The following is a 57,269-nucleotide window of genomic DNA, read 5'->3' on the forward strand; positions in this document are numbered from 1 at the left end:
CTCCTCGGCGGGCCGGTTGGACAGGTGCGTCTCGGCGGCGATCAGGAACGGCCGCAGGTAGAAGCTGTGGCCGCGGGCGCTCGGCACCCAGGCACCGTCGACCCGCAGCAGCGCCTCGACGCCTGCGACGAAGTCGGCCTCCGCCAGCTCGGGCATGGCCATCCGGCGGGCCGAGCGCGCGAACCGGGCGGCGTGGTCGCGGGGCCGGAAGAGCACGCGCTGCCCGGCCGGGCGCCAGAACGCCTTCAGCCCTTCGAAGACGGTCTGTCCGTAGTGGAGCGCCATGGTGGCCGGGTGCAGGGTGAACGCGGCCAGCGGCCCGGTCCGGGCGTCGTGCCAGCCGCGGCCGGCGGTCCACCGCGCGGTCACCATGTGGTCGGAGTAGAGCGAGCCGAACCCGGGCGTGCGGAGCAGTTCTTCGCGCTGCTCGGCGAGCATCGGCTCGACGCGCTCGGGCGCGAACTCCAGGGTGGTCATCAGAACTCCTCGCGTTCGAAGCGGGCCAGGGCCCGGTCGGCCAGGGGGCCGGCGAGGCCGGTGTAGCTCGCCGGGTCCAGCAGGCCCGGGGGCACGTCCGCGCCGAGCACGCCGGCCAGGTCCGCCCCGGTGCGCTCGGCTTCGGCGGCCGCCTCGGCCAGCAGGCGCTTGGCCGCGGCCTTGCCGAGCTTCGGGGCCAGGAAAGCGTTGACGCGTTCGGAGACGATCGCGCCGCGGGTGAGCCGCAGGTTCGCCGCCATCACCTCGGGGTGCACCTGCAGCGTCTCGGCCATGCGGACGGCGTTCGCGGCGGCGCCGGCCGTGCCGCGCAGGGCGTCCCGCAACGGCTGCCACTCGGCGTGCCAGCCGCCCGAGGACCGTTCGTCCTCGGCCGTCATCGACTGGAAGAGGACGACGGCGAGCGGCGGCAGCTGCCGGGCCGCGGTCGCGACGAGCGTCGCGAACACCGGGTTGTGCTTCTGCGGCATGGCCGAGGACGCCCCGCGGCCCGGCGCCCGCTCTTCGGTGACCTCGCCGATTTCGGTGCGCGACAGCACGAGGACGTCCGCGGCGATCTTGCCGAGCGCGCCCGTGGTGCCGAGCAGCGCCGACGCGACGTCGGCGATCGGCGTCCGGATCCCGTGCCAGGGCAGGGCCTGCGGGGCCAGGCCGAGCTTCTCCGCCACCCGGTCGGGCAGGGCGAGCGCACCGGGTCCGTACTGTTCGTACGCGGCGAGGGTCCCCGCCGCGCCGCCGATCGACACCGGCAGGGCCGCGCGCGCCCGGCGCACCCGCTCGACGGCGTCGAGGACGCCGTGCAGCCAGGTCGCCGCCTTGAGCCCGAAGGTGACCGGCACGGCGTGCTGGGTCAGGGTGCGCCCGGCCATCGGCGTGTCCCGGTGCGTCCGGACCTGGTCCGCCAGGCTCGCGGCGGTCGCCAGCAGATCGCCTTCGACGCGCTCGAAGGTGCTGGCGCAGAGCAGCATCAGGGCGGTGTCCAGGATGTCCTGGCTGGTGCTGCCGCGGTGGACGTACTCGGCGGCGGCCGGATCGACCGCGGCGGTGAGCCCGGCGACGAAGGCGACCACGGGGTTCGCCGTCTCGCGCACGCCGGCGGCGATCGCGTCCGGGTCGAGGTCGGCCACGGTCACCGCTCGGATGGCCTTCGCCGCCTCCTCGGGGAGCACGCCCAGCTCGGCTTGGGCTTCGGCGAGGGCGACCTCGACGTCGAGCATCGCGGTCAGCAGCGCGTGGTCGTCGACGAGCGCGCCGGCACCGGTCGCGGCCCACGCGGGAGCGAGCAGCTCGCTCATGCAGTCCTCCCCAGGTCGTCGTGTTCCAGCGCGATCCCCAGGCACGACCGCGCGATGGCATCCGAGTCGCCGAGGATCACCGAGTTGACGCCCGGCCGGATGCCCGCCGCGGTCACCCAGTGCACCGCCTCGGTCGGTACCCCGAACGCGAACCGCCGCGGGTGGGGCCGGCCTCCCGCGTCCACGACGTGGTACGGCCGCCGCGTGACCGCCAGCCCGCCCGTCTCGAACTCGCCGATGCGGTACGGGCGGCACTCCCCGCGGGCGAGCAACGTCCGCAGCAGCGGGTCCGTCGTGTGCCGCAGGTCGGTGTCCGGCAGGCGCGCCTCGATCAGCGTCTTCGCGTGGATGACGACGTCGGGGCACGCGGCGGACCACGCGGCGAACCGGCCGCCGGTGCCTGCGATCCGCAGGTCCGGGCCGAGCACTTCGAGCACGCCCGCGTCCAGCAGCGCGCCGAACTGCTCGACGCGTTCGGCCGGCGGCCCGATCGACAGGTACGCGTTGAGCGGCATGTACCAGCGCCGCAGGTCGTCGCGGTAGGAGGCGCCGGAGATCCCGCCGTGGTCGACGACCATGCGGATCTCGTTGCGCAGATCGCGCAGGACGTCCGTCGCCGCCTTGAGGGGGCCGGTCACGTTGCCCGTGCGCGCCTCGGCCAGTTCGGCGTCCACATAGGACCGAAGCCAGGTGCGAAACGCTGCCGTTGAGGCGACGTCGGCGGCCGAGTACGGCGCCGCGACCCCCCTCCAGTCCCAGGTCCGCTCGATGCCGAACTTGGCCAGCACGATCCGCTGGGCCTCGGTTTCCCGCACCACCAGGGGATCCGCGGACACCTCTGCGGGCCCGGCCGCCGCGAACGCCTCGGTGAACTCCTCGGCGTCACAAGCACATCCCTGCTCCCGCGCCACGGCCGCGTAGAAGACCGTGCGCACCTCCTGGTCGATCAGCGGCCAGACATCACGGCGGAAATCGGCGCCGCCGGCCAGCCGCCCGATCACCGCGGGTGTGAGGAACCGCGGTTCGTGCCGGCCCGACGCGCCCTTCTCGTTGCGGGCGCGCGCCTGGTACGGGACACCGCGCCGCGACCCGGCGACCAGCCGCGGTTCCCGACCGGAGGGCACGTACGCCAGCGCGCCGCCCGGCTCGCGGGTGAACCGGCCGCCGCGTCCGAGCGTGAGCAGGGCCAGGTGGTCGAAGAAGTTCAGGCCCATCCCGCGCAGGAGCACCGGCTCCCCCGCGGGCACGTCGTCCGTCGGCTCGTCGGCCGGGTTGCCCGGCCCGAAGTAGCGCAGGCCGTGGCGTCCGGCGTACCGGCTCAGCTCCGCTTCGGCCGGGGTGAGCTCGTGCGGCTGGTGCCCCAGCGCGAGCACGACGGCGGCCAGACCGGCGAGGATCGTGCCGTCGTCCAGCACGACGTCCTGGCGGCCGGCGCGGCCGTCCCGGACGTCGACCGCCCGCGCCTGGTGGGCCACGAACCGCAACGCGGGCGGCGCGGTGCGCGCGATCCGCCGCCGCGTCCAGCGCAGGTAGTTGCCGTAGAACGCCCGTGACGGGTAGTCGTCCGGGCCGAGCGCCTCGGCTTCGGCCCGGACGGCGTCCGGCACGTCCGGGCTGCCGAGCAGCGCGATCGACCGCGCCCACTCGTACAGGCTGGGACCGCGCACGACCGGGCCCGCGCAGTCGACCGTCTCGTCGACGAACATGGTCACCTGGCCGGCGACGGTGTTCATCAGCAGCAGGCGGTCCTGCGTGCTGCGCCACACCTGGCCGCCGTCGGCCAGCCGCGGGTCGACGAGGTGCACCACGAGCCGGTGGCCGGGTGGCACGAGCGCGCCGGCGTTGGCGCTCAACCGCTCCGCGACCGACAACCCGCGCGGGCCGAGCCCGACCACCGCGATCTCCGACGTCTCCCCGAACACTGTCTCCCACTCCCGTACTGGTGACTTGGTCAGCGTCTCTGCAGGCTCCGGCCGAGCCCGGCCGCGACGCCGGCGAGCCGGGTCGTCAACCCGGCGAACTGCTCCGGCCGCAGTGCCTGCTTCGCGTCGCACAGGGCCTCTTCCGGCCGGACGTGGACGTCGATCAGCAACGCGTCCGCCCCGGCCGCGACCGCGGCGAGCGACAGCGGCTCCACCAGCTCCGGCCGTCCGCCCGAGTGGCTCGGGTCCACGATGACCGGCAGGTGGGTGCGCTGCTTCCACAGCGCCACCGCCGTCAGGTCGAGCGTGAACCGCGACGACGGCTCGAACGTGCGGATGCCGCGCTCGCACAGCACCACCTGGTCGTTGCCTTCGAGCAGCAGGTACTCCCCGGCGGCGAGCGTCTCCTCGACGGTGCAGCCGAACCCGCGCTTGAGCACCACCGGCAGGCCGCTCTGGCCCACCGCGCTCAGCAGCGCGAAGTTCTGCATGTTCCGCGCGCCGATCTGGAAGCCGTCCACCACCTCGGCCAGCCGCTTGACGTGTTCCGCGTCGACGACCTCGGTGACGAACGGCAAGCCGGTCTGCTTCCGCGCCTCCACGAGCAGCTCGAGCCCGCCGAACCCGAGGCCCTGGAACGAATGCGGTGACGTCCGCGGCTTGAAGACCCCGCCCCGCAACGCGACGGCGCCGTGCTCCGCGACGATTTCCGCCGTGGCCAGCATCTGCTCCGGCGTCTCGACCGCACACGGTCCGGCGATCACCGCCACCGAGCCGTCCCCGATCGTCGTCGGCCCGAGGGTGACCTCGGTCCCGGCCGGGCGCAGCTCCCGGCGGCCCAGCCACGCCTCGCCGCCCCGCGGCACGCGCCGGGTCGGCGACGGCAGGTCCGCCGCCGCGGCGAGCAGCTCGGGGTTGTCCACTCCGGACACCGGGAGGACGTGGCTCGCGCCGAGGCGGTACACCTGCGTCGGCGTGCCGGCGGACTCCAGGTACCGCAGCCAGCCGTCGACCCGGGCGCGGGTCACGGTCTCGTCGAACACGAGCAGTTGGTCTTGCTGGATCACGGCGATCGTCTCTTCTCCAGTGGTCACGCGAGCGCGTCGCTCGTCGCGAGGTTTTTGCCCCGGCGGTCCCGGACGTGGACGGCGAGGTCCTTGTACTTGTCGCGCAGGAAGCGCTTGAGCGACTTGCCGGTGACCCCGAGCGGGAAGTCGTCGCCGCCGGTGGCGACCTCGACGACGGACAGTTCGGGTTTCCCGTTGGCCCGCAGGGCTTCGTTGGCCGCGAACAGCACCTTCTCCGCGTCCACGTCCCGGCCCGTCACGACGGCCACGGCCACCTGTTCCCCGTCGTGGCCGCCCGCCACGACGGTGCAGTCCTCGATGCCGGCGACCTCGTTGAGGATGAGCTCCTCCATCAGCACCGAGTAACCGGGCCCGGCGGCCGTGTGCACGACGTCGACCGCGCGGTCGACCTGGTAGAAGTTGCCCTCTTCGTCGCGGTAGGCGACGTCGCCGGTCAGCCAGTAGCCGGCGAGCTTGCTGCGGTAGTAGGTGTCCTGGTTGCCCCAGTAGCCCACGGTCATCGACGGCGGCTTCGCGCCGAGGAAGCCGTACTCGTACGGCTCGGCGAGCGTCCCGTTCTCCCGCACGATCGCGACGTCGGCGAACCCGACCGACTTGCCGACGCAGCGGTCGTTGCGCTCGGTGGCGAGGGTTCGCGGCTGCATGAGCACGCCCCAGCCCAGCTCGGTGGTGCCGAGCCGGTCCAGGAACGCGGCCGGCGGCAGCTCCGGCGACCGCCGCCCGAGGATGTTCTTCAGGTGCCGCTCGTGGATGGCGTCCGCCATGGACACCCAGATGTTCACCGAGTCGAGCGCGCCCTTCGGCGTCTCGATCGCCGCGAGCTCCGGGTAGGCGTGGCCGAAGGCCATCACCATGGTTGGCTGGTGCGTCTCGACGGCTTCGGCCAGCTCGGCGCCGGAGACGTCCCGGTGGACGACCATCGGCTGCCCGCCCAGCACGGCGTAGGCGTTGAAGGACACACAACCCTGGTGCGACTGCGGAAGCGCGTTCAGGATGAGCGCGTCCGGCTCTTCCTTGTAGTTCACCGCACGCCACTTCGGACCGTCCAAAATGGTCTTGTGGGTGTGGATGACGGGCTTCGGAAGGCCGGTGGTACCGGAGGAGTGCATGAGGCCCACGGGGTCGTCCGGGTGGTGCCGGAAGCGGTCCGCGTCCGGCAGCACGGCCGACGGCGGCCCGGACTGGTCGGTGTGGACCCACTTCAGGTTCAGCCGGTCGAGGTCCGGGGCGATCCGGGCGAGCCGCTCGGCGTCGGTGTAGAGGCCGGTGGCGCCGCTGCGCTCGATCAGAGCGGCGGCACTGTCACGCTTCGCGTTGCTGTTGATGAGCATGGAGATCGCGCCGATCTGCGCGAGCGCCGAAAGGTGCAGGAAGTACTGGATGGAGTCGGGCGGGAAGACGGCGACCCGGTCGTGCGGCCGCACCCCCCGTTCGAGGTACCAGACCGACCAGCTCTGCACGAGGTGGTCGAGGTCGCGGAGACTGAACCAGTGCTTCGTTTCCCCGTCGGTGTAAGGGATCGGCGTGAGCGAATGGATGAAGGGCTCGTCCGGGCAGGGGTTGAGCTCGAGCATGGCGGGCAGCAGGTTCCCGCCGCCGATGCTGGGGTCGACGAGGACCTGTGCCCGCAGTTCCGGGCTCAGGACGGTCTTGTGCGTGAACTCCATGGCATCACTTTCTGCTGCGGGACCGCGGGCTTTCGACTCCGCCACCGAGGCTGCCGGGTCCGTCCATCGGCGACGCATCAGTGCTGCATCAGCGAAGACGACGTTGCGAGACAACGGATATCGGAGTCGCACAGCGCGTTCACCCGGTCACCGGCGGGCAAAAGGAAAACCGTCCGGAGCCGGTCGGCTACGGACGGATCGTTGTGGCCCAAGCGGTTCAGCCGATGCTGCACTCCAGGTCGCCGACCGCGGCCAGCGTGGTCCGGCCGAACGTGGTCAGCAGCCCGTCGCCCAGCTCCGGTTCCTCCACCGTCGTCCGCGCGTGTTCTTGGACCAGGTCGTGGAAGTGGTAGCGCCCCGCCGCCCGCTGGCGCAGCAGGTGGGCGTCGAACAGCGCCTCCAGCGACCGCTCCGCCTCCGGCACCGGCCGGCCCACCAGCCGCGCCGCATCGGCGGCGTCGAACTCCTCGCCCGGGCGCGTGGTCGTGCCCAGGACCCGGAACAGCCGGCGCTGCCCGGCCGGCAGCCTCCCGTAGGACACCTCGAGCCGCGACGCCACGCTGCGGTCCTCCAGGCTCAGCTCGGCCAGGCGCGTGACGCGGTCGCGCAGCCGGAACACCAGGTCGTCGAGGGACCACGCCGGCCGATTGTGGAACCGGCACGCCGCGATCGCGACCGCCAGGGGCAGGTACCCGCAGAGCGCCACCACCTCCGCGACCGCGTTCGCCCGGCCCGCCGTGCGGTCCACGCCGGCGATCCGGGTGAACAGCGCCGCCGCGTCGGGCGGACCGAACACGTCCAGCGAACGGGCTGTCACCCCGTCGAGGCCGGCCAGCCGGCGGCGGCTGGTGACGATCACCTGCGCCTTTCCCGTGCCGGGCAGCAGCGGCCGGACCTGCCGGGCGTCGAGGGCGTTGTCCAGCACCACGAGGACCCGCCGCTCGGCGAGTTCCGCGCGCCAGCGCGCCGCGCGCTGGCCGCAGCCGCCGGGGATCCGGTCCGGCGCGAGCCCGAAGTCCAGCAGCAGCCGCTCCAGCGCCGCGTCCGGTTCGAGCGGCTCCCGGCCGGCCGTGTGCCCGTGCAGGTCGAGGTAGAGGTGTCCGTCCGGGAACCGGTGCGCCAGCTGGTGGGCGAGCCGGACGGCCAGTGTCGTCTTGCCGACGCCGGGCATGCCGTCGATGGCCAGAATGCTCAGCGCGGTTCCCGCCGACCGGTGCACCGACAGGGACCGCAGCTCCTCGGCGCGGCCGGTGAAGTGCGCGGTGTCGTACGGCAGGAACGACCGGCCCGGGGCGGGCTCGGGCCGCCGCTTCGGCAGGTCGTCGCGCAGGATCCGCTCGTACAGCTCGCGGATGCTCGCGCCCGGGTCGACGCCCAGCTCGTCGCGCAGCATCCGGCGGCCCTGTTCGTAGGCGTTGAGCGCGTCGGCCGTGCGCCCGCACCGGTGCAGGGCCAGCATCAGCAGCTTGCGGGACTCTTCCCGCAGCGGGTGCCGCGAGACGAGCTCGCCCAGCTGCGGCACGAGCGCCGACGCCTCCCCGCCGTCCAGGCGCAGCGCGGCGAGCCGTTCGGTCGCGGTCAGCCGGTTCTCCTCGAACCGCGCGGCGGCGATCTCGAACACGGGATTGTCCAGTCCGGACAGCGCGGGCCCGTTCCAGAGCGCGAGCGCCGCCTCCAAGAGCTCGACGGCCGCGGCGGCGCGCCCGGCGGCCGCCGCCGCGGACGCCGACGCGACCATCGCGGTGAACCGGTGCGCGTCGACGCCGTGCGGGTCGACGGTGATGCGGTAGCCGGGACCGTCCTTGACGACGAGGTGCTTGGCGGTCCCGAAGCTGCGTCTCAGCGCCGCGACGGCGTTGTGCAGCTGCCTTCGCGCCGTCACCGGCGGCTCACCGTCCCACATGGCCTCCAGCAAGCGGTCGGCGCCGACCACCTTGTTCGCACTGAGCAGCAGCATCACCAGGAGCCGCTGCTGGCGCGGGCCGCCGAGGTCCACCCGCTCGCCGTCGCGCTGGACCCGCAGGGTGCCGAGCAACTCGAAGTACATCCGATCCTCCCCCACCGTACGCGTGCGGCCACCGTACGCGGCAGCGCACGCCGAACCGGAAAACTTAGCCGAAGAAAGCATTCGGCGAGACGTAATAATCGACACGGCGTTTTCGGCACGGTATCCCGTCGAATGATCGACACGGACCGCATCCGAATCACAACCATGGGTCGATGAACGGATCCAACACTATAGCGGCGGATTCGGTCGGACGACTTTTCCTTGGCGTTCGGTGTCGGCACAAATGACTACTCCGAACGCGCGGTCGAATAGCGCCTATGGCGGCGGCGCGAGTGCGGGCGCACGATAGGCCGCGACCACACCCGGGCCGCTCAGGCCCAGACCACCGAGCTCGCCGACGACCGCGGCCGCGAGCCCCGGCCGCGCTTCGACGGCCGCGTGCGCAGGACCATCCACCTCCACCCGAAACCCGGCACCGAGCAAGCGGACGCGCAGGTCACGAGGGCGGATCCCCGCTTCGGCCAGCCGCGCGCCCACCGCGATCTCGGCGCGTTCCACCAGTCCCAACCTTCCTAAAGAGACGGGGACCCCCACGGAGATACGTGACGCCAGGCACGGCGTCGACGGCTTGTCGGCGACGGCCAGCGACCACTCGGCCGCCAGCGCACGAACGTCGCCCTTGCCCAGCCCAGCTTCGGCCAGCGGCTCGACGACGCGCAGTTCACGGGCCGCGCGCAGGCCAGGGCGGTGCAGGGCGCGGTGGTCGTCGGCGTGCGTCCCGGTCGCGACGTGCGCGAACCCGCGCCGGAGCGCGAGGTCGCCGACCGCGCCGAGCACCGCCTGCTTGCAGAAGTAGCAGCGGTCGCCGGCGTTGTCCCGGTACCCGGGCACGGCCAGCTCGGCGGTCGCGACCTCGGCCAGTTCGACGCCGAGACCGGCCGCGATCCCCCGCGCGGCGCCGAGTTCCGCCCGTGCGAGGCTGGGTGAGTCGGCGATCACCGCGAGTGCACGGCCGGCCGGCAGGGCCCGCGCGGCCGCGGCCAGCACGAGCGCCGAGTCGACGCCGCCGGAGAACGCGACCGCGACGCTCCCGAGCTCGCGGACCCGGCCCAGCAGCCGATCTTCGATTCCGGCGCCCATTACTCTTTCTCCGCTGGTCGCGCGTTCGCGATGATCATTCTGCGGCCGAATAACAGCACTTTTTCCCCCACTCGATGTGCCTTGCGCGTGACGAGCCGATCACCACAGGTCGACTCCATTCCCGGATTCGTACGGCACCCGCGAAACAGTTTACATACGGCGCGCCGGAACGCTAACGTCTCGAAGGTGGTAACGACTGGGGTTACGGCGGCGACCGCCGATCTGGGCTTCGCGCGATTGGATCTCGACCGGGCCGCCCGCACGGGCGATCCGGAAGTGGTGTTCGGCGCGGGAAAGACGCCGGAGCAGATCACGGCCGCGCTGGCGCGGCTGCACGAGGCCCATCCCGGCCGCGCGGTGCTCGCCACGCGGGTCGGGGAGCAAGCGCGGGCGCTGTGCCGGGAACGCCTGCCGGAAGCCGGCGTCGACGACGCCGGCCGGACGGTGACGCTCGGGCCCGTACCGGCACCGCGCGGCCGGGTGGCCGTGGTCTGCGCGGGAACGTCGGACCTGCCCGTCGCCCGCGAATGCGCCACGACGGTGGCCGTGTTCGGCGCGGAGCCGGATCTCGTCGTCGACGTCGGCGTGGCCGGGCTGCACCGCCTGCTGGCCGAACGCGACCGGATCGCCGGCGCCGACGCCGTGGTGGCGATCGCCGGGATGGAGGCGGCGCTGCCCACCGTCCTCGGTGGACTGTGCGGCACGCCGCTGATCGCCGTGCCCACGAGCGTCGGCTACGGCTGGCACCTCGACGGCCTGACCGCGTTCCTGACCATGCTGAACAGCTGCGCCCCCGGGGTGGTGACGGTCAACATCGACAACGGCTTCGGCGCGGGCGTCGCCGCCGCCCGCGTCGCGCGGCAGTCGGTGGCGTCGTGACCGTCGCGTGGATCGACGCCGGGAACGGCTGCGCCGGCGACATGCTGCTGGCCGCGCTGGTCGACGCGGGCGCGGACTTCGCCGAAATCGTCGACGGCCTGGCCCGGCTCCGCGTCGAGGGTGTCCGGCTGACCGAACAGGTGGTGCGGCGGCACGGGCTTCGGGCGCGGCAGGTCGTGGTCGAGGCGCCCGAGACGCGGCACGCCCGCCACCTCCCCGAGATCCTCGACCTGATCGCGTCCGCCGCGCTGCCCGGTGCCGCGCAACGCTTCGCCACCCGGGTGTTCGACACGCTGGCCGACGCGGAAGCCGCCGTGCACGGCATCGAGCGGGACCACGTGCACTTCCACGAAGTCGGCGCGCTCGACGCGATCGTCGACATCGTGGGCTGTGCGCTCGGCCTGCAGGCGCTGGGCCTGCTCGAGGCGACCGTGACGGTGTCGCCGATCGCCGTCGGCGGCGGCACGGTGACCGCGGCGCACGGCCGGCTCACCGTGCCGCCACCGGCGGTGCTCTCGCTGCTCACCGCGGCGGGCGCACCGGTCGCCGCACACCCCGCCGCACGGGAGCTGTGCACACCGACGGGGGCCGCGCTGCTCGTCACGCTGGCGGACGCGTACGGCCCGATGCCGGCCTGCGTCCCGGTCGGCGTCGGCGTCGGCGCGGGAACGGCCGATCCGCCGGGGCACGCGAACATCGTCCGGGTGGTCGTCGGGTCGGCCGCGGAGCCGGACCGGACGTGGGTGCGCGCGAAGATGACCGTCGTCGAGACGACGGTGGACGACCTCGATCCCCGGCTGTGGCCCGACGTCCTGGCGGCCCTGCGCACCGCGGGCGCGGCCGACGCGTGGTGCACGCCGGTGACCGCTCCGAAGGGCCGGCCGGGCATGGTCCTGACGGCACTGGCGGCGGACGACCGCGTCGACGGCATCTGCGCGGCGGTGTTCGCCCACACGTCGACCCTGGGCGTGCGCCTGTCCCCCATCGAGCGGCGGTCGCTGCCGCGCGACAGCGTGACCGTGGACTACCGCGGGCGCCCGGTGAGCGTGAAGCGCGGGTACCTCGACGGAGTCGTCGTGACCGCGCAGCCGGAGTACGAGGAGGTGAAGGCCGCCGCGGCCGCCACCGGGCAGCCGCTGCGCCGGGTGCTGGAGGAGGTCCGCGCGGCCGCCGGATCGTGAGCGAGGCTCGGCACGGGAGCCGGGCGGTGGAACACGGGTGGGTGGACGTTCCGAACGACCCTGGCGCGGCCGCGGCGGAAGCCGGGCGGCGTGCCGCCGAGCGCGCCGAGGCCGCCAGGCATCGGCGGCACGCGCTGGCCCACCGCGACGAGAACGGCGCGTCGAAGACGACGAGCCGTCGCGGGCCTTCCCGGCTTCGGATGTTTCCCGGCAGCGCGAAGAAGCCGCGCGCACGCGCCTGCGGAACGCGTTGCAGCGCTCTGCCGAAGCACACGAGCGCGCTGCTCACTCGGGCGGTGCCACCGGAGCGGAACACCACCGCAAAGCGGAGACGCACCGGTCGGACGCCGTCGTCGACCGTCGGCGCGCTGATGCGCTCAACACATCGAACGCGCCGGACGAGTGGTCCTAGCACCGGCTTCCTTGCCAGCCATGGTCGGCGATCCTTCCGCGAAGCCGACCTGAAACCGGGATCGACGCAGGCGATGGGACGACCGGCAAAGCTGAAGGTCATTTCCCGCCCGCCGTCGCGACAGGCGGAGCCAAAGCGGTACTTCGGGGCGGCAGGCGTGCGAGCACTCGAGGGCGCGGTGAGCCGCGCCTGCGCCGAGCGCCGCCGGATCGGCATCGTCTCCGACAGCCGCGTCCGGATCTACCCGTCCTCGCCGATGCCCTACGCGAAGTCCCGCTGTCCCGCCTCCACCGCCCGCGATCCCGGGGCCCTGATCACGTGGCACCTCGCTGACGACCGGGCCGGTCGTGACCCGGCGGTTGCGGCCGCGCCTCATCGGGTAGCCCCGTCCGGACGGGACGTGCGCCATGGCAGCCGAGATCGAAATCGTGCCGAGGAAAGCTCGTCCTGCGGGTCAGCGGAGCGCTCGGCACGGACACCGCCGCGGCCAAGCTGGCCCGGCTGCTCGGCGCCACCGGCGCCCTGCCGCCACCGCACTTGGTGGTCATCGACCTGCGCGACGTCGACGTGCTCACGGCCGCCGGTGTCCGCCCACCGAGCAATTCCGAGTGGCGTGCGGCGAGTAGGTCGTCGAGTACAGCCGGCGGATGCACGATCAGCACGTCACGCGCGGGATCGGCAGCCAGGAGGACACGATCCCCGGGAATCAGGCGACAGCAGTGCCGGACTGCGGCGGGCAGCCGAAGGTGCCCCTGGTTGGTCACGCTGAAGACGCCGTGCGCGTCAGGGCGAATGACGAGTAGTCCGTGGGCCTCGTGGATATCGAGGCGGCTGCCGGGCAGCCAGCCAAGGGCGGCAATGATCGCGTGATCGGCAACGCGACCTCGGCAGTCCACGGCCGCCAACCCATACACGACGCTGCTGGTGCGCGGCGTCGGGACAACAGGCAGTGGCAGCGGTCGCCGACCGGTTTGCGGACCAGCCGGTGCGCCCGTGGGACGCCCACCGTCAGGAAGAGCTGGGAAGACCAGCGGCTTGATCACGACGCCGGTCATGACGACCACCCCACCGACGGGCGGGGCAACTGGGAAGGCGCTTGATCAGCGTATTGAAGTGCGTTCGAGCACTGATACGTCAGATGTGGCAGGCTTGCCACGAATGTGTGTCCGAGGACGATCTTGCTCGATCGCAACAACCCTTAGCCTCTAAGAGTTTGCGTGCCCAAATTGATAGGGGCCTACTCAAGCAAGCTGACATACGGCCCAGAGCCCGGCTCCGGACGCCCGGCCACGAAGACCCACATACTCCGCCACTTGCGTCATCTCGGATCAATTCTCCAGCAGCACCTTGGTGCCGCACGCGATCACGGCCACACCAGGAACAGCGCCCGCCGGCACCAGAATGTAACACTATGCACTCAAAGTGAGGCCCTAGCGTTACCTACTGTAACAACGCTGCGCTCGTTACGACTCTTCGACACACAGAACACCGCCGTCGAGGGAACGTGATCAAATGTGGCAAGAATTCGGCTTCCAGCAGAGTCCATATGCGACCGAGCCAGTTCCGCCCACTCGGGAAGGTGATCACATCCTGGTCGGCCGTGAGGCCGAGATATCAATGCTCGAGTCGAGGATCCTCGCAGGCGGTAACCACCCGACTCTGGAGGGTGACAACGGCGTCGGCAAGACCAGTCTTCTTTCGGTTACCTGCTATCGACTTCGAAACGCGTTCGAGAGCGGACAGTCCTCGAAATTGTTTATTCCGCTGAAGAACTTTTTCCAGCCCACCTCGGCCCAATCAGTCGACGAGTTCATCAAGAAGGTGTACTTCGAGGTCGCATCCACGATAGTCGACGAGTTCGATAGCCTGAAGCAACACGCAGCCAAAGTACCCAACGTGGCAGATGTCAAGGCATGGCTGAGATCACCGCTGATTTCGTCACTTGGCGGCAGCGCATCCCTGGCAGGGTTCGGCGCGGGATTCACCCGTGGGCGATCGTCGAACGGCAGTGAAGGTTTCTCCGAGGCAGGCTTCAGGTCGACGATCGACGTCTGGCTCAGGGAGCTGTTCCCGAGCACCCAAGCGGGCGGATTCATCTGCGTCATCGACAACTTGGAACTTCTGGAGACCACCCAGGAAGCCCGTAAGCTCCTCGAAGAAGTGAGAGACCCTCTCTTCAATCGGCGAGGCTTGCGATGGATCCTGTGCGGCGCGCGCGGGATCGTCCGCACATCGGTGTCGTCTCCCCGGCTCGAAGGCCGGATCTCGGATCCCATCGATATTGCACCACTCTCGGATTCGGCGATCGCAGCCGCAATCGAGCGACGCATCGCGTCCTGCCGTTCACCCATCGACGCTGTGGCACCCGTCGGCTCGACGACCTTCACGCAACTCTATGAGATCCTAAACAGGAACCTAAGAAATGCATTCAAGTATGCCGAGGACTTCTCCCTCTGGCTGAAGGATGAAGGCGCGATCTCGCAGGATGCAGTCGAATACGCGCGGTTATTCGAAGTCTGGCTCACGATGCAGGCCGACAAGCACCGAGCACAGACCGAACTGGGTAACACCGCCTGGCAGGTGTTCGACAACCTGGCCGGCCGCGGGGGAAGCTGCAGTCCGAGCGACTTCCCCGCCTTCGGCTTCAAGACGACCGCAGCCATGCGCGCGCACATCAGGAACTTGGAGCGGGAAAACCTCGTCTTCACCATGGTCAACGATGACACCGATAAGCGCCGGAAGACGATCGTGATGACGCCGCGAGGTTGGCTCGTCCGCTACGCCCGGAACGGCTACCGCGCGCCTGGGGAAGACCCGGCAGGACTTCACGGAACCAGTTCGCAGGCCAGTTGAGCTCACGTGGTCGGAATCCCTGGCGACAGCACGGCCGGCTCGAGCCTGAGGTGCGAGCGGGCGCCGATGCCGGCCATCACGCTCCTCATCCTCCTATCGGCGACCAGAGAGAGCGGCGAGCAACTCCTCGTCAAGCCGCCAGCGTCGTCGAGGTACACACCGAAGAGCTCCGAGTGGACTCGCCGGGCGGCGGCTCGGCCGTGCCTCGAGCGGCTGCTTGTCCCAACGAACGTAAGATGAGCCGATGGCTGAAACGGAACGGCCCACCGCATTCGTCACTTGGGCGCATCGGGCGAGCGATTGGACGGCCGAGCAGACCGAGGAGTGGCTGCGCACGGTCCATAGGTTCGCCGCCGCGCTCCGAGAGGCGGGTGTCGACGCCGACGTCGACCTCTTCCACCAGCACGACGACGAGGTCGACTGGACCCGCTACGGGACCCTGGCCATCGAGCACGCCGACACGACCATCATCGCAATCTCGCGGGCTTGGCGAGAACGCTGGGAGGGCAGCAACTCCCCGCTCGAAGGCGCCGGCGCCGCGAGGGAAGCCGATTTCTTGCACGGCCGGTTCGACGCGGATCAGCAGCACTTCCAAAAGACAGTGAAGCTAGTGGTGCTGCCCGGCGCCGACGACCAGGACATCCCGGCCGATCTGCGGCGCGTCACGCGCTTCTACATCACCGACTTCACGCAGGACGGCATGGAAGACCTCCTGCGCACGCTCTACGGAAGCCCGCGTTACCTGTTGCCGCCCTTGGGGCCTGTCCCGGACCTGCCGCCCGAACTGCCCACCGAAGACCGGCCGGAAGACGGGTGGCACGGACTGCCGGTAGCGATCGAGCCCATCGGTACCAGGCTCGACCGGACGCCCGACGCTCTCGGTGGACCGGTTCTCGAGCTTCAGCTCCAGCCTCACGGCCCGGTGCGAAACCTTCCGACAGCCAGGCTGCGTGACCTCGTGGGCGACCTCGAAAGTACCCTCAAAGCTTCTCTTCCGCCCCTCAGCCCGCTCGGCGGTCGATCCGGAGACGACTGGAGCATCCGCAACTGGGTGGAGGCTGAAACCGTGTCCGTTCTGGCCGATCCGCTGATTCGCGCCGCAGGGCTCGGTGTATCACCGGATTTCCTCCGATACTTGGATGTTTACCGAGATCGGACTGTCGTTGCCGCTATGCGGTTGCGTCGCGACTCAATCAGCGCCAAGGTCGATGACCGATCCCTGCAACGCATCACAACGGAGCTGATCACCACCGCGACCGGACTAGACGTCTGTCCGGACGACGTGGTCCCCTTGCTGAGGCTCGGCCCCCTCCATTCGGTTTCACCAGGCGATCCCAACACTTTGCAGGGCGGATCATCCAGCGCGACACTGCCGTGGGCCTTCGGAGGCGAAAGTCACGCGACAACCCCTGGCACGGACAGTATTTCGCTCGGCTATCTCCGAGCGCACGTCGCCAAAGTTGCAGCGGAACTCGTCGCACAACTGGTCGCTGGCCTGCCGAGATACTAGCCACACTCCGTAACACCGGCCCGCCGAGGAGACACGATCCAGCAGCGGTCACGTGCAGACGTGGCCTGATGTGCTGATTGCGCGATCGCGTAGTCCAAGCCAGATCGGGTCCGGGTCCGGTCCGGCAAAAGCACGGGCAACGGCAAAGCCACTGCAGAAGATGCCACGCGGTCCGGGAGGCCGTCAGGAGCCGCGCCCGGACCAAGGGTGTCACGATCACGCCGACCACCGTCCGATCGGGGGACCCGGGTCTGCCCAGCGACCACGCCAAAGCCTACGGATGCGGACTGTTAACCCTCGCAGAACCCACTACAGGGCCATGCAAATCCACACCGAATGACCAGCCACGCCCTGCGCGAGGAACCTGCAGTCCTCCGACTGGGAGATAACCACCACGGAGCGTCGAGCTAACACCTCTCGCCAGGCGAATAACTGGCGTAGCCGCGGACGATCTTGCTCGGTAGAACAACGCTCAGTTTCTAAGACACTCTCAGAGTGAGCAAGTAGTCCGAGAAGTCAGGCGTCACGGGCGGAGACGGAAGCATGTTATCAGCGCGCTCGCCGACCCGCCCTCTCTGTTTCAGCGTCCGGATCAGTGCACGATAGATGCCATCAACCCGGCGATGACCACATAATCGTCGCAGGAAGTCCTGTCTTGCGCCGCCAACGCACGTCAACGCTGCTGTTCGTAGCCGACCGCAGGACCGTAGATATTGATTACGCCGGGACCGTCGACAGCAGAACATCTCCACGGATCGTGGTATCACCCGCCCTCTCCAACCACGGACACAATCTCATCACAACCTGTAACAGTCTGACGGCGCCCAACGACGATCACGACATGATCAGATCTGGCGGATCCCCCTGCATCTTGTCGAGCGTGCGACGACCTGCGGTCGCGCCGCGGAAGTCGTAGCAGGCGATCTGGGCATCTTCGCCCCAGAGCGCCGCCGACTCGCCACGACAGGGTGCACTCTACACCAGCTATCGGACCAAAAATATCGACCGGAGGCGGAGATGGACGCGGATTTAGTAGCCTTGATCAACTCTGGCGCAACTACATTGCTTGGCCTAATGATTAAAGACGCGTGGGCAAGATCCAAAAAGACAGCGTCCAGGCTTTTTAGCCACAATGAAGACGTTGCCTCCTCGGTTGAATCTGAACTTGATGAAACAAGTAGACGTCTCCGTATTGCCTTTGATTCGGACGACACTGACACGCAAAACGAGATCGCCACAGAGTGGCGTAGCCGCCTTCGCAGGGCGGTCGAGAACGACGAATCCCTACTCGATCAATTAAGAGATTTTGTAGAACAATATAAAGATTGTATTGACGGGCGACTTGAATCGCAAACAAGGATCTCAATAAAGGGCAAGGCGAGCGGTCATGGTCGAATTTACCAGCAAGGTTCCGGAACACAGTACAACTCTTGAGGCCACAGATGAATTTTGACCGCGACCCTCAATTCTCACTTCAGGGCGAAGTGTCTCACGCAGCTCATCTGAGCCAGCAAGGCCAAGGTTATCAATTCAACATTGACCAAGTCATCCTCGGCCCAGGGCACACGTCAGCCCCGCCCTGGATAGCGCAGTACGAGGGATGGCCACTCTTACGCGAGATTGACCCGCTCGAATTCGGCGTACATCGTGCCCCTATTCACCAAGGGAATGCGGTACCGCCTTATATAGCGCGCGACATTGACGAGGAGTTGCGCGAAAGATTGAAGCGTTCTTGCAAAACTGGCGGACTGGTACTACTTATAGGAGATTCAACCGCCGGAAAAACACGACTCGCATATGAATCGCTGCTATCGCTTGTACCAACACGACGCGTGTTCAGACCTTTCAACAAAGCTGACTTACAGTCATCATTGATGACAGTAATTAGTCATCGAAAAGACTGCGTGGTATGGCTTGACGACCTCGAGGAATACCTAGGCCCTGCAGGTCTAACTTCATCTGCAGTTGCTTATCTGAAGCGCGCAGGAGTAGCAATTGTTGCGACAATCCGCGGGGAGCAGTACCGAAAATTTGTATATTCACCCTTAAGTCATGCACACGAAGATTTGGACTTACGTTCCGACTTTCAGCGTATACTCGATTTGAGTCAATCCGTCTTGGTGCCTCGACGATGGAGCGACACGGAACTTGCGCGCGCGGCTCAGTCTAATGACTCTCGCGTCATTGAAGCAGTTAAGCACTCCGACTCTTTCGGCGTAGCAGAATATTTGGCTGCCGGACCTCGTCTGCTTGAGGAATGGATGGTCGCCTGGGGAGCAGAAATGAACCCTCGCGGCGCCAGCTTAATCGCGGTTGCCGTCGACTTCGCCAGGGCAGGAATCAGTGAATCTATTCCCCGCTCCCTTCTAGTAGACTTACACGGCTTGTATCTAGAAAATGCAGGAGGAGCTTTACTTCGACCAGAAGGGATTGATCAGGCTTTCAGTTGGTCGACCAGGCGACGGTCTGGGGTGGCAAGTCCTCTTATTTCAGTCAACGAAGGACGGAGCTACCGAGCCTTTGACTACTTAGTTGACTCGTGGATGCGCGATGATTCCAATAAGCCAATCCCGCAAGAAGTATGGGAAAAATCCGTCGAACTTGCGCAGATAACCCAGGACCTTACTGGAGTTGCATACGCCGCCAGGCGCCACTCAGCAGTTGACATCGAAGCGAAATCATGGAGCCTACTCGCCAAGTCCGGAAACCCTTTGGGAGCCATGCAGCTAGGCCATCTATACACACACATTAAAGAGCGTGAATCAGCGTATAAATGGTACGAAAAAGCAGCCGAGCTGGGGAATCCGGATGGATTCACCTATATTGGTATTGCACATGAGAACTTGCACGATACATCCGGCGCTGAAGACTTCTACCGGCGGGCGGCAGACGCAGGCGACGCTCATGGCATGAATCATCTAGCCTTGCTCTTGCGCAAGAAAGGTAAGGTAAATGAGTCTGAGCACTGGTATCGCACCGCAGTAATCACCAAGAGCGACGGAGAGTACCCGCTTGACGCATCAATTAACTTGGCACAACTGCTCGCCGAGACGGACCGCCTAGACGAGGCAGAAGCCATTTACAGGCAGGCTGCCGAGAGTGGTAAAGACGAAGCTCTTAGCGAACTCGGATACCTGCTAGCACGCTCAGGAAGGAAAACGGAGGCACGGAGACTCTGGCTTGAGGCCGTGGAAAAGGGCATTGCAAGCGCGGCCGCAAACCTAGCCTTAGACGCCGAGGTAGAAAATAATTACAGCGCCGCCGAAACCTGGTGGAATAAGGCTATTGACTTAGGCTTCGAACCAGCCGTTATGCGCCTCGCAATTATGCTCGACACCTCTGATAAAAGTCGCCACAACGAAGCTGAGAACTTATTCAAGAGGGCCATCGAACTCGAGATTGAGGGCGCTAGCTACAGTTATGCGGTGTTCTTCTTCCGACAAAATCGCTACGAAGAGGCAGTGCAGTGGGCGCGCAAGTCGGCCGAACTCAAGGAAGAACACTCCCCTCGATTACTTGCTTCGATACTCGAACAGATCCCAGACTCGAAAGGCGAGGCCATATCATGGTGGGAGCAAGCGGCTAAAGATGGAGACAGAGACGCCCAGGCTCAACTAGGCGAACTCTTGTCCGAAACTGAAAACTATGAAGATGCAGTGGAATGGCTCACACTTGCCGCGGAAAGCGGCGATATTCCCTCCATGTGCACACTTGGATGGGTTCATTACCGTTTAGGAAACTACACCGAATCCGACCGACTCTTTCGTGCCGCGTCTGATGCCGGACACGCTCACGCCGCTTGCAACCATGGCTCGAGCCTCTTATATCGCGGCGACATTGACGCCGCACTCGAACGTTATAAGGCCGCATACTTTGCCGGTCACACTCATGTCGCTGAGGACATCGAGAAGATATGCAGATCCACCGGACGCGGACGCGAAGCAGCCGAGTGGCTCCGGCGGAGCAAGACAGGCTTTTCAAGGCCGGCCGTGAAGAAGTCACAAAAGAAGAGGGGACGCAAAAAGCGCTAAATTCTGCCGGACGTAAGACGCGAGACATACCAGCTGGCCAAGCTCAGCGTGTCGAGACGTCCCTCCCAGTGACAGTGAGGACCTTGCGTCGCCCGCATGGTGATCAAAGATGTTTGGTAGCGCGCGGCACGCAACCATCACAAACTCTATGACGGATGGTCGAGGTTCGTTCGTATACTGCCACTGAAGAGCACTCAACTAGGGCGTCTTGGCGTGAGCGCCACGGTCCGCTGGGCACAGTGAGCGACGTTGCAGGCGTGCTGTTTGTACCGCCGGATTCGTGACGGAATTCGTGACCTTCGCCTGTTGACAGCGGTCAGGGACGTGCGCTCGACGTCCGCACAAGGTGTGATGTCTACTTCGGCCGCATGGCGGACGTGGACCAGGTCAGGAACAGAGGCCAGGTCGGCGAGCGCGGGTTGGGGATCATCGCAGTGCTCGTAGTGGCGAACCGGGCGGCGGTGGCCCGATCGAGGTCGGCCCGGCGGGGTAGCCGGTAGCGGTCAGGATCCGGTGCACCGTCGACGGGTTGAGACCGAGCAGGTAAGCAATCCGCGCGGGTCCCCACCGGCGGATCACCCGGACCTTGACGACTCGCCACTGGTCCTGGTGGAGTCTGATTCGGCTGGTGCGCGGGCGGCTGGACCCGGTCGGCCATGCCGGCTTCGCCCAGGTTGTGGCAGCGGGCGGCGGTGGAGACCGACACCTGGAACTGCGCCGCCGCCCGCCGCAGCACCCAGCCGTCCTCGACGACACAACGGACCAGGCGGAGTCTGCCGGTCAGGGTCAGAGGTGCCTTAACGTGGGACACGAGGGCCTCCGGGTCGCCGGTGCAGATGTCACAATTCACCGAACCCGGAGGCCCTACTTCACGCCAAGATCATCCGATCGCGTGTCGCCACGATCGCAACCTCCCCTAGCAGTACACCTAGGTGTCTGACAAACGTTCCGGTTGATAGCTGGGATGCTGCTGGTCGTGTCGCGGTTTCAGTTGCTGTCGAATGCTCAGTGGGCGTTGATCGAGGACTTGCTGCCGGTTCGGACGGGTAAGCGTGGTCGGCCGTTCTCCGATGCGCGGGCAATGGTCGAGGGATCATCTACCGCTATCGCTGCGGGATCGCGTGGCGGCATGTTCCGGCGGTGTTTGGTCCGTGGCAGACGATCTGGACCTGGCATCGCCGGATGGCCGGCGACGGCACCTGGAACGCGGTGCTGCAGCCAGCATCACCATTTCGCTACGGACCGTGAGCCGTCACCTGCAGCTCGACCGCGCTCACACTCGTGTAACTATGCGTCCCAACGTCACATGCACTAGGACAGCCACGAAGGCGCGTCGACCTGCGCAAACGTTGCTTGTGACGGCTGTGAAGGGTCCATTTGAGCCCGTCACAGCCGTCACGTATGGACTCAGCGGCATCGAGTCCGAGTCCAGGAAGGAGCACCTGTCCCTGTCCCAGCCCGCGACCGATGGATCGGGGTTTACTGACGCCGGACATCTCGACGCAGTCTGCGATCAGCAGCTCAAGGGCGACCTATCCGATCTTGGCGAAGTGGGATCCCCTGCTCACGTCGATAGGGGCTGCCCAGACTTCGGTTGACACCGGAGCTGACTATTTTCAGGCCGCTGCTGCGGCTGTGTAGATGGTCTCAAACTCGACTGGGGTGAGCTTGCCCAGGGCGCGTTGCCGGCGTTTGCGGTGGTATTTCGTCTCGATCCAGGACACGATCGCCAACCGGAGCTCCTCCCGGGTGCGCCACCGCCGGGTATCGAGAACGTTCTTTTGCAGCAATGAAAAGAACGATTCCATCGCGGCATTGTCACCGCACGCACCGACCCGCCCCATCGACCCGGTCAGCCCATGAGCGTGCAGCAGGCGCCGGTAGGCCGCTGATCGGAATTGGGCTCCGCGGTCGGAGTGGACCACGACGCCGTGTGGCTCGCGCAGTGCGATGGCGTTGCGCAGCGCGCCAACGGCGAGTGAGGCTCGCATGTGGTCGGCGATGGAGTACCCGACGATCTTGTTGGAGTAGCAGTCCTTGACCGCGCAGAGATACAGCTTGCCCTCGCCGGTGGGATGCTCGGTGATGTCGGTCAGCCACTTGGTGTTCGGTGCGGCGGCGGTGAAGTCGCGGCGGACGAGGTCGTCGTGCACCGGCGGCCCCGCCTGACGTGTACGGCCTTTCTTCTTGGCGTGCAGCGAGAAGATCTGCTGCATCGAGCAGATCCGCCACACCCGGTTCTCCGACGCGGCGAAGCCCTGTCGGGCGAGCTCGTCGGCGATGAACCGGTACCCGTCCGCCGGGTCATCGGCATGGATCTTCAGGGCGGCGTTGATCAGATGCGCGTCGTCGAAGTCGCGCTGCGAGACCGGGGACGAACACCACTGGTAGTAGGCCTGCCGGGAGAACCCCAGCACCCTGCACGTCACCGCGACCGGCACCCGCACGGGGGCGCCGGCCGCGGCCAGTTCACGGACGAGCGGGAACGCTATTTTCCCGGCAGGTTGCCCTGCGCGAGATAGGCTGCGGCCTTGCGCAGGACCTCGTTCTCCTGCTCCAGCAGCCGGTTCCGCTTCCGCAGTTCCCGCAGCTCGGCGGACTCGTCCCGGGTTACGCCGGGCCGCGCGCCGTCCTCGACGTCGGCCGAGCGCAGCCAGTTGGCCAGGCACGATTCGGAGATCCCGAAGTCTTTGGCGACCTGCTTCAACGGGGCCTCGCCGCGACGGGCCACGGCGATGACGTCGTCACGGAACTCGCGGGGGTAGGGCTTGGGCACGGTGACATCCTTCCAGGTGAGGCTGAAGCCTCACAGGTGAGGTGTCAACCAGACCCTGGGCAGACCCATAGATGGCGTCGCAGCGTTCGCACTGACGGGGAATCCGCCGCTGTCGACGGCCCCCGGATAGCTCGAACACCGCTGCGCCGGAGGCTCCGCAAAGCATCGTGATGCCCTGCCCCGGCTCCGGGATTTCTGTCAGGCGGGTTCGATGCCATTCACCGTCGATCACAGGGAGGATCGTAAGGGGGTCGATGTAGATCGTCGCCGTCACCGCGTCGCTCGAATCAGTGCGGGTGCGCTCAAGGCGGACGGGCTCGCCGGCTCATTGGACGCGCGCCGCAGTAGGGCATTTGCTGCGTCGTGGTAGCGGGCCAGCATCGTCCGGTCGGTCAGGTAAGTGTTGCAGTGCTGGTGTCTGAGCACCACGGCGATCGGACCGGATCGGTCCTCGAAGAGCGTAAAGGCGCCGATCGACTTCAGCGCGATCTCCGTTGGCAGCACGATCCGGACAGTCACGTGCTTGAGCTGCGCCGCCGCGCGGAGGTGTTCGACCTGCTCGTTGCGCAGGTCGTCCAAGCCGTGAAGCGCCTGGTCACCGACCAGGAAGACGTAGCGACGTGACCCGTCATTCAGGGCCTGCTGGCGGACTTGGCGGCTCAGCAGGTCCATGTCCCTGCGGTCGTCCTGCACCACGGCCTTGTCTAACACTCGTTCGGCATACGCCCGCGTCTGGAGAAGATCCGGAATGCACGACGGTGCCCACTCCACGACCCGGCTTGATAGCTGTTCGTACGTCCACAGCAAGTGCCCTAGCTGCGGGTCAGACTGGTCGACCATGTTGGCGGCGCCGGCGTCCGGGGCGAGCGCCATCACCCGCTCGTACTCGGCCGACTCGACCCGGAGGTATCCGAGGATCCACGCCACGGCGGTCTCCGGCGCCACTTTGATGCCCAACTCCCACGCCGAGAGCGTCGCGGGATGAACCCCGATCTTCTCGGCCAGCCTCCGCAGGCCAATTCCACGGCGCTTGCGGGCGTCACGCAGGCTGCTGCTGACAGCAACAGTCGCAGGCGGACGGATGATCGGCTTGGGCATCTTCGAGTCCTTGCTGAGGGCTGTGGGTGGCAGGAACGCGCACGTGAGCGGGATTGAGGACGGCGGTTGGGTGACCTGCTGTCAGGGCGGGCTCTCGGCGGGAAGCGCACCTCGCACCTCTGCGACCAGAGCGCCGGCTGTTGCCGCGACCGTCTTCAGCGCGCCGATGTGCTCCAGCAGCCGGTTCAGACCCAGCGGGGTCAGGCGGAGTTCGCGGGGTTCGGCGCGGCACCGGAGGTAGCCAGCCGCGCGCAGGAACTCGATGTGCAGTTCCAGGTCGGGTGTGGGAAGCCCCAGAGCCTGCTGAACGGCCAGTTGCGAACGCCAGCTGGTGTCGGCCAGCAGGCAGGCGATGAACAGGCGGACCGGCTGGAGCAACAGCGCGTCGAGGTCCGTACGCAATGTGGGCGAGATCGGCGTCATCGCCGTCTCACCGCGACGCGAGCGGAGGCGTTCACGAGTTCACGACACGTCGGACATGAACGGTCGGCCGGTGCCAGGCAGGAGTGAATCAGCACTTCGTGCCCGCAGAGAGAGTAGTACCGGCCTTCCTGGAGGCGGATGCCGCGCAGGAACTCGTCGTCCGTGACCGCGTGCGTCAGGCCGTCGAGTACGCACCGGTACCAGCTGATGTAGAGCGCTGAGTGCAGCGACCTGCAGCTAGTACCTGTCACGTCCCCTCCCTTCGACCTCGTGAGCTGATGAAATCAGTCAATCGGGAGTCAGATTCGACGACCAGAGCAGCACTGCGGCAGTTGTGGGGCACGAACGTCGCACCAGCCGGTCTGATCTGCGGTTACTCCTGCTACATTGATCTGGTCACGCAGGGTTGGAGGTCGGTCATGCCCGTTGGGCGACGTCGGGATGGGCTGATCTCAGCTCGTAAGGTCGCCGGCTTCACTCAAGAGGGTCTGGCGGACGTTCTCCATGTCGACCGGTCGACCGTTGCTCGCTGGGAGGCGGGCGACTACGTGCCACTCCCCTACCTCTGGCCGAAGCTCGCGAGGGTGCTCGGTCGTTCGCGAGACGAGTTGCAGGCCTTGATCGGCCCGAGCGCTGTCGCGCGGAAGTTCAGCCCTGACGACTCGTTCGAGCCGGTGTTCACGTGGCTCGATCGGCACGCCGGGTGGCCGCTGGGGCGAGCCCGTGAACAGGCGTACGCGAGCGCAGCGGCCTCACCTCGGAACCGGCCAAGCCCACCGCGAAGCGTCATCGCGGATGCCCTGGCTGACTACTACGCGCCGCTTCCCAGCGACCACCGGCCATACGCCGCCCGCTGCGGTCCGGTGGAGGTGACCACCAGCGTTCTTACGCGGCCGGCGTGGCTGGATCTCGCCTGCTCGCTGACGGCCACGGGCGAGCAGACCGCCTTCGAGGGTGGCGCCGCGCGGCCGCCGACGGCGGTTGATGAGCGAGCTGCGGTGCAGCGTCTTGCGGACGCAGCAGCGTCCGGCATCCGGATCTCCGACGTTCCCCTGTACCGGCTGCTCGAGGTCGACCCGCAGCCCGGAGCACTGCGGGCGAAGGTCGGGATCGCGTCGTTCGTCGAGTACGCACTGGGCGTCGACCTGCTGGAACGTGAGTTGATCGAGTACTTGGCGAGCGGTCGCACCGCACGTCCGGGGCACATGCCGCTCCGCGACCGTCAGCTGCCTCACGTGGCCGCTGTGCTCGACCTGCCCGGGCGCCTCTGCGCGGGTGGTGCGCTGGCGTTGACGGCCATTGCGCGGCCAGCGGACCCGTTTCGTGGTGACGCCGACTTCGTACTGCTGGTTCAGAAGAGGTCCACGCAGGTCGTGAACACGGCCAACCGTCTGTCGGTGATCCCGAAGAGCTTCCATGGACCGCTCGTGGACCGGCGGGCGGACGCCCGGATCGGCGTCACCCTGCGCCGTGAGCTTGAGGAGGAGCTGTTCGGCAGGACGGACGTCGACCGGTCCGCCGGGGACCTCAGGGTCGCCGATCCCATGCACCCGACCAGGCTGTCCGCTCCGATGCGGTGGCTGACCGAGCAGCCCGGCCGGCTGCGGATGGAGTGCACTGGGTTCGGGTTCAACCTGGTCAGCGGGAACTACGAGTTCGCCGGCCTGGTCGTGATCGAGGATGAGGAGTTCTGGCCGCGGTTCGGTGGCGACGTGGAGGCCAACTGGGAGGCAGCCGGGCTTCAGCAGTATTCGACGCTCGACGGCGACTTGGTCACCGAACTGATCGGCGACGAAAACTGGAGCAACGAAGGACTGTTCGCGTTTCTCCAGGGGTTACGTCGACTCGCCGAGATCGGCGGTGATCGAGTGAAGATTCCCGCCATCGAATTAAGTTGCTGAAGGCCAGCGAACGGTCAGGACGACCGAATCCGCCAACGCTTCCCATGAATGGTCGACGCCCGGGCCCCACATCACGTAGTCACCCTGGCGCGTCATAATCTTGCCGCCGCCGGTGACCTCCACACGGAACTCTCCGGAGATCAGCATCACCAGTGTGGTTCGCTGGTCGTCGGACGTCCACTCTGGGCGCTTGTCCCCCGCAGGATGGTTGGCCCACTTGACTTCGACGTCCTTGGAGGCTCGGACGCCCTGCGACGGGTCGATGAAGTGACCGACCAACCAGCCGCGCGTGTCGGCCGCGTCTTCGTTGGCGTTGCCAGCGGTCCAACCGTCGCTCACTGGCCTATCTCCCATTCGATCGCGGGCAGTTTCACGCGCTCTCCGCCGATTTCCGCAAGGCGTCGGAGTCCTTGCGTCATGGCGAACAGTCCTTCGTTGCTCCACGCTACATCACCCAACAACTCGGTGACGAGTTCCGCATCGGTAGTCGAATACTGACGAAGAGTCGCGGATTCCCAGTTTGCTTCGACCACTCCGCCGTAGCGTGTCCAGAATTCTTCGTCGTCGATGACGATGAGGCTGGCGAACTCGTAGTTCCCGCTGACGAGGTTCAAGCCGAAGCCAGTGCACTCCATCAGCAGCCGGCCGGGCTGGGCGAGGAGCCAACGCATCGGCTTCGTGAGCCTGGTCGGATGCATCGGGTCCGCGGTCAGTGTGTCGGCGACCGTGTTGTCGGCGTCCGGCCGGCCGAACAGCTCCTCTTCCATCTCTCGGCGCAACGTGGCGCCGATCTCGGTTTCTCGCCGGACGTCGGTGAGCGGCTGGTGGAAGCCCTTCGGGATGACGGCCAACCGGCGCGTGGCGTTGAGTACGTGGCCGGAGCGTTCCTGGACCAGCAGCACGTAGTCCGCTTCGCCGCGGTACGGGTCGGCCGGCCGAGCGATGGCCGTCAAGGCGAGGGCTCCGCCTGCGCAGAGTCGGCCGCCGACGTCCAGGACGGCTCCGACGTCTGGGAGGTAGCGATCACGCAGGGGCAGCGACGTCGTGTCGCCGGCCGCGAGCGCGTCGAGCAGCTCGCCTTCCAGCAGGTCCATCGTCAGGGCGTAGTGGACGAAGTGGTCCACCCCGAACGTGCCGCCGAGGTGGCGTTCACGGATGTCCGTGCTCAGCAGTCGGTAGAGCGGCGCGTTCATGAGCCGCGTGTTCATGGCCACCGTCTCGGCCAGCCGGTTGACCGCTGCATTCGTCGCGTGCTCGTCCAGCACTTCCCGCGGGTCTGGTCGGGCGCTCGCAATCGTGAGCCCGTCGTGCGGCGGGCGTAGTTCGCACGCCAGGTCGAGCCAATCAGCGCAGGTCAGGACGCTGGTGTTCAGAGCCTGGTCACCGCAGCTTCCGGCGTACAAGCCGTGGTCACCGTGGCGTCGGCCGTAGTAGTCGGCAAGTGCGTCGGTCACGGCGCGCTGATCGACCCACGCGCGGCGAGTGGCCCGGGCGTACGCCTCCTGCGCGTCGACGCGAGCGGCCTGCTCGGCGACGGCGCGGCGTGCGGCACCAGGGCTTCGGTAGGCGTGCTGGTCGAGCCATTCGAGAGCCGCGCCGATGTGGGGATCCGCGGCCAGTCGTCGATCGGCTTCCTTCGTGTCGGGCCTGGTGTGAGCGGCCGGCCCGTCGCCCGTCAGCTCGGCGAAGCGGGCTCGCTCGGCGTCGGACGCCCGTTCATACGCGGTGTCGAGGACCTGCTGCATCTCCGATTGCGGGCGAAGGTCCGGCTTCTGGTGCCAGGACGCGACCGTACGCGCACCGATTCCGAGCTTTTCGGCGAATTTCTCATTGCTCAGCCGCAACGCGGATTGCAGCGCCGACGCTGATCGTCCGGTCCAGCCGCCTACCCCACTCATTGCCGCCCCAAAGCGCTCTTGTGCAGCGGATATGCAGTGGTTGCGCACTGCTTCTGCACTGGTTGTGCATGGGAACGGACGTCGTTTCGGCCTTGAATTCTAGGTATGGAAATCACCTGGTTCACCAGCCCGAATCGCCCTCTGCTAACGCTTTGGCTTCACGTGCTCGACCACGGTCGCGAGGCTCATTTGGACGTCCTCCAGCCGGTCGGTGATCTCGGCCAGGCGCTGTTCGAGCGCGTCCAGCCGGGACCACAGCTCGTGGCCGTCGTCGGCCGGCTCGTCCGGGTGCGGCGGTGTGCGGTTTTGCAACACGGCCAACAGATGTTGCGGATGCCAGCCCAACGTCGTCGAGAGCGCTTCGAGCGTGCGCGCGCTCCGGCGGCGCTCGACCGTGTGGTGCTGGAGCTCGCGCACGATCGCCTGCGACACGTGCGACCGCTCGGCCAGCTCGCGTTGTCGCCAGCCGAGTTCGTTCACGCGCATGTTGATGGCCTTGGCGACTGCCGCCCAGTCCTCAGTCACGTATTCCTCCGCGCTCCGCCTCAGCGCCGAGATTAGCGGTTCTTCAAGCCTTCACCACGTCGCTTAGCACTTCGTCGGCGGCGCGTCGGACAAACGCGCCCGACGAAGAGCTGAAATCAACAACATAGTGTTGAAATCATCAGATTGGTCTTTCTCATGAACTCGCACATCACCTTTCACACCATTCGAGAAGCGGCCTGGCTGCTCGGCGTCTCCCGCGCCGCGGTGAGCCGGGCAATCCGGACGCGCGAGCTGCGCGCCACCCGCTGCCGTTCCGGCCTCCGCGTGTCATCGACCGAGCTGGCCCGCCTGCTCGGGTCGCGTCAGGCCGGAGGTGCCGAATGAGCGCCGACGACCTTCACCTGGTCGGGATCGCCTGGCAGCTGGACCGGCTGCGCTGGGTTCCAACCGAGATCCTGACCGACATCGTGACCAGCGAAGGAGTCTGCATGTGGCCCCCGCCGGAGGACGGGCCACCCGACGCTGACAGCGACGGCGAGCTGGCCGAGCGGCTTTGCGGCGGGTGCCCCGTCCAAGACGAGTGCCTAGAACTGGAGTTGCGGACGGCTGGCCTCGACACGGTTGGCGTCTGGGGCGGGATGACCGACGACGACCGGCGCGCGCTGTACCCGCTCTGGTTGCGGCGCGGCGAGCGGACCGATCGGGGCGCGCGATGAACGGACTCACCGTGACGCCCACGCAGATCCTCGCCGGTGTCGGCGTGCTGCTCGTGCTGTTCTGGGTCTGGCGGGCCGGTGCTCGCCGGGCGAAAGCCGCTGCCGAAGCAGCTCGGAGCGGGGCACGGTTCGTGTCGCTCGCCGGGCGGGTGCTGTTCAACGCCGGGCTGATCGTCGCTGTTCAGTGGGTCGTGATCGCTCATCCGGGTAGCCCGTGGCTGCTGTTCGCCGTGCTCGGGTTGCCGGCGCTGTTCGCGTCCTACGCACTGACCCGCGCAATGACGGTGACCACCGTCGACACGTCAAAGCGGGGTGGTCGGCGATGAACCGGGCGCAACGACTCGCGCAGGACGCGGCCGAGGCCGCCGAGGTGCGCGCCTATCAGACCGATCCGGACGTCGTCGCGCTGCGGATCGAGCGCGTGCGGCGGCAGGTCGACTGGATGTGCTGGTCCGGAATCGTGCTCGGGCTCGCCTTCACAATGACCAACGTCCAGGGTTTCGCGTCGGCCGGGACGCGGCCGGGGTCGCTGCCTTGGCTGGCCGCGTGGGTGCTGGACCCGACCGTCTCCCTCGTTCTGCTGGCGATCCTGCGGGCCGAGCAGGTCACGGCGCGGTACCAGGTCCGGACCGGCGTCTGGGTGCGGCGGGCGAAGTGGTTCACGCTCGCGGCCACCTACGTCATGAACACGTGGACATCGTTTGCGGTCGGAGAGGCTGCGGCGATCGTGCTGCACTCGGTGCCGCCGCTCGTCGTGTTCGTCGCTGTCGAGGCAATCACTGACCTGCGGGACAAGCTCACCGATGCCGTGCTGGTCGCGGCTGAACGGCGTCCCATCCAGCAGGAGACCGGGCGACGGGTGTTGTTCGCCGATTACCTCGCTATCGCTCGGGAGACCTGGACGCCGGACGTCGAGATCACCCCGGCGTGGGTGCGGCGGGCTACTGGCTGCTCGCGTGGCTTGTCGCCCCGACTGGCGCGGGCACTGCGGTCGGAGGTGGGCAATGGCTGACTCATTGCCGGTCAAGGCCGATCCCGTGTTCGACGGCGAGTTGATCGACGACACGTTGCCTCAGCCGCGTCGACGGGAGCCGAAGACGAACCGCTTCGTCCGGTGGTGGCGACAGTCGCCGCGGGTGCCATTGTGGCTGAAGAGCAAGCCTCAGGCCATCCAGGCAGGCAAGGACGCCGTCGTCGGGCTGGTGAAATCCCCGTGGCGGTACGTCGGTGCGGTTGTTCGCGGCCTGGTCGTCGGGGTGCGATGGTGGCGTGGGTGGGTCACCGTCCGGGACTACCGGACGGCGGCCGAGGAGTCGGAGAAGTTGGCCGACAAGTTCACTGAAATTCGGGCGCTCACGCTCTTCCGCTGGAAGGTGACCGGTGCCGTCCTGATCGTCGCGATCGTCGGGGTGGCCATCGTTGACCTGGTGTACGGCACCGATCCTCTGTGGATCGGCGGGGCCGCGGCCTCCTTGGCGCTTGCGATCCTTGGGCGCAAGAAGGACGGCAGTCCCGGCCGAAAGCCGGCGCTCGCCGGGCCGCGGACGCTGACCTGGACGATGGATCCCCAGGTACTGGTGGACGCATTCCGGGACGCGAAGCTGATCGGCAAGGACGAGGTGCTGCGGCTCGTCGAGCGCGCGACGCGTGTCGGGGACGGGTGGGCGGTCACCGTCGACCTTCCGGCCACGCGCAAGGCGGCTGACGTGGTGAAGAATCGGGATGCACTTGCGTCGGCGCTCGCCATCGATGAGGTCCAGTTGATCGTCGAACGGGTCCGTGGCAACGGTGGGCACGCCGGGCGGGTGTCGATGTGGGTGGCAGATGAGGACCCGTACGCGTCGCCGCCGTTGCGGACGCCGCTGCTCGGCGTGGCGCGGTGGGATGCGTGGCGGCCGATCCCGTTCGGGCGGGATGCGCGGGACCGGCGGATTGACCTGCCGCTGGTGTGGACGTCCCTGCTGGTCGGTGCCATCCCCCGTCAGGGCAAGACCTTCGCCGCCCGGCTCGCGGCGGCCGGGCTCATCTTGGACGCTTGGGTGCGGCTGTACGTGGCCGACTTCAAGGCGGGGAAGGACTGGGATGCGGCTGGCCTAGTGGCTCACCGGTTCATGTCCGGCGACGAACCTGAACACGTTCTGGCGCTTGTGGACTGGCTTATTGAGCTGGTCGGCGAAGTTCAGACGCGGTTTCGGCGGATGCGCGATCTGGACGACCTCACGTGTCCGGAATCGAAGGTCACGCCGGAGATGTCCCGCGACAAGGCGCTGAACATGCCGATCACGGCCATTTTCATCGATGAGATTCAGGTTCCTCTGGAGGATCGCACGCCCGTCGACGTGCAAGGCAAGAAGCTCACCGCGGGCGAGTATGTCGGCGAGCTGTTGACGTGGCTGGCGAAGAAGGGACCGGCCGCTGGGATCGTGCTCGTGCTCGCCACTCAGCGGCCGGACTCGAAGACGATCCCGTCCGGGCTGCGGGCGGTGCTCGGGTCGCGGTTCGCGCTGCGAGTCATGGACTGGCGCGACTCGAACATCGTGCTCGGCGAGCAGATGAACACGCGCGGGTTCGACTCCAGCCGGCTATTGCCCTCGCACAAGGGCGTGGGCATCCTGCGGCCGGACGGCGACACGTCAGCTGGCGCCGATGTGCTGGCCATGACGGTCCGGACGTACTACATGCCGAACGAGGACTGGCGGACCATCTGCGAGCAGGGCCGGACGCTACGCGAGGCGGCCGGGACGCTCACCGGGCACGCGGCCGGGCAGGACACCATGCCGGTGCTCGACCACGCCGCCGCGGTTAGGGCTATCGGTGCAGGTCACGCGGTTGAGTCGCCTGGTGAGCTGCCCGACGTACTCGCGTCGCTTGTCGAGTGCTTGGGAGACGATCTCAGGCCGGACGGCAGGGACTTCGTGCCGACAGCCGAGTTGCTGGACGTCCTGGAGATCGACTCCCGGACATTCGCGCAGCAAATGGCCGAGGTGGGATGCCGGCCGACCCGCGACCGCGTGACCGGCGAAGACGGCGAGACGCGGCAGGTCCGTGGGTACCGGACGGCTGAAATCAGGAGTGCAATCGACCGCGCGAGGGAAGGCAGCGAATCGACCGGGCAGGAAGGTCGATCATGAGCGCCACTCACTCCGAGAATCGACCGATCCGGGTTATCCTACCTGCGGGGTTGCCAGAGCTGACGCCAGCCGTGGCACGCGGACTGCTGGCCGTTCTGATCGAGCTTACCGAGGTGCCGGTGCTGGACGGACCGGCAGAGGAGGAACCGTGACGGCTGAAATCAGCAGCGACCCGTGGTCGACGCTGGACGAGATCCTGGGCCTTGAGGTGGCTGAGCCGGTCGACGACGGGATCGGTGAGCTGGCGGTCTACGGCCGGTGCTCGACGGAGGACAACCAGGACCCGGAAACTTCCCGCGGTTGGCAGTTCGGGAACGCTCGAAAGTTCGTCGAGCCGCTGGGCGGCCGGATCGTGGCGGAGTACTTCGATATCGGGCAGTCGCGGTCGGTCCCCTGGGAGCGCCGGAACGAGGCCGCACGGCTGCTCGCCGAACTGAAGAACCCGCGGCGGACGTGGAACGCCGTCGTGGTCGGCGAGGGCACGCGCTGTTGGTTCGGGAATCAGTTCTCGCTCATCGCGCCTCGGTTCGCCGCGTACGGCGTCGACCTGTGGGTGCCGGAGCTGGGCGGGAAGTACGACGCGCGGAATCCGTCGCACAAGATGCTCATGAGCGTGCTTAGTGGGATGAGCGAATCGGAGCGCCAGCACGTCCAGGCGCGTGTCCGCGCGGCGATGGACGCGCAGGTTGTCAACGAAGGGCGACATCAGGGCGGCCGGGCGCCGTACGGCTACGTCGTCGTTGACGGCGGGCCGCACCCGAACCCCCGAAAGGCCGCCGAGGGGTTCCGGCTGCGCGTGCTGGCCATCGATCCCGACGCAGCCGAGGTAGTCCAGCGGATATTCGCCGAGTACATGGAAGGCGTCGGTGACCGCGCGATCGCGAAGGGGCTCAATGAGGACGGCGTGCCCTGTCCTTCCGAACGCCGGCCCGACCAGAACCGGCACCGGCTCGCTGACGGCTGGCAAGGGAGCACCGTCCGATCCATTCTGGAGAATCCCCGGTACACCGGGTACGCGATCTTCGGGCGTTGGACCAAGCACGAGACGCTTCTGAATCCGGACGACGTCGGCGCCGGGCACGTCGTGCGGTTCAAGCGGGCAGCGCCGGAACGCGTTGTCCGTTCGCGACGCCCCGCGCACCCGGAGATTGTTTCTGTCGAGGCGTTCACGCAAGCGCAGTTGATGCGCCGGTCCCGCGCGGCCGGCGGACTGCCCGGGATTGCCAAGCTCGAACGGAATCGGGCGGCCACCAAGCACACGTACTTGTTGAAGGGACTGGTGCGCTGCGAGATCTGCACCCGGAAGATGCAGGGTGCGGCGATCAGGAAGGGCGTCTACTACCGGTGCATCGCTCGAACGATGGCACCGGGTTCGGCGGCGCTGGCCGATCACCCGAAGACGGTGAACCTACGCGAGGACGTCGTGGTCCCGCCAATCAACGACTGGCTGTGCCAGATCTTCGCCCCAGACAACCGCGACGAAACGGTACGGCTGCTCACGGGGTCGCAGGACGGCCGGGTGGACGGCCGTCGAGCCAACGCGGAGAAGCGGCTGAAGGGCGCCGAGGAGAAGCTACGGCGGCACCTGGCAGCCATCGAGGCCGGCGTGGACCCCGTCAACTTCGTCGAGCCGATGAAGCGCGCACAGGCCGAGCGGCAGGCCGCGATGGAGGAGCTGAAGCACCTGCCGGATACGCAGGCGGTCGACGTGGCGGAGGTGTACGCGATGCTCGACCAGCTCGGCGACGTCGCCAGGCACCTCAACTCGCGGAGCCCGGAGAGGATCACGCAGGTCTACCGCGATCTGGGCCTACAGGTGGTCTACGACAACAAAAAAGAGGCAGTCGCTGTGACTGCCTCTCCCCGTGTGGGTAACGTGTGTGTCCGAGGGGGGACTTGAACCCCCACGCGTGGGATATCTCCCGTGTTTGGGGAGATCATCCCGCCACAGTAGCGCACAGTCACGACTCTTGCACAGCCCAGCGGCTGGCGCGGGGAACACCGACCACAGCCTCAGTGCTGGAGCGCTCAAGGTAGGCGACCCTGCTCCGAGGCGTCCCAGCGCAGCCTCTGGAACACCAGGAGCTTGAACAGGCGGCGATCACGAACCGCCACCTCATTCCCGCCCCCAGCCCGACGGTAACCGCGCCCTCCGCCGACGCGACACGGCGACCGCGATCCAACCAGCGACGACGACCAGGGGCGAGCGGCACGGCAAGAGACGCGCCCAGACGGCCGGCGCTGCCAATTCACGGACTCGAACAGCACGACACGCCGGTCGGCAATGCCTACTCCGCTGAAGACCAGCACTTCGCCCCAGCCGTCGGCTCCGCCAACGACGGGGACATCCCAGTGGTTCATTACATACTCGGCTGACCTGCACCAACGAGCTCATCCTGGGGCAAATATGGGGCGGCCATACCGAACCAGTCAGTTTGGGCGAGCATGGGGCCAGCAGCGTCGGTCTTCCCCCAGTCGGCGTCCGATATCCGGGTCCGGTTGGACGCCGTCGCTCCTTTGCATAGGCCGTTATACACCACACAGCCTCCGCGGCTGACTCCTGGTCGATCGGGGTTGCGCGGCAACGTGACCCGACGGACAGCGCCCTACGCTCCTGCCCGTCGGGTCATGTTGCTGCTCGTGGCCTGACGTACCGGGTCCTCGAAGCGTCCGAGTACGGTGTTCCAACCCCCGTGAGCTGCGAAAGGTGAATCTCTCGAAGTTTTCGCCGAGTTTTCATCCTGGCGGGCCCCTCCGGTGGAGAAGCGGTCAACGAGCTGGAGGGAGGTCCCCGCCATGGCGGACCCCATCGACATGATCGACCCGGACGCCGACGTCATCCGGGTCTTGCGGCGAAGAGCGTCTTCAGGATCCTGCTCGGCCTTTTGCGGCTACGGAGCGACCGGCTGAAGGCCGGCGAACGTCGTGCGACGATCACCGAGGTTGCGCAGGTCCTCAGCGATTCGGACCGCGGCGGCCGTGTGATCAGCCAGGGCCCCGACGGCGACCGGTGGTCGGTCACCGTGCCGGCCTCAGCCGCGGTGCCGGGCGGAACCCACCCGCCACGTAAAACTCCGCTCGCTCACGACCACGTCAGCTGAGTTGAGCAGCTCACGCCGTCGAGTCCGGCAGTGAGCTGGACTGCGCGATCATGCGCGCTGTTGAGGCCGGGGATCACGCCGCCGCGCTCCAGGCGGTTGAGCCACGCGCCGCGCAGGCCGAAGAGAAGGGCACGTGGTGCTGCCCAGCTTCCTGCTCGGCCTCCTCCTGTTCCGCCGGTCGCGCGCGGTCGACGACGAGGGACAGGCGGCCGTGCTGCTCAAGCTGGCGGAGCGGGCGTTCCAGGCGGCGATCGCGGCTTCGACCAGCTCCGCGCCCTTCTGCTGGCCCTCGGCGTGGAGGGCAACGCCGAGATGTCCGCGTGGGAGCACCGCCACCGGCAGATCGAGATCGCGGAGGTGCTCCTGGCTCGGCGCAACCCCGGTGTGGTGCTGAAGTGAGCGCCCGCCGAAACCCGGGGCGGTGGGCCGGGTCGAGGCGACGTGTTCGGGCTGCTGGGACAGATCGTGGCGAGCTGGTCGACCACCGTCCGCGCGCTGGTCATCGTCGGGGTCGTCGTGGTGACCGCGGTCGGCGGCATCGTGGTCGGGCTGAAGGTGCTGAACGCCGACGTGACGGCCGGGCCGGGCAGCATCGTCGGCTGTGCGGCACTGGCGCCGGCCACCACGGCGGGCGACGTGCCGTAGCAGGCAAGGCAAGGCGTTCGGGCATCCTGCACTCCGGGCTGCCCGAACGTGCCGCGCCCGAGTGGCCGCTGCGTTGCACCCAACGGTCCCGCAGCCGATCGCGTTGTCACGAAAGGAAAACCAGGTGAGAGCAGCACACGACGACCTGAGTCGAGCGTCTGTTCCGGAGCTGCTGGGCCGGTACGCCGCAATCCTGGCCGAGCTGCGCGACCGCGGCGTCGTACGGACCCGCAATGCGCCCCTGGGCGACTACGCCGAGTACCTCACCGAGAAGGTCTATCGCGGGACGCTCGAGCCGAACTCGGTCAAGTCCTACGACCTGATCGACGCCGACGGCCGCCGGATCCAGGTGAAGGCCCGCACCGTCGGGCCGGACACCGGCGCGGGTGCCGTGTTCTCGGTCTTCCGGTCCTTCGACTTCGACATCGCCGTGCTGATCACCTTCGACAGCGCTACCTACGCGCTGCGCGAGGCCCGTGAGGTTCCGGTGGCAGAGCTCGAAACGGCCGGCCGGCACTCCGCCCACGTCAACGGACGCCTGATCAGGATCACCGCCGGCCTCCGGCTCGGCGTGGACGTCACGGCCCGGTTCCGCGCCGTCGCGTCGCCGTAGCCGCGCGGGCTGCCCGGCGGTCAGCTTGGCCAGGGTGAACGCTGTGATGCCTGCCGCCGGAGCAGCCGAAGACCGGGCCGCCCGGCTACCGTTCGGTGTCAACAGCTGTCTTCACCGTCGTCCGCCACGGCCCGACGCCCGCGAACGGTCGCTACTCGCTCAGCTCGCGACGTTCGGGTGTGTCTCCCAACTGCGCTCGGGTGACCTCCAGGTGGCCCAGCTTGATCGACAGCGCTGGGCTCAGCATCCGCAGGACACGCACAGCGACCTGGCGACGCTTGGCGTTGCTGGTGTTGAGCGCGATCACGACGGTGTAGACGACCAGGGCGCAGCGAATCAGGGTGGACACGGCAACTGCGGCGATGAAGGCGACGAAAACAACTTGGACAGCCGACACGGCTCCTCCAGGTGAGGATGACGTGCCGGGTGCCTCAAACCCGACGTGGCGAGCGGTCCCGCCTCAGGCATGCGTTTGTGCGATCAGGATACCGGAGCCTCGTCGTCTGATTGCGAAACGCGGGTGGCGGGGTGTCGGATTTTCCGGCCCTTGGCCCGGTAACGGTCAACGATTCCCCGGCAGTCCGCGCCGGTGATCCGCAAGCCTCCGTGGCCGCGCCAGCACACCAGGTCCGCCGTCTCGTCATCGGCCGGTTCGGCGACCGTGATTAGTGTGTAGAAGGCGTACCCGACGATCAGGCTCTGCGGGTTGGCCACAGACGAGCCTCGCATCCAAGAGGTGAGGCCGACGCCGTCGTCACGGTCGCGCAGCCGGGCGAGGATGTTGTTGCACTCCGGGCAGACGATTTCGGCGATGAGCCGTCGATCACCTGAGCCCGCGGGGATGTCCTTCTCGGTGTAGGGCCCCTGCTGGGTTCGCCAGAAGGTCACGCAGGCCACCTGACGCCACGAGGCGGTGCCGCAGACGGGCCGGGGCGCTCGGTGTGCTCGCTGCAGGTGACACGGTCCGACATGGTGATGAGGGTACCGAGCGGGCACCCGCGCTGGGTCCGAACCGATCGCGCGGCGTCGACTACCTGGTCAAACCGGTCGTCGGGTCGCGGGCCTTCAGCATGTGCTGCTGCTGACGACGACCGGTGTGGCCGCGCCGCACTAGGGCCGGCACCTGGTCCGCGCCTCGGCTAGTTGGGACCCTCGGGGATGTCCTCGGCGCGGTTGAACACCCGCGTGGTGATGATCTCGCCGGAATCGCCGGGCTGGCTGGCGGTGACCACGCCTTGCTCGGTGTGGGGCGGCGATGCTCCTGCTCCCCGTCCTGCCGAACAGCAGGAGCCGCAGGGTGGGCGGGCTCCTTCGGCAGCTCCGCGGCTGGCACACCGACCTCGCGCAGGCTCTCGCCAGAACCGACCAGCCGGATCCCGCCCCGCGACTGCAGGACGCCCGACGACAGGCCGAACGAGCCTGAACGCGTCGGCTGGCGTCGCGACGCGCGCCTCGGCAAGAGGCTCTCGCCCCTCGGCCGGCGTTGCGTCGGCGGTCTCCTCCTCGGTCACGACCCCGACCCACGGCTCGCTCCCCGGGAGATAAGTCTGCCGGCGTCGGTCCCGGCTTCTGCTGACGCTGGTGCCTGTGCCCCAACGCCGGGAAGCACGCGTTCGCCCCGGCCAGCACGGAGATCGTTTTTCCTGGTCAAGTGCCAGGCGCTGGTCAGGTAACAGGCGGCACGGCCCGCCGGAGCGCACCCGACGCCCGGTAAAGTCATCGCCTCGCCCAGGCGAAAGGACCCGCTCTCGTGTCGCTGGACTGGAACCGGATCGGCTCGTCGAGCCCGCAGCTACTGGTGCAACCGCGGGACATCTTCGCGGCGCTGCCGAACAAGCCGATCTCCTACTCCTACCTGCGCCAAGAGCAAGGGGAGGTGTTGGAGGGCTGGTTCGCGCGCAAGGACCTCCGCGACGTGGTGATCAAGCAGAACACCGGTGGCGGCAAGACGGTGGTCGGCCTGTTGATCGCGCAGAGCACCCTCAACGAAGGCGTCGGGAAGGCGGTCTACCTCGCCCCCGACACCTACCTCGCGGCACGGGTGCGCGAGGAGGCGCAGCGGCTGGGCCTGCCGACCGCCGAGCGACACGACGACCCGAACTTCCTGGCCGCCCGCGCTACCCTCGTCACCACGTTCCAGAAGCTGATCAACGGCCAGTCCGTCTTCGGCGTCGTCGGCGGCCGGCATACCCCGCTCGACCTCGGCGTCGTGGTCGTCGACGACGCACACGCCGCGCTCGCCACCACCGAAGGGCAGTTTCGGCTCACCATCCCGGTCGACCACGCGGCGTACGCGCCGTTGTGGAACCTGTTCGTCAACGAACTGGTGCAGCAGAACCGCAAGGCGGTGGCGGACATCAGCGAAGGCGAGGTCAGCGCCGCGGTGCCGGTGCCGTTCTGGGCGTGGGCGAGCAAGCAGGACCAGGTCTGGAGCATCCTCCAGACCTTCGCGGCCGCGCGGGACGAGGCGTTCAAGTTCGCTTGGCCGCTGATCGCCGACTGCCTGCAGCTGTGCACCGTGATGTTCAGCAGCCGCGGCATCGAGATCCAGCCGCCGTGCCCGCCGATCGACAAGATCCCCTCGTTCGTCGGCGCCCGCCGCCGGGTGTACCTCACCGCGACCCTGTCCGACGACAGCGTGCTGGTCACCAACCTCAAGGCCGCCCCAAAGAACCTCGAGCACGTCGTCACCCCAGGCAGCGCAGCCGATCTCGGCGACCGCCTGGTGCTCGCGCCGGTCCAGCTCAACCCGAACCTCACCGACGATGCCATCCGGCAGTTGGCCAAGCAGTTCTCCCTCGGCGACCGCGACGGCGACGGCATCCCGGAAACCCGGCCGGTCAACGTCGTGGTGCTCGTACCCAGCGGCGCACAGGCCGCCCGGTGGCGGGGCCTGGCCGACCGCGTCCACTACGTCGGCGACCTCGAAGCCGGCGTCGCCGAACTGCGCGCCGGGCACGTCGGCCTGGTGGTCCTGGTCAACAAGTACGACGGCATCGACCTGCCCGGCACCGCGTGCGAGATGCTGGTCATCGACGGCATCCCCCGGCCGATGTCGGCCGCCGACCGCCGCGAAGCCGCCGCGCTCGTCGACAGCCCCACCCGCCGGGCCCGCGACGCCCAGCGCATCGAACAAGGCATGGGCCGCGGCGTCCGCGACGTCGGTGACCACTGCGCGGTGCTGCTGCTCGGCGCCGGGCTGGCCATGGCGGTACACGACAGTACCTCACTGGAGCTGTTCTCCCCCGCCACCCGCGCGCAGCTGGCACTCAGCCGCGACGTCGCCATCCAGCTCTACGGCCACGGACTCGACGGCATCCGCAGCGCGCTGTCGGTCTGCCTGGACCGCCACCCCGAGTGGGTGCAGCGCAGCCGGTTCGCGCTCGCCTCCGTGCGCTACCGCAACATCGGCGCCGTTCGGCCCGAAGCAGTCGCGGCCCGCGAGGCGTTCGACCTCGCGGTTGCCGGTCAGACTTCCCAGGCCGCGGACCGACTGCAAACCGCGATCAACGACCTCACCGACCCCGCTCTACGCGGCTGGGTCCGCGAGCAGAAGGCCGGCTACCTGCACTTCACCAACCCGGACATCGCCCAGCAGCAGCTCGGCGCCGCGAGCCGGGAGAACCCGATGGTGCTGCGCCCCACCGTCAACGTCGACCTCCGCCCATCCCGCCCGGCCGCGGTGCAGGCTCGCGCGGCCGCGGAGTTCCTGGGCGCCACCTACGCCGATAGCACCGCGCTTGTGCTCGGCGTGCGCGCCGTGCTCGACGAGATCGTGTGGGCCGAGGAACTCACCGACCAGGCCGAAGCCGCCTGGGAGAAGCTCGGGCTGCACCTGGGATTCGGCAGCACCCGCCCGGAACGGCTCTCCAACACCGGCCCGGACAACCTGTGGACCCTCACGCCCACCAGCAACGCGGTGATCGAGCTGAAGACCGGCGTGGAGCTGACCTGCACCGGCATCGCGAAGAAGGACGCCGACCAGCTACGCGGCGGCCTGCAGTGGAACACCGACACTTACGGCGCCGTCACGGCAGTGCCGGTCATGGTCCACCCGGTCGACGTGTACGAGGCGCGGGCGATCCCGATTCCGCAGATGCGGGTGATCACCCCGACCAAGCTCGAGGAGTTCAAGACCGCGATCGTCGCGTTCGCCACCGCCCTGACACAAGGACAGAACCTGTGGCGCGAAGAGCAAGCCGTCGCGCAGCAACTGGCGTATCAAAAGCTCACCGGCGACCGGATCATCCCCGCCTACTCTGTGGCAGCGCGCCTGCCGAAGTGAATGGCGGATGGAGCGGAAGAACCCGGGCACGTTGACTGCTACTTGCCGTCGTCGATCACGTATTTTATCCGCCCCATGAACAGGCTGACGGCGGCGGCGAACCCGGCGCCGTCGGACAACGCCCAGCGCGTCGACACCGTGACCTGGACTCTGCCCGCCGACGCGCCGCCCGCGCAGCTGGAGGCGACGATGGAGACACTGCTGCACCGGGACTCCCCCGGAGCCCTGGCCGACGAGTTCGTCACCGACGACACCAGCACGCCCACCGGCTTCGAGACCCTCGTCGCGACGGTCCGCAAGATCTCCACGACCAGCCCGACCGCGGTCAGCGAGGCCTTCGCCGCGGTCGCCGCCGACCACACCGCGCCGGCGAAGCTGGACGAACTGCTCTACGCCCACCGCGGCGCCGGCCGGGCCCTCGCCGACCGCCTGCAGCAGCACGGGCCGCCGCCTGATTCCCGTCGTCCACCGGCGTCCCCGCCACCCACTGCCAGGAAGTGACCCAGGTCACTAATCAAGAGGTGGGGGCCTCGAACGACTTCTCCATGAACGCAGCAGCACCGGGCGCGGCGTCCTACACCGAAGGGTGCAGTTAAGGATGAACGAGAACGACGAAGCGTCCACCACGCCGGCGCGCGGCCAGTCAGTTGTCGCGGACGTGATGCGGGAGAGGTCCCGCCGGGCGACGATCACCTCGGCGCTCGAGCGGCTCACCCGCACGGGCGGGTCGATCGAGGTCGACCAGAGCGGCTGGTCCGCGTGGATCCCCGACCAGCGGCCCGACGACCCGCAGTGACCGACGAGCAGTCACGCCCGGACTCCGCCTCGCCACCCGAGTCGGAGTCCGCGGCGTTCTACTACCGGCACATCGCGGCGGTGAGCCGGTTCGCGCCCACGTTGAGCCGCAGCTGCCCGGACGCCGCCTCGCCACCCGAGTCGGAGTTCACGGCGTTCTACTACCGGCACATCGCGGCGGTGAGCCGGTTCGCGCCCACGTTGAGCCGCAGCTGCCCGGACCTCGCATCGCGACGCAAGGCGGAGTTCACGGCGTTCTACCACGAGCACTTCGCGGCGGTGAGCCGGTTCGCGCAGACGCGGGGCCGCAGCTACCACGATGCGGAGGACGCCGCGGCCGAGGCAATGCAGGAGATGTTCAAGCAGTGGGACTCCATCGCGGAGGACAAGCGCGTGGAGACGGTCTACACGATCACGCGCAATAAGTACGTCTCGATGGTGCGCCGGGCCATCACCCGGCAGAAACACCTCCGCTCGGCGGATGCGCGGCCGCGGGAGACGAGCCTCGAGTCCCGGATCGAGCTGCTGGCGACCAGCGAGGCAGTCCAGAGCCTCCAACCCCGGGAGCAACAGATCGTCCGCCTGGACGCGCAGGGGCTCAGCCACGCAGAGATCGCGCACATCCTCGGCATCAAGGAGAAGTCGGTCGGCGAGAAGCTGTCCCGCGCTCGCAAAGAGCTGCGCCGGGCTATTGGTCCGGCCAGCGTCATCATGGCGTCCTCACCTCCGGTCGCGTGTCGCTCGCGCACGCATCGCGCCCTCGGCCCGGTAGTGGACGAGCTCCCGCCGAGGAAACGGGCGGGTGCGGGCTCGCTGAGCTGGCCGTCGTCGGGTGCGGCATCGACTACCTGGCGGACGGCCTGTCCGGTGACGAGGCGATCAAGCTGTTGGCCGGGATCCTCGGGTTGTTCACGGCGTTCCGGGCCACCTCGACGCTTCATCCGGGAGAGCACGAAGCCAAGCGGCTGCACCTCAAGATTCATCATAGCCGCCACGTGGAGATCGACGAACCTGCCGAACGGAACCGACACCCACATGAACGGTGACATCGTCCACGCGGTCTCGCCGTGCGGCCCGGACTACCACGGTCGGGGCCGCACCACACCGGTGCTGCTGCGGAAGCATGAACAGCCATGACCGCCGATCAGCCGACCATTCTCGCCACCTCGATGGGCTTGAACCGTACCCGCTCTCTCATGCGCGGCGAGTACGCCAGTGGGGCCGCGCGCCCTTGCCTCCGGCCGCAGTACTTCGACGAGGCGGACGGTCGAAGTCACTTGGCGTGAGCAAGCTGTAACACCTACCTCGCCCACGGCCGCCGACGGCTGCAAAGCCTGGGCGAGAAAGCGGTCCATGGCGCCGGAGTCCGCGCCCGACTACGCGGTAGGGGGCGGTGCCCCCGACGACCCGAGCAATCGTGGTGGCGCGGACCCGCGGGTTGGGGGCGCATGGAGTTCCACCCATTTGCCGATGGTCGCAGCCAGGGCGATGACCTGCGGGGATTCCGGTTCGATGGCCCGGACAGTGTTGAGGAGGTCTACGAGGCCGCCGTCGAACCGCAGGCAAGCTCGCGCAAGCGCGATCACGTGCAGGCGGTCTTCGGCGTGATACGGCACTATGTCGGCGATTTCCCTTCGGGGGAACATTTCCAGCAGCAACTTGCGGCTTTCCGGACTGCGTACGCAGGGGACCGCGAGCAGCGCGTCGATCAACGCCGGGAACGCAACCCTGTCCCCGCGGTTAGACACGGAGACTGGAACGTCGTTCGCGGCGCCGAGCAGCCGCAGCCAGGCCTCGGTCTTCGTTTCCTTGTTCTCAATGGGGATCCGGCGGTACGGGAGCGTGTCCGCGGCCGGGTCCGCGCGGACGACGTCCTGGTAGAACGTGTTCGACACGACTAGCGCCAGCACGGCTTTCGACTCCTTCAACGCGACCTTGACCTCGGGCGCGTCGAGCAGCCGGAACGCGTGACTGGTCGCGTCGCTGATCGTTCCGTGGCTGCCCTGATACACCTCGCCCGCGTGGAGGGCCATCCGCAGCCGCACGTTCGCCTCGGCGGCGTGGACCTCGTTGTAGCGGCGCAGCTCGGCCAGCATCCGTTCGGGCAGCTCGGCCACCAGGTCCGCCTTCGCTACCTCCGTCGGCAGGTGGATCATCACGCCGTCGCCGGTGTTCTCCCTGAAGAGCGCGTCCCACGGGATGCCGGCGTCCGCGAACGCCGTGCGCATGATCTTCCAGAACCCGTCGTGGATGACCAGCCGGTGCGCCATCGTCCGCCGGGGGTCGTTGTAGCCGGCAATGTCGACGGCCATGATCGTCTTGTGGTGCGCGGCCGCATAAGAATGCACGCCGCGACCAGGATCCCCCCGTGGGGCGGGATCGTGGTCGACAAGTTGCCGACGCTGAAGATCAGCCAGGCCAGCGTGGGGGTCGAACTCGACACGATCAGTGTCTTGCTCATGGGCGCGCTGTACCAGATCGCGAATGGGGTCGTGTGGCTCGGTCATCGCCCCTCGCCTCCTTGGTCGACCTGGCTAAGCCGGACAAGCTGCGGTTTGAGGACAGCACGCAGGCGCTGCACGTGGGTTCGAACGGTGGACTTGCTGATCTCGAGGTTAGCTGTGATCTCGTCATAGTTTAGTTCTTCGAGGAAGAACAGCACTGCCACAGCGCGCCGTTGGGGCGGTTGCCTGGCGATGAGCTCTCGCACGGTCTTGAGCACTACGAGTTCGTCAAGAACGTCGTCTATCCTGCTGTCCTCCACGGCCTCGGCAAGCTCGGCATCAAGTTCCGTGAGCCTGCGCTGGCGACGGTACACGTCCATGACTTTGTGAGCAGCGATCCCTACCACGTACCTGCGGTTGTCGTCGAGAGGCTCGGATTCCCTGCACGACCAGAGTCTCCACAGGTGGCAATATGCCTCTTGCGTCGCGTCCTCAGCGATGTGGTGATCACCGGCAGCTATGCGCTGAACCGCGCGCAGAACGCGGGGAGCAGTCGAGCAGTAGAACGTCTCGAAGCTCTCTGCAGACAGCACCGGCGCTCGCATACGCTTCATGTTCCCTGGTCGTGTCGGCCAACGGGGTACATGGGAGCGTCTTCCGCGGCGGTGTCACAGACCGTGACCTCAACTACTGCGCCGTCCGAGTCACGGTCGATGATTCGGCTACCAGGTGTTGCACGGGAGATGACCCGTTCGATGCTGGCTCGGCGTACGCGGTATCTCAAGAGGGCAACCACCTGTCGCATGAGCATGCTGAGCGCCGAGACAGCAGCGATGGTGAGTAGCGGAGTGGCGCTCATTCTCGTGATCCCCTCTTGGCCTTGTCTGCAGAAGACTCGGAGGACCACGGTGTCGCGTCTACAAGAAACGCAAAGAATCTTGAGCTGGTCGATGCTGCTGATCAAGCTGCTCTGATCCATGCTGACAGAGGCTGGACTTGGCTCGCCTGAGCTGTGCGGCGGTGCGGCCTGGCTGGGGGTAATCATCGGTAAGGGAACCGCGGCCGAACGGCTGCTGCCTTGTCGTCGTTGCCTTCGGGTGCCGCGAGTGCAGGTGCTGTGGAAGACCTGGCCGACGATGATCGCGGCGGTGATCCCCACCGCGCTGATCAGGGTCAGCACCACGATCAGCTCCCGCGGAACCCGGCGTCGTGGCCTCGGGCACGTGTGCGGCTCGGGCACCGCCCGCGGCCGGGGCGGGCGGGCCGGCTTCGGCGGCAGGCTGTGGCCGGCCGGGACCTGGCGCGCTCGCCGTGGCAGGGATCGACCGGAGGGCCTGTCGTCGGCCTGGCGCACGACCAGCGCCCGGTACTGGCCGTAGCTTGATCGACTCTCAGATCTTCCCGAAGTCATCGCACTTGGCGTTCCCCGGGTACTTCGTCAGCTTGCCGAGCGGGATGTTCCGGGTCGTGACGTAGATGCTGCTCACCGGCCACCCCCTTGCTCGAGCAGTTGGGTCTCGGGGCTGCCGCGGGGGTGCCTCGGGGGTGCCGCCCGGCGGCAGCCCCGAGAGCTTATGTGGGCACCAAAAGGGAGGCGCCGAGTAGGTGGATTCCCTTTGGCCGGCGAGTAAAGTAAGAAAAAATGCCTCAAATCGTCACTGAGCGTGCCGGGAGTCGGAACTCTGCGGTGTACCTGCGTAAATTGTGATTTTACCTTTACGCACAGTGATGATTGAGGAACTGGGCTTCCTCACCCATCACACTCCGCTTTGCGCAGCGCGCCAGGAGCACCGACACCACCAGCGCCTGACCTGAAGCCGAGCCCAGCGGCAGATAGGTCAGCGCGAGTGGAGCGACCGTGCTTTCGGCACTGCTGTACACCCTGATCGGCCTGCTCATCATCCTGTTGGCGTGCGCTGGCTATGTTTCGATCTTCGGCAAGGAAACCGAGCAAGGGACGCGCGCCTTCGCCGTGCTGAGGTACCTCGGCTGGCTCCTTCTCGGCGGCGGCGGCGCGTTCTACGCGTGGGCCAAGCTGCACGAGATGGGCGTCATCTGACCTTGACCGGACGCGGGCCGCTGTCCAGCCCCTTCGGGCAGCGGCCCGCGTCCGTTGAGGCTGACAAAGACCTCGCCGGGCACGGTAGCGACCAGCACCGACAGAAACGGCCAGCCCTAGGTGTGGTGTCCAGGGAGGTTAGTCAGCCGGATGACCGGTGGTTTGCCGCCGGTTGAGCTGTGGGGTCGATGATGATTGTAGAAGTGCAGCCAGCCCGGTAGTGCTGCTCGGCGTGCAGCTTCGGAAGGGTAGAAGCGGGCGTAGGCCCAGCCCTCGGCCAGAGTCCGGTGGAAACGTTCGATCTTGCCGTTGGTCTGCGGCCGGTAAGGCCGGGTCCGTTTCGGGATGATCCCCAGCTCGGCGCATGTGTCTCGCCAAGCGTGGGACCGGTAAGCCGAGCCGTTGTCGGAGAGCACTCGTTCGACGGTGACGCCCCGGTTGGCAAACCAGGCCACTGCCCGGCGCAGCACGGCGGTGGCTATCACCGCGGTTTCGTCGGTGTGGATTTCGGCGTAGGCGACGCGGGAATGGTCGTCGATGACCATGTGCACGAACGCGGTCCCGGTGCGGGGCTTGTAGTCCGCACCGCGGGCCAGGCCTGGGGTGGCGCGTTTGTTGCGCTGGCCTTGGGCCCGGCCGACATAGCGGTGCCCGCCGCCGTCGGGGATGTTGCCGAACTTGGTGACATCGACGTGCAGCAGCGACCCGGGGTGGTCGTGTTCGTAGCGGCGCAGCGGTTCGCCGGTGACCCGGTCGATGCGGGACAGGCGGTTGATCCGGCAACGGGTCAGCACCGCGTGCACGGTGGAGGCGGGCAGGCCGAGCCGGCCGCCGATCTGGACCGGGCCCAGCCTGTGCCGCCAGCGCAGCCGCACGATCGCCCGCACCACCGGGCCGGCGGTGCGGGCGGGGCTGAGGTGGGGGCGGCTGCTGCGATCCCTCATCCCGGCCACACCTTCGGCGCGGTAGCGCTCGGCCCACTTCGCGGCGGTCTTGGCGGCGACCATGAACATCTTCGCTGCTTCGGCATGGGTCCAGCCCTGCTCGACGATCAGGCGGGCGAGCCGTAGCCGGGTGCGTGGGGTCAGGGTGGCGTTAGGGTGGGACACGAAGGCCTCCGGCAGGTGTGTGGTTCCTAGACAGCTCCACTTCACAACCGGAGGCCTTCACCTGTCTGCACGACAGGCCGCCAGTGGTCACCCCAACTCGGGACAACGTCCCTGGACATCACACCTAGGCTCACGGCGTGAGCTTCGACGAGATCGTCGTGAACGCCAGCGTGCTCGACGGGCTGCCCGGCATCGGCTGGCCGCCCGTGCCCGTCGCCGTGGTACGGGCACGCGCGGCCGCCGGGATGACGGCCGACGAGCTCGCCGGTGCATTTCGCAGCTTCACGTCGACCGGGGTGGCGCAAGCGCTGGCGATGCCAGCCCGGCAGGCGTTGCCGCCCGGCGGGATCACCGCCACCCAGTACGACCAGCTGTCCGAAGACGTGTGCGCCTGGATCGAGGTCGTCGACGGCCAGATCGTCGCTCGCCGCTAGCCCAGTAGCGCTCGAGGTGTCGGCGAGATCAAAGTTGACTTTCGCCAGGCCGTCGAGCTGAAGCTCATCGAGAAGTTCGCGATGCGTTCTACGTCGAAACCTCGCGTGGCGAGGACGGTGTCCACATCGCGTTGGCCCGGCTCGGTCAAGTACAGGAGCACCGCGGCTCGGTGCTGTTCGTGTTTTGTGTTCGGCATCGTGGATTCCTGGGAAACGGGTCAGAATGTGATGGAGTGCAGGGCTTCAATGCTGGCCTTTGCCCAGTCCTGCGCACCGGCAGCCGTACCCGCGACCACCCCGGTGGCGATCGGCGCGAGGATGCCGCGCAACCCCCTGACGGCCCGTCGCAGGCGCCCCGGTTCGGGTGCTTTGGTGCCAGTGATCTCCACCAGCACCTCATTCCCTGCTTCTTCGGCATCGCGAAGCTCGGCCTCTGCCAGCCCGACCTGCGGAAACTGTTGCAGCAGGTCGGTGACCAGCTTGGCGAGCGCCTCATAGCCGGGGGCTACGGTGCGGCTGGCGTTCTGCTGGTTCTGCGTGACCGCCTCGTGTCCCCACGCCACCTGCGCACCGATCATGTCTCCGTTGAACACTGGGCCGTGGTAGTTCGTCACTTTTGCACACTCCGCCTCGATCGCCTGCTGCAGCCGTTCCAATTTATCCGTCATTGCCTCGACGGTGCGCACAGCTTCCGTTCCGGAAGTCCCCTTGACCGTGACCATGTAGTTCGGGGTGACGACGGTGAATTCCTTGTCCTTGTTCCCGGCCATGAACGCCAGTACGACGTCCCGCACGGCCCACGCCACAGCCCCGGCGGCCGGCACCGACAGGATCTCCAGCATGGGGCCGTTGACCACCGAATGTTCGAGCGCGGGGTACGCACGAAGACCTTCAGCTTCGAGTAGCGCACACAACTCGTCGGCATAGGCCGGGGTCACCCGCAGCAGCACTTCGTTCGGCCTGCCGTAGACATTCAGTACGATGTCGGCCAGCCAATTAAGGTCCGGTCCTTGCCGCACGTGGTGATTATTAGATGTGCTCACAGCAGAACTGTAGCGGCCGAGCTATCGGCAGTCGCACGGATGAACCGTCAGAACACGGACGCGGTCATCGCCGAAATCCGCACCTGACCCACCGCACCTCTCGGGCACGATTAGCCGCGACCTCCGGGCTCGTGCGGGGTGGCTCCGTGGCGGTTCCGGTTCCCAGCAGGGGGCGACGGGGCACGTCCGCGTTGTGGCGCAGGCTCTTCACCGGCCGGGTTCGTTGCTGCTCGAACCGCAGCTCGACGCCGGCGATCGGCGGCGCGTCCTCTCGAGGGGCCAGGGACACGCGCGAAAGGGGCAATGAGGGCTGAACGTGCTGGTCAGGTCCGCACCGTGGCGAGGGCGTGTTGCCCCGCAGTCGCGAGGGGTGACCTGGTGCTTGTCGGGGACCCGCTCGTCCGGCGACGACATGGCTTCCCATGCTTGATCGCCACTCCGAACGAGTTGGCTACCCCGGCTTCGTCCAGTGTGCGGACCCGTTCGGTCAACTGCCAGCATCCGTTGATCGTGGCGTAGTACGCGCACGCGCCGGTCGACGCGGTCCTCGGCGACAGCCCGCAGCAGCGTGACCTTCGCTGGAGTTTTCTGCTGGGCATGCCATTCCCTCTCGCAGGCGGTGAGGCGCCGGCTGCCTCCCGGATGGTTTCGGCCTGCGAGCGCCGCCGGCCGGTCCTGCAGGCCCTCGCGATGGGTGATCCGCCTGCGCACCGGGATCGGGTCAGCCAGCACCCCAGTGGGTCCAGCAGGCGCACCGCGCGATTGCACAGAACTCGCGTTTTCGCATCTAGCACTCCATGAGCCTCGAATTGAACGGCGGAGACCGCACTCCGCAGGCCCCAGGCCCCGGGGACAGCAACAGCGCCTTCGTCATCGTCTGCAACGCGGTCATCGCGGGGCTGACCAGCCTCTATGTCACGACCCAGTCGGTTGCGGTGGTCGCCATCGCCGCGGGCGTTCTTGTCGTCTTGGCGCTCGTCGTTGCATACACCCGGCGACGCTGAGTTCGGACTGTGATCGGAGATTCCGTAACGAGGCGACTCTCGATGGTGGACTGAGTAGTGGACGAGGACGGGGAGGTGGGACCTGCGGTGTCACATGACGAGGCGTTCGACGCGTTCTTCCGTACGCACGTGCTCGCAGAGGTCCAGCACCTCGTTCGATGCGGTTTCAGCCCGGACAGCGCGACGGAAGCGGTAGAGGAAGCCATGCTGACCCTATACGTACGCTGGGCAGAGATCGAGAACCCGAGAGGTTGGATCCGGGCAACCGCACGGGGTCACGCCTTGACCATCACCAAGCGGCAGTTCGCTGTCATGCCTGACGACATCGAGCGCCAGAATCCAGCGTTTCGGCACTACGATGAAGATCCGATCATCCAGCAGGAGTCGAAAGCGAGGATCACTCAGCTTTTGTCCGGGCTGTCACCCAGACGGCGGGCGGTGCTGTCTGCCTGGCTGGGAGGCCTCGACGATCAGGAGATAGCCGCGGAGCTGAGGATCAGCGAGGCGACCGTCCGCTCGCACAGACGTTACGGCCTCGCCGACGTTGCCAAAAAGCTGAGGTCGGAAGGAGGTCTGTCGTGACTGACAACGAGCACGCCGAAGCGGAGGCAATCCTGCGGCAGGCCGACGCCGAGCTAGGCCGCGAGCTGAGCGCCCGCACGGACGTCGAGGCCATGCTCAAGCGGGTGAAGGGCCGGGCAGCAGCATCGCGAGTCAGCGAGCCAGCGGTAGAGCGTTCGCAGGGCTCGGCGGCCGTTCCTCGCCGAAGGGAGCCCGAGCGCGTGCACTACGGAGATTCGGCTCAGGAGACAAGCGCGGTGGCGACTGCCACCAGGCCAGACCATGGGGCGTTCCTGGCCTACCTCGCCGAAGCCGATCGCGAGTACCTGCTCGCCCGGGGCACGCGCCGCCGGTTCCGGGCGAACGACGTCGTGGTCATGGAGGGTGATCCGTCCAACCACGTCCACGTGCTGGTTTCCGGCTGGGTACGCGTCTCCACGATCGTCGAGGACGGACGTGAGGTGCTCTTCGGGCTGCGCGGCCCCGGTGAGGTGCTGGGTGACCTCGCGGCAGTCACCGGGCTGCCCCGGTCGGCGTCGGTGCGGGCGATCGAGCCCTGTACCGTCTTCCAGCTGACCGGGGCGGAGTTCGTCGACGTTCTGCAGGCCCGGCCCGCCATCGCCATCGCGACGATCAAGACTGTCGCCGTGCGGCTGCGTGCTGCCGAGTCAGCACGTATTGATTCCGCGGCGTTCGACGTGAGCCGCCGCGTAGCCGTGCGGCTGGTCCGACTGGCTGAGGAACACGGCCGGCGCGTCCCGGAGGGCGTGGTCATCGAGGCCGCGCTGTCGCAGGAGGACATCGCCGGGCAGGTCGGCGCCGCCCGACGCACGGTCGCGCGCGCCCTGCGCGTCCTGCGGGAGCGTGGGATCATCGAGACCGGTCGGCGCCGGATCCTTATCCGCGAGCCGCGCGTCCTGCGCGCCTTCGCCCGCTCTTAGTCAGGCACGGAAGCAGCAAGCAATACGACCTCCCGGACCTACGTAGTCATCGTCGCCACCCGGGTCTGACGGCGACGTCTAGGCGCATTCGGCTCCTTGCCGAGGTCCAACGACCGCTCTCTCCGTTGCCTAGCTTCAACATGGTTCCCTCGTGGCGATCCGCAGCCGCCCAGCGGGAACGTGGGACCGCAGTAGGCACGGGCCGATATCGCCATCACCGCGCTCGGCCTACCTCGGCGCGACAGTCGCCGGCACCTGCGCGATCTCGGTGTGCCGCGCGAGCAGCTGCGGCAACTGAGATACCGCACTGAGCCGGTTTCCCTGCAGGCGCCAGCTCAACCAAGACGGGCTTCCGTTCCTCTCGCGCGGGTCGTCGCGCGCGACTACGGGCCGAGATGAACGTAGGCGGCCCACAAGGCCGGCTGGCTGGGGAACAGTTCGCGCAGCGAACGCACAGTGTCGTGTAGTGCGGCGGCCGCCGCCGCCGCGGGCTGACCCGGCCGGGGCATCCCCTTGTACAGCCGGGTTGCGGCCTTGGTGGCGACGGCGTCCTGGATCGACCATAGCGTCCCCACCACGTGCCGGTAGCCGGCCAGTTGCATCGCGCCGACGACGGTGATGGCTTCGTCCGCCAGGTGGGTTCCGGCACGCGCGGTGTCACACGCGGACATGAAGGCGAACTCGGCGCTGCGCAGGTGCATGGTCGTGATCTCTCGGATCATCAAGGGGCGGTCGTGTAGCACGAGGCGCCCACGGGACGGGTTGTCCAGGTCTTGGACTCCGTGGCAGGCGAAGTGCGCCCAGGAGTGTCGGCCGAGCTGCTCCAGCACGGTCGGCACGTTAGCGTTGCCATCGGCGAGCTGGGTGGTTTCGGTGTGCGCGGCGATCGCTGCGACCTCGGCGGCGGCGCCGGGTAGTTCCGGGTGGTCGGGCGTAACGGAGACGCACACGGTCAGCAGGCGGTTCGGCGCCGGTTCGGCGGTTCGTTGCCGCGCGTGGATGAGAGCACGCAAGGTGGGCGTGTAGGAGGAGATTACTCGATCCAGCACACCGGGCGCCGTTCCCCGCGCTGCGGCGTGCAACGGCAGCAGGGTGAGCAGTCCGGTGGGACACCACCAGACACGGCCGCCGTCGTGGTGGTCGCCGAGAGCGTCGAGGACGGGTGCGGCGATCGCGTCCCAGAGCCAGCCGAGGACGTCGGTGATCGTGCCGCGCGCAGCGAGTACCGCTGTCAACGTAGCCGAGGAGCTGTGCAGGGCGTTGATGGCCTTGGTGAATCGAGTGACCTCGGCATCCGCTTTCGTCTCGGTGAGTTTCGGCAGCGGCACTGCTCGGACACCGAGTGCGGTGACGATCAGGGCGTCGGACCGGTAGTCGCTCGTGTTGACGACGATCACCGGGCCGCCAGAGGCCGCGGGCAGGAACGACTCGAACCGGGCCGGGCGCATGAAGTCCTGGAATCCGTTCGATCGGCGGATCTGCGCCAGCAGCTCGTCCCGGCGGACCGCGAGTTTCGACCGTCCGTCGTCACGGTCGGCCACGTCCTCGCTGGCACCGGGGGCAAAGGAGCCATGTTGCAGTGCGTCCAACACGTCGGCCAGCTCATCGGCCAGTTCGGGCAGGTGAAGACGCAAATCGTCATAGGCGGTACGGGCATCGAGCGTGCGGGCCAGCAACACACCTCGGCCGTGTTCAAGCAACTCGACCGCGCGTTCGGGCCGGCCGCAGGCGATGGCGAACGCTGCCGCGTTGCGCGCGAGACCGGCCACACGCGCGAGTTGCCGTTCCTGGTCAGCTCGGCCAAGACCGCGCCACACCAACGTGTCGATCAGTTCGACCGCGGCGGCGTATCCGTCGAGCGCCTCCGAAAGGTGCCCGGCTCGTGCGGCGGCCTGCCCCCACAACTCCGCAGCCAGCACCCGCGTCCACGCCGGTGCGGTCTCCACCGCCACCGCGTCACGGAGTGACCCCAGTGCCGCTGCAGCCGTGGCCCGGTCGCCGGTCACCCGCGCCCGGGTCCACAACAGACGCCCCAGGTCGTATAGGTGTGTCGCCCGCTCGACTCGTTCGCCGGGAGAGTTGTCAAGCGCGGTCCGGTAGGCGCCGATCGCTTCGTCCAGCGTCGTCGGGTCCCCGGTGGCCCGGTATTCGTCGACGAGGGCCTCTGCCAAGCTGCTCCAGTGAAATCCGGCCATGACGCCGTGGGCGTCCTCGGTCTCGACAGCCTGCCGGTGCAGTGAGATCGCCTCCTCCAGATCGGATCCGTCACCGGTCTTGCGGTACCGCTCGCGGAGGGCATTGGCCAGCTGGGAGATGCCTATTTTTGCGCCGCTGTCGTCGGTTCCGATGGTGGTAGCGGTCCGGAAGATTTCGATCGCCCGGTCGAGATCGTCCGGGTCAGTGGCCGACTGCGAACGCCCGAGAAGAGCGGCGCCGTATGCCCGCAACCGGGAGTGCCGGTAGACGTCGTCAGGCCTCGTCGTTTCCACGGCAGCACCCAGGATTTCGATTGCTTCGTCGAGTGCCCCCGTGGCGCCCACGCTGTCGTGCTTGATGCGCAGGGCCGTGCCGAGACTGCTCAACCGCTGTGGTCGCTGGTGGTGCCCTGCCGGGGTCGCCGCCACCGCCGCCCGGAGCGCGCTCAGAGCCTCTTCCAAGGTCGCCAGGTCCCCGGAGCGAAAGTACTTCCGCTGCAGGTCGGAACCCAGATTGGCCAGGTACAAGGGGCGACGCGCATGCCCCTCGGGGGTGATCTCAGCGGCCCGACGCTGCAGGCTGATCGCTTCGACAAGCGACTCGGCGTCGTCGAACCGGTCCGCTCGCTTGCCGAGCGCGTTACCGAGGTTCGAAAGCGCTAGGGCGTAGTCGTCGCGGCGGCCGGCCGTGGCCTCAACCGCCCGGCGACCGACCTCGATCGCCGATTCCAGGTGCTCGGCCCTTCCCTCGAGGTCGAAGGCCAGGTTCAGCGCATCGCTGAAGTGCACCAGGCACACCGCCAGATCGGGACCGTCCGCAGCAGCGTCGTCCACGGCCTCTCGGAACACCGCTATCGCCTGCCGGAGCAATGCACCCTCGCCGGTGAGCTCGTACGCACGGATAAGGGCCACGCCGAGGTCTGATGCCCGTCCTAGCCAGGAAGAGTCACCTCGCGGCGTTCTGGCCACGACCGCCCTGCTGACCATCAGAAACTCGTCCAGCACGCTTTTCGGCGCACCCAGTTCGAACCGCAACAGCAGCGCCCGCGCCAAATTGGCCATGACCATGGCCTGCATATCGGAGTGCCGGTCGGTCAGCTCGACGAGCCCCCGCAAGCCGTATATGGCTTGCTCAGCCAGAGCTACGGTGCCTTCCGACCGCACGATCTCGAGGAGCTTGCACGCTTCTTCGTTCTTCGAGTCAACGACGGCATCGAGGGGTAGCGCGCCCCGCCGAGGCGGGGCATAGATGTTGCCAAGAGCTTCGGGGACCGTGTCCGGCAAGACTTCGTGCACGATGCTGAACAGCCCGAACGCGAAGCGCCGGTCGCCCTCGGACGATCGCTCGCCGAGCAAACGACCCCGGAAGTGGTACAGGTTCGCCATGACGACGACTCCGTCGAAAATACGCTCCGGACTATCGCGTCGTCGGAGACCCGATATCGCGGCTTCGACCTCGTCGGCCTCGGCCAGCGCCGCCGGGTCGATGACGGCGTCCGCGTCTTCGGTGCAGCGGAAGCGCAGCAGCCGACGTCGTAGAACTTCGATCGGGTCGGGGCTCATGTGCACCACTCATCAGGGGCAGGAGTCCGCAACGGCCAGGTCCACTGCCCCGATTTCACCTCGGCCTGCCGCCCGCCGGTGAGAACCGTGCCCGGCGCAGCGCCGAACCGGACAATCGTGCCACACAGGGCCACAGTACCGGATCGGACCGAAAGCACAGGGCTCGCCTCCACCGGGCTGTACTAGGTGAACCGCACGATGGTCGCAAGTGACGCCGTGCATATCAGGCAAAGACTGTTTCGGTCCAGACCGGTGAACGGGGCAATCCACGCGGCGACGCTGCGATCACGTCAACCATGCCAACGTGATCAACTACCGAACTGGCCAGCCCAACACCGGGTCACGAGACATCCCTTGGACGACTTAGCTTGACCAGCCCCTCAGCACTCCCCGCCGAGTTCGGCTCAACTCAGCTCCGGCTCACCTCATTCCGGCATTCAAGCGGAGGGGACCCGAACGCTACCTGTCGGCGAATCGTGAGCTCGAAAAGGGCGACGCGTTCCTTATGTTGTTATTCTTGGAATCTTTGATCGAAATTGATTTGAGGGAACTTAATTTCATTAGGGCTCGCCACATAGGACATTATACAGAAGAATCAGAGCACTCGCCCACCTTACCCGCCGGCATCAGGCGCCGGGAGTCCGGGCCATGAACGGACGGGTCACATCGGTTACTTCCTCAGCGAGGTGTCGATGGGAAGCGGATGATGACGACTGCCACCCGTCCACGACGTTATCTTCAGCCTCGACGAGCAGGCTCCAGCGGTGACATTTCCCGCCCTTGCCCTTGTTGCAACTCGACACCAGCCAAGAACGCCAGGAGGGCCGGACTCGAACCACAGGAGCACAAGCACATGCTGGTCCCGACGAAAGACGCGTTACCGGCCGCTCAGGGGCCGCTGTGGACGAGGGCGGCCCAGAGGTCTGGGCGGTCCGGGTGTTCCGCGCGCAGCTCGCGGGTCACCCGGTACAGGATCGTGGCCGCGTTGTCGGCGACCGGGGTGTCCGGCAGGCCGTCGTAGAACGCCTGGGCCGCTTTCATGGCGATCTCGTCTGCGAGGGGCCAGAGGGTGGCCACGACGTGCCGGAATCCGGCGAGCTGGAACGCCGATGCCAGGTGCAGCACTTCGTCGGCGTGGCGGACGCCGTGGTTGGCGGTCGCGCACGCTGACAGGTATGCCAGTTCCGCCTCTTCCAGACGCAGGCCGCCGATCTTCGGCAACTTCAGGATCCCGTCGTGGAGGATCAAGCCACCTTCGGCCGGGGAGATCGGGTCGGTGACCGCGTGGCACGCGAAATGGGCCCACGTTGACTTCGTCAAGGCGGTGAGCACCTCGTCGGTGACCGCGTCGGCGTCGCGCAGCGGGATTCCGGGCAGGGACTCCGCTTCGGCCGCCGCGCCTGCCAAGTCCGGGTGGCCCGGTGTGTGCCGCATCGCCACGACGAGCCCGCGGCGGGCCTGGGCCGGGGGTCGCTTGCGGGCGTCGCGCAATCCGCGCAGCGACGGGACGTACGACGACACCAGTGCGTCGAGGGCTCCGGGTTGTCCCGGGTGGCCCGCGGCGTGC

Annotated in this window: 53 protein-coding genes and 2 pseudogenes (2 of these 55 only partly in view); 30 read left to right on the top strand and 25 right to left on the bottom strand. The window is 67.5% G+C overall.

From position 1 onward, the window contains the following. The 7 genes from ACFPLC_RS41835 to larE form a co-directional block, all read right to left on the bottom strand. Positions 1-477: the start of a branched-chain amino acid aminotransferase gene (locus ACFPLC_RS41835; RefSeq protein ID WP_378200150.1), read on the bottom strand. 609 nt of this gene lie to the left of the window's left edge; only the first 477 of its 1,086 coding nucleotides appear in the window; its start codon is at positions 475-477; its stop codon lies off the left edge, out of view. Continuing rightward, positions 477-1,790, bottom strand: coding sequence for a class-II fumarase/aspartase family protein (locus ACFPLC_RS41840; RefSeq protein ID WP_378200153.1), 1,314 nt, complete (start codon positions 1,788-1,790; stop codon positions 477-479). The genes ACFPLC_RS41835 and ACFPLC_RS41840 overlap by 1 nt, the downstream gene beginning before the upstream one ends. Next, a complete protein-coding gene (locus ACFPLC_RS41845) occupies positions 1,787-3,844 on the bottom strand; it encodes an FAD/NAD(P)-binding protein (RefSeq protein WP_378236135.1) in 2,058 nt (685 codons plus the stop codon). The genes ACFPLC_RS41840 and ACFPLC_RS41845 overlap by 4 nt, the downstream gene beginning before the upstream one ends. Next, positions 3,742-4,806 (bottom strand): 3-deoxy-7-phosphoheptulonate synthase, encoded by a 1,065-nt coding sequence (gene aroF, locus ACFPLC_RS41850; RefSeq protein ID WP_378200159.1) that lies wholly within the window; start codon positions 4,804-4,806, stop codon positions 3,742-3,744. Before aroF ends, ACFPLC_RS41845 begins: the two co-directional genes overlap by 103 nt. Then, positions 4,803-6,467, bottom strand: a complete 1,665-nt coding sequence (locus ACFPLC_RS41855) for a class I adenylate-forming enzyme family protein (RefSeq protein WP_378200162.1) — start codon at positions 6,465-6,467, stop codon at positions 4,803-4,805. Before ACFPLC_RS41855 ends, aroF begins: the two co-directional genes overlap by 4 nt. 217 nt (positions 6,468-6,684) lie before the next feature. Beyond that, positions 6,685-8,514: an AfsR/SARP family transcriptional regulator gene (locus ACFPLC_RS41860; RefSeq protein WP_378236137.1), complete on the bottom strand. Its 1,830-nt coding sequence runs from the start codon at positions 8,512-8,514 to the stop codon at positions 6,685-6,687. A gap of 276 nt (positions 8,515-8,790) precedes the next feature. Next, positions 8,791-9,615: an ATP-dependent sacrificial sulfur transferase LarE gene (gene larE, locus ACFPLC_RS41865; protein ID WP_378200167.1), complete on the bottom strand. Its 825-nt coding sequence runs from the start codon at positions 9,613-9,615 to the stop codon at positions 8,791-8,793. Between the two features lie 186 nt (positions 9,616-9,801). Between larE and larB the strand changes: the two genes are divergently transcribed. The 3 genes from larB to ACFPLC_RS41880 are packed head-to-tail and all read left to right on the top strand — an operon-like array spanning position 9,802 to position 12,087. Further along, a complete protein-coding gene (larB, locus tag ACFPLC_RS41870) occupies positions 9,802-10,494 on the top strand; it encodes a nickel pincer cofactor biosynthesis protein LarB (protein WP_206790285.1) in 693 nt (230 codons plus the stop codon). Continuing rightward, positions 10,491-11,675, top strand: coding sequence for a nickel pincer cofactor biosynthesis protein LarC (gene larC / locus ACFPLC_RS41875; RefSeq protein ID WP_206790287.1), 1,185 nt, complete (start codon positions 10,491-10,493; stop codon positions 11,673-11,675). Before larB ends, larC begins: the two co-directional genes overlap by 4 nt. A 37-nt stretch (positions 11,676-11,712) precedes the next feature. Further along, entirely contained in the window at positions 11,713-12,087 is a 375-nt protein-coding gene (locus tag ACFPLC_RS41880) for a hypothetical protein (RefSeq protein ID WP_378236138.1), read from the top strand. 314 nt (positions 12,088-12,401) lie between these two features. On the opposite strand, the gene ACFPLC_RS41885 is transcribed toward ACFPLC_RS41880, so the two are convergent. Then, the gene (locus ACFPLC_RS41885) at positions 12,402-13,142 is read right to left on the bottom strand and encodes a hypothetical protein (protein ID WP_378200172.1); all 741 of its coding nucleotides are present in this window, start codon (positions 13,140-13,142) and stop codon (positions 12,402-12,404) included. 457 nt (positions 13,143-13,599) lie between these two features. Here ACFPLC_RS41885 and ACFPLC_RS41890 point away from each other — a divergent pair, with 457 nt between their 5' ends. The 4 genes from ACFPLC_RS41890 to ACFPLC_RS41905 all read left to right on the top strand — a co-directional run bounded on the left by ACFPLC_RS41890 (position 13,600) and on the right by ACFPLC_RS41905 (position 20,481). Beyond that, positions 13,600-14,940, top strand: a complete 1,341-nt coding sequence (locus tag ACFPLC_RS41890; RefSeq protein ID WP_378200174.1) for a hypothetical protein — start codon at positions 13,600-13,602, stop codon at positions 14,938-14,940. Between the two features lie 244 nt (positions 14,941-15,184). Beyond that, complete coding sequence (locus tag ACFPLC_RS41895) at positions 15,185-16,450, top strand: SEFIR domain-containing protein (protein WP_378200177.1); 1,266 nt, start codon at positions 15,185-15,187, stop codon at positions 16,448-16,450. A gap of 1,017 nt (positions 16,451-17,467) precedes the next feature. Continuing rightward, on the top strand, positions 17,468-17,884 hold the full coding sequence (locus ACFPLC_RS41900) for a hypothetical protein (RefSeq protein ID WP_378200180.1): 417 nt from the start codon (positions 17,468-17,470) through the stop codon (positions 17,882-17,884). Next, positions 17,881-20,481, top strand: a complete 2,601-nt coding sequence (locus ACFPLC_RS41905) for a tetratricopeptide repeat protein (RefSeq protein ID WP_378200183.1) — start codon at positions 17,881-17,883, stop codon at positions 20,479-20,481. The genes ACFPLC_RS41900 and ACFPLC_RS41905 overlap by 4 nt, the downstream gene beginning before the upstream one ends. Positions 20,482-20,941: 460 nt before the next feature. On the opposite strand, the pseudogene ACFPLC_RS41910 reads toward ACFPLC_RS41905, so the two are convergent. Then, positions 20,942-21,292: pseudogene (locus tag ACFPLC_RS41910) on the bottom strand (transposase family protein); the annotation flags it as partial. Between the two features lie 284 nt (positions 21,293-21,576). Here ACFPLC_RS41910 and ACFPLC_RS41915 point away from each other — a divergent pair. Then, a complete protein-coding gene (locus ACFPLC_RS41915) occupies positions 21,577-21,729 on the top strand; it encodes a transposase (protein ID WP_378200190.1) in 153 nt (50 codons plus the stop codon). Positions 21,730-22,097: 368 nt separating this feature from the next. On the opposite strand, the gene ACFPLC_RS41920 is transcribed toward ACFPLC_RS41915, so the two are convergent. From ACFPLC_RS41920 to ACFPLC_RS41935, 4 genes are all read right to left on the bottom strand, one after another. Then, positions 22,098-23,257, bottom strand: a protein-coding gene (locus ACFPLC_RS41920) for an IS3 family transposase (protein ID WP_378208302.1) whose coding sequence is annotated in 2 segments (ribosomal slippage) — positions 22,098-22,976 and positions 22,979-23,257 — 1,158 coding nt in all. Because the reading frame shifts where the segments join, the coding sequence is not laid out codon by codon here. 270 nt (positions 23,258-23,527) lie between these two features. Next, the gene (locus ACFPLC_RS41925) at positions 23,528-24,355 is read right to left on the bottom strand and encodes a Scr1 family TA system antitoxin-like transcriptional regulator (protein ID WP_378194356.1); all 828 of its coding nucleotides are present in this window, start codon (positions 24,353-24,355) and stop codon (positions 23,528-23,530) included. 81 nt (positions 24,356-24,436) lie between these two features. Then, on the bottom strand, positions 24,437-24,778 hold the full coding sequence (locus tag ACFPLC_RS41930) for a MarR family transcriptional regulator (RefSeq protein WP_378194359.1): 342 nt from the start codon (positions 24,776-24,778) through the stop codon (positions 24,437-24,439). Next, positions 24,775-25,029 (bottom strand): hypothetical protein, encoded by a 255-nt coding sequence (locus ACFPLC_RS41935; RefSeq protein ID WP_378236139.1) that lies wholly within the window; start codon positions 25,027-25,029, stop codon positions 24,775-24,777. Before ACFPLC_RS41935 ends, ACFPLC_RS41930 begins: the two co-directional genes overlap by 4 nt. A gap of 168 nt (positions 25,030-25,197) precedes the next feature. On the opposite strand from ACFPLC_RS41935, the pseudogene ACFPLC_RS41940 reads away from it, so the two are divergent. Then, positions 25,198-25,386: pseudogene (locus ACFPLC_RS41940) on the top strand (helix-turn-helix transcriptional regulator); the annotation flags it as partial. Between the two features lie 390 nt (positions 25,387-25,776). After that, entirely contained in the window at positions 25,777-26,679 is a 903-nt protein-coding gene (locus tag ACFPLC_RS41945; protein ID WP_378236313.1) for a hypothetical protein, read from the top strand. On the opposite strand, the gene ACFPLC_RS41950 is transcribed toward ACFPLC_RS41945, so the two are convergent. From ACFPLC_RS41950 to ACFPLC_RS41960, 3 genes are all read right to left on the bottom strand, one after another. Then, the gene (locus ACFPLC_RS41950; protein ID WP_378194365.1) at positions 26,668-27,018 is read right to left on the bottom strand and encodes a signal peptidase I; all 351 of its coding nucleotides are present in this window, start codon (positions 27,016-27,018) and stop codon (positions 26,668-26,670) included. The two genes, ACFPLC_RS41945 and ACFPLC_RS41950, sit on opposite strands and share 12 nt — an antisense overlap. Continuing rightward, positions 27,015-28,577, bottom strand: coding sequence for a transcriptional regulator (locus tag ACFPLC_RS41955; RefSeq protein WP_378194971.1), 1,563 nt, complete (start codon positions 28,575-28,577; stop codon positions 27,015-27,017). The genes ACFPLC_RS41950 and ACFPLC_RS41955 overlap by 4 nt, the downstream gene beginning before the upstream one ends. A 144-nt stretch (positions 28,578-28,721) precedes the next feature. Further along, the gene (locus tag ACFPLC_RS41960) at positions 28,722-29,102 is read right to left on the bottom strand and encodes a helix-turn-helix domain-containing protein (RefSeq protein ID WP_378194368.1); all 381 of its coding nucleotides are present in this window, start codon (positions 29,100-29,102) and stop codon (positions 28,722-28,724) included. Between the two features lie 156 nt (positions 29,103-29,258). On the opposite strand from ACFPLC_RS41960, the gene ACFPLC_RS41965 reads away from it, so the two are divergent. The 9 genes from ACFPLC_RS41965 to ACFPLC_RS42005 all read left to right on the top strand — a co-directional run bounded on the left by ACFPLC_RS41965 (position 29,259) and on the right by ACFPLC_RS42005 (position 37,269). Next, the gene (locus tag ACFPLC_RS41965) at positions 29,259-29,447 is read left to right on the top strand and encodes a helix-turn-helix domain-containing protein (protein WP_378194371.1); all 189 of its coding nucleotides are present in this window, start codon (positions 29,259-29,261) and stop codon (positions 29,445-29,447) included. Then, positions 29,444-29,779 carry a WhiB family transcriptional regulator gene (locus ACFPLC_RS41970; protein ID WP_378194374.1) on the top strand — a complete coding sequence of 112 codons (336 nt, stop codon included), beginning with the start codon at positions 29,444-29,446 and terminating at the stop codon, positions 29,777-29,779. Before ACFPLC_RS41965 ends, ACFPLC_RS41970 begins: the two co-directional genes overlap by 4 nt. Continuing rightward, on the top strand, positions 29,776-30,105 hold the full coding sequence (locus ACFPLC_RS41975; RefSeq protein WP_378194377.1) for a hypothetical protein: 330 nt from the start codon (positions 29,776-29,778) through the stop codon (positions 30,103-30,105). Before ACFPLC_RS41970 ends, ACFPLC_RS41975 begins: the two co-directional genes overlap by 4 nt. Further along, a complete protein-coding gene (locus ACFPLC_RS41980) occupies positions 30,102-30,791 on the top strand; it encodes a hypothetical protein (RefSeq protein ID WP_378194380.1) in 690 nt (229 codons plus the stop codon). Before ACFPLC_RS41975 ends, ACFPLC_RS41980 begins: the two co-directional genes overlap by 4 nt. After that, positions 30,784-32,910, top strand: coding sequence for a cell division protein FtsK (locus ACFPLC_RS41985; RefSeq protein ID WP_378194382.1), 2,127 nt, complete (start codon positions 30,784-30,786; stop codon positions 32,908-32,910). Before ACFPLC_RS41980 ends, ACFPLC_RS41985 begins: the two co-directional genes overlap by 8 nt. Positions 32,911-33,058: 148 nt before the next feature. Continuing rightward, the gene (locus ACFPLC_RS41990) at positions 33,059-34,810 is read left to right on the top strand and encodes a recombinase family protein (protein ID WP_378194385.1); all 1,752 of its coding nucleotides are present in this window, start codon (positions 33,059-33,061) and stop codon (positions 34,808-34,810) included. 985 nt (positions 34,811-35,795) lie between these two features. Further along, on the top strand, positions 35,796-36,011 hold the full coding sequence (locus tag ACFPLC_RS41995; protein ID WP_378236140.1) for a hypothetical protein: 216 nt from the start codon (positions 35,796-35,798) through the stop codon (positions 36,009-36,011). A 441-nt stretch (positions 36,012-36,452) separates the two neighbouring features. After that, a complete protein-coding gene (locus ACFPLC_RS42000; protein ID WP_378194388.1) occupies positions 36,453-36,656 on the top strand; it encodes a hypothetical protein in 204 nt (67 codons plus the stop codon). A gap of 124 nt (positions 36,657-36,780) precedes the next feature. Further along, positions 36,781-37,269, top strand: a complete 489-nt coding sequence (locus ACFPLC_RS42005; RefSeq protein WP_378194391.1) for a hypothetical protein — start codon at positions 36,781-36,783, stop codon at positions 37,267-37,269. A gap of 151 nt (positions 37,270-37,420) precedes the next feature. Here the strand turns inward: ACFPLC_RS42005 and ACFPLC_RS42010 are convergent, their stop codons facing one another. Then, positions 37,421-37,618: a hypothetical protein gene (locus ACFPLC_RS42010; protein WP_378236141.1), complete on the bottom strand. Its 198-nt coding sequence runs from the start codon at positions 37,616-37,618 to the stop codon at positions 37,421-37,423. 131 nt (positions 37,619-37,749) lie between these two features. Further along, positions 37,750-38,157, bottom strand: a complete 408-nt coding sequence (locus ACFPLC_RS42015; RefSeq protein ID WP_378194397.1) for a hypothetical protein — start codon at positions 38,155-38,157, stop codon at positions 37,750-37,752. A 409-nt stretch (positions 38,158-38,566) separates the two neighbouring features. On the opposite strand from ACFPLC_RS42015, the gene ACFPLC_RS42020 reads away from it, so the two are divergent. From ACFPLC_RS42020 to ACFPLC_RS42040, 5 genes are all read left to right on the top strand, one after another. After that, positions 38,567-38,692: a hypothetical protein gene (locus tag ACFPLC_RS42020; RefSeq protein ID WP_378236142.1), complete on the top strand. Its 126-nt coding sequence runs from the start codon at positions 38,567-38,569 to the stop codon at positions 38,690-38,692. A 327-nt stretch (positions 38,693-39,019) separates the two neighbouring features. Beyond that, positions 39,020-41,554, top strand: a complete 2,535-nt coding sequence (locus ACFPLC_RS42025; protein WP_378194400.1) for a DEAD/DEAH box helicase — start codon at positions 39,020-39,022, stop codon at positions 41,552-41,554. Positions 41,555-41,629: 75 nt separating this feature from the next. Then, complete coding sequence (locus ACFPLC_RS42030; RefSeq protein ID WP_378194403.1) at positions 41,630-42,055, top strand: hypothetical protein; 426 nt, start codon at positions 41,630-41,632, stop codon at positions 42,053-42,055. A 97-nt stretch (positions 42,056-42,152) separates the two neighbouring features. After that, the gene (locus ACFPLC_RS42035) at positions 42,153-42,350 is read left to right on the top strand and encodes a hypothetical protein (protein ID WP_378194406.1); all 198 of its coding nucleotides are present in this window, start codon (positions 42,153-42,155) and stop codon (positions 42,348-42,350) included. Further along, positions 42,347-43,486 carry an RNA polymerase sigma factor gene (locus ACFPLC_RS42040; RefSeq protein ID WP_378194409.1) on the top strand — a complete coding sequence of 380 codons (1,140 nt, stop codon included), beginning with the start codon at positions 42,347-42,349 and terminating at the stop codon, positions 43,484-43,486. Before ACFPLC_RS42035 ends, ACFPLC_RS42040 begins: the two co-directional genes overlap by 4 nt. Positions 43,487-43,725: 239 nt before the next feature. Here ACFPLC_RS42040 and ACFPLC_RS42045 read toward each other — a convergent pair whose 3' ends face one another. After that, positions 43,726-44,697: an effector-associated domain 2-containing protein gene (locus ACFPLC_RS42045; protein ID WP_378236143.1), complete on the bottom strand. Its 972-nt coding sequence runs from the start codon at positions 44,695-44,697 to the stop codon at positions 43,726-43,728. A 155-nt stretch (positions 44,698-44,852) separates the two neighbouring features. After that, positions 44,853-45,398 (bottom strand): RNA polymerase sigma factor, encoded by a 546-nt coding sequence (locus tag ACFPLC_RS42050; protein ID WP_378194415.1) that lies wholly within the window; start codon positions 45,396-45,398, stop codon positions 44,853-44,855. Positions 45,399-45,770: 372 nt separating this feature from the next. Between ACFPLC_RS42050 and ACFPLC_RS42055 the strand changes: the two genes are divergently transcribed. Both ACFPLC_RS42055 and ACFPLC_RS42060 read left to right on the top strand, forming a co-directional pair. After that, positions 45,771-46,172: a hypothetical protein gene (locus tag ACFPLC_RS42055; RefSeq protein ID WP_378236144.1), complete on the top strand. Its 402-nt coding sequence runs from the start codon at positions 45,771-45,773 to the stop codon at positions 46,170-46,172. 479 nt (positions 46,173-46,651) lie between these two features. Then, positions 46,652-46,852, top strand: coding sequence for a hypothetical protein (locus ACFPLC_RS42060; RefSeq protein ID WP_378194421.1), 201 nt, complete (start codon positions 46,652-46,654; stop codon positions 46,850-46,852). 116 nt (positions 46,853-46,968) lie between these two features. Here ACFPLC_RS42060 and ACFPLC_RS42065 read toward each other — a convergent pair whose 3' ends face one another. Then, entirely contained in the window at positions 46,969-47,961 is a 993-nt protein-coding gene (locus ACFPLC_RS42065) for an IS481 family transposase (RefSeq protein ID WP_378194424.1), read from the bottom strand. Between the two features lie 137 nt (positions 47,962-48,098). On the opposite strand from ACFPLC_RS42065, the gene ACFPLC_RS42070 reads away from it, so the two are divergent. Next, positions 48,099-48,395 (top strand): hypothetical protein, encoded by a 297-nt coding sequence (locus ACFPLC_RS42070; protein WP_378194427.1) that lies wholly within the window; start codon positions 48,099-48,101, stop codon positions 48,393-48,395. Here the strand turns inward: ACFPLC_RS42070 and ACFPLC_RS42075 are convergent. Beyond that, positions 48,392-48,592: a hypothetical protein gene (locus ACFPLC_RS42075; protein WP_378236145.1), complete on the bottom strand. Its 201-nt coding sequence runs from the start codon at positions 48,590-48,592 to the stop codon at positions 48,392-48,394. The genes ACFPLC_RS42070 and ACFPLC_RS42075 overlap by 4 nt on opposite strands. Before the next feature lie 21 nt (positions 48,593-48,613). Next, positions 48,614-49,414, bottom strand: a complete 801-nt coding sequence (locus tag ACFPLC_RS42080; protein WP_378236146.1) for a hypothetical protein — start codon at positions 49,412-49,414, stop codon at positions 48,614-48,616. A gap of 821 nt (positions 49,415-50,235) precedes the next feature. Between ACFPLC_RS42080 and ACFPLC_RS42085 the strand changes: the two genes are divergently transcribed. The 3 genes from ACFPLC_RS42085 to ACFPLC_RS42095 all read left to right on the top strand — a co-directional run bounded on the left by ACFPLC_RS42085 (position 50,236) and on the right by ACFPLC_RS42095 (position 51,944). After that, entirely contained in the window at positions 50,236-50,442 is a 207-nt protein-coding gene (locus ACFPLC_RS42085; protein ID WP_378194433.1) for a hypothetical protein, read from the top strand. Positions 50,443-50,499: 57 nt separating this feature from the next. Then, positions 50,500-51,024 carry an RNA polymerase sigma factor gene (locus tag ACFPLC_RS42090; RefSeq protein ID WP_378194436.1) on the top strand — a complete coding sequence of 175 codons (525 nt, stop codon included), beginning with the start codon at positions 50,500-50,502 and terminating at the stop codon, positions 51,022-51,024. Between the two features lie 236 nt (positions 51,025-51,260). Beyond that, entirely contained in the window at positions 51,261-51,944 is a 684-nt protein-coding gene (locus tag ACFPLC_RS42095; protein ID WP_378236147.1) for a Crp/Fnr family transcriptional regulator, read from the top strand. Between the two features lie 383 nt (positions 51,945-52,327). On the opposite strand, the gene ACFPLC_RS42100 is transcribed toward ACFPLC_RS42095, so the two are convergent. Beyond that, entirely contained in the window at positions 52,328-55,702 is a 3,375-nt protein-coding gene (locus ACFPLC_RS42100) for a CHAT domain-containing protein (protein ID WP_378194443.1), read from the bottom strand. Between the two features lie 888 nt (positions 55,703-56,590). Beyond that, positions 56,591-57,269: the 3' portion of a CHAT domain-containing protein gene (locus ACFPLC_RS42105; protein ID WP_378194446.1), read on the bottom strand. Its footprint extends 2,600 nt past the window's final position; the window shows 679 of its 3,279 coding nt (coding positions 2,601-3,279); its start codon lies beyond the right edge, outside the window — the gene reads right to left on this strand; the stop codon is at positions 56,591-56,593.

Source organism: Amycolatopsis plumensis, from assembly GCF_042652605.1.
Lineage (GTDB): Bacteria > Actinomycetota > Actinomycetes > Mycobacteriales > Pseudonocardiaceae > Amycolatopsis > Amycolatopsis plumensis.

What these genes read in the sequence shown, in the direction of transcription:
- ACFPLC_RS41840 (WP_378200153.1), bottom strand. Translation starts at nt 1,790, where the DNA reads ATGAGCGAGCTGCTCGCTCCCGCGTGGGCCGCGACCGGTGCCGGCGCG.
- ACFPLC_RS41855 (WP_378200162.1), bottom strand. Translation starts at nt 6,467, where the DNA reads ATGGAGTTCACGCACAAGACCGTCCTGAGCCCGGAACTGCGGGCACAG.
- ACFPLC_RS41860 (WP_378236137.1), bottom strand. Translation starts at nt 8,514, where the DNA reads ATGTACTTCGAGTTGCTCGGCACCCTGCGGGTCCAGCGCGACGGCGAG.
- larE (WP_378200167.1), bottom strand. Translation starts at nt 9,615, where the DNA reads ATGGGCGCCGGAATCGAAGATCGGCTGCTGGGCCGGGTCCGCGAGCTC.
- ACFPLC_RS41885 (WP_378200172.1), bottom strand. Translation starts at nt 13,142, where the DNA reads ATGACCGGCGTCGTGATCAAGCCGCTGGTCTTCCCAGCTCTTCCTGAC.
- ACFPLC_RS41890 (WP_378200174.1), top strand. Translation starts at nt 13,600, where the DNA reads ATGTGGCAAGAATTCGGCTTCCAGCAGAGTCCATATGCGACCGAGCCA.
- ACFPLC_RS41895 (WP_378200177.1), top strand. Translation starts at nt 15,185, where the DNA reads ATGGCTGAAACGGAACGGCCCACCGCATTCGTCACTTGGGCGCATCGG.
- ACFPLC_RS41900 (WP_378200180.1), top strand. Translation starts at nt 17,468, where the DNA reads ATGGACGCGGATTTAGTAGCCTTGATCAACTCTGGCGCAACTACATTG.
- ACFPLC_RS41925 (WP_378194356.1), bottom strand. Translation starts at nt 24,355, where the DNA reads ATGCCCAAGCCGATCATCCGTCCGCCTGCGACTGTTGCTGTCAGCAGC.
- ACFPLC_RS41930 (WP_378194359.1), bottom strand. Translation starts at nt 24,778, where the DNA reads ATGACGCCGATCTCGCCCACATTGCGTACGGACCTCGACGCGCTGTTG.
- ACFPLC_RS41955 (WP_378194971.1), bottom strand. Translation starts at nt 28,577, where the DNA reads ATGAGTGGGGTAGGCGGCTGGACCGGACGATCAGCGTCGGCGCTGCAA.
- ACFPLC_RS41965 (WP_378194371.1), top strand. Translation starts at nt 29,259, where the DNA reads ATGAACTCGCACATCACCTTTCACACCATTCGAGAAGCGGCCTGGCTG.
- ACFPLC_RS41970 (WP_378194374.1), top strand. Translation starts at nt 29,444, where the DNA reads ATGAGCGCCGACGACCTTCACCTGGTCGGGATCGCCTGGCAGCTGGAC.
- ACFPLC_RS41975 (WP_378194377.1), top strand. Translation starts at nt 29,776, where the DNA reads ATGAACGGACTCACCGTGACGCCCACGCAGATCCTCGCCGGTGTCGGC.
- ACFPLC_RS41980 (WP_378194380.1), top strand. Translation starts at nt 30,102, where the DNA reads ATGAACCGGGCGCAACGACTCGCGCAGGACGCGGCCGAGGCCGCCGAG.
- ACFPLC_RS41985 (WP_378194382.1), top strand. Translation starts at nt 30,784, where the DNA reads ATGGCTGACTCATTGCCGGTCAAGGCCGATCCCGTGTTCGACGGCGAG.
- ACFPLC_RS42030 (WP_378194403.1), top strand. Translation starts at nt 41,630, where the DNA reads ATGAACAGGCTGACGGCGGCGGCGAACCCGGCGCCGTCGGACAACGCC.
- ACFPLC_RS42035 (WP_378194406.1), top strand. Translation starts at nt 42,153, where the DNA reads ATGAACGAGAACGACGAAGCGTCCACCACGCCGGCGCGCGGCCAGTCA.
- ACFPLC_RS42050 (WP_378194415.1), bottom strand. Translation starts at nt 45,398, where the DNA reads ATGCGAGCGCCGGTGCTGTCTGCAGAGAGCTTCGAGACGTTCTACTGC.
- ACFPLC_RS42055 (WP_378236144.1), top strand. Translation starts at nt 45,771, where the DNA reads ATGCTGACAGAGGCTGGACTTGGCTCGCCTGAGCTGTGCGGCGGTGCG.
- ACFPLC_RS42075 (WP_378236145.1), bottom strand. Translation starts at nt 48,592, where the DNA reads ATGCCGAACACAAAACACGAACAGCACCGAGCCGCGGTGCTCCTGTAC.
- ACFPLC_RS42085 (WP_378194433.1), top strand. Translation starts at nt 50,236, where the DNA reads ATGAGCCTCGAATTGAACGGCGGAGACCGCACTCCGCAGGCCCCAGGC.
- ACFPLC_RS42100 (WP_378194443.1), bottom strand. Translation starts at nt 55,702, where the DNA reads ATGAGCCCCGACCCGATCGAAGTTCTACGACGTCGGCTGCTGCGCTTC.